The organism is Streptomyces sp. JW3, assembly GCF_052216785.1.
Lineage (GTDB): Bacteria > Actinomycetota > Actinomycetes > Streptomycetales > Streptomycetaceae > Streptomyces.
In genome coordinates this window covers 1-54,994 of sequence record NZ_JBQOUX010000047.1, presented here as the reverse complement: position 1 = coordinate 54,994, position 54,994 = coordinate 1, and the positions used below count along the sequence as shown (strand labels likewise).

The following is a 54,994-nucleotide window of genomic DNA, read 5'->3' as shown; positions in this document are numbered from 1 at the left end:
GGGGGCGCCCCCGCCCCCCCCCCCCCCCCCCCCCACGCCCCTGCACCTTCCCGCGGAATGCGGGTGCCCGCCGGGTGCCGCCGCACACCCCCCTTTCTTCAGAGCGCGGAGCGGAAGGTCCAGCGACCGGAGCCGACCTCGTACACCGCCTCCCCGTCCGTGACCCGCAGCGGCTTCGCCCCCGGGGTCGCGGTGGGCCGGGTGCCGTCCGTCGGGACGTGCACCTCGGCCGTGCTGCCCGCCGGGACGTCGACGGTCAGCCGGAAGTGGCCGTCCTGCCGCTCCCAGGAGGTGCGGGCGGTGCCGTACGGGGTGCGGTAGGAGCCGGACGCCGAGGTCAGCTCGCCCGTCACCGCCGGGTCGATGAGCAGTTCCGCGTAGCCGACCGAGTCCGCGGTCTGGTCGATGCCCGCGACCCGGGTGGTGAACCAGGAGTCGATGGCGCCGAGCATGAAGTGGTTCTGCGACTGGCCGGGGCCGCCGTCCCAGGACTCGCCGAGCGTGGTGTTGCCGGCCAGCACCTGGTAGCCGTAGCTGGGGCTGGTGGTCTGGGTGGCGATCTTGTGCACGAGGTCGTCGCGTCCGGCGCCGGACAGCACCCGGAACGCGCTGGGCAGGGAGATCTCGCCGAGCAGCAGGTGGTAGCCGGCCGCCTCGACGGACGAGGTGAGGTGGCCGAGCAGCCGCTCCCGCTCCCCCGCCGGGTAGGCGCCCATGTCCAGCGCGAGGGCCTCCGCGCCCTGACCGCCGCCGCCGAAGGTGCCGGTGGCGGTGTCGTAGTACCTGGCGGCCAGCGCCTTTGCGGAGGCGTCGGCCTTCGCCCGGTAGGCGGTGGCCGCGTCCTGGTCGCCGAGGACGGCCGAGATCCGGCTCAGCGCGTCGACGACCCGCCAGTAGCCGTAGGTGCCGGCCACCGCGCGCGGGAAGGTCCGGTCCGGGCTGAACCAGTCACCGAGGCCGTAGTCGAGGATGCCGCCACTGACCTGGGTCTCCAGGAAGGCCGCGTACTCCTTCATCTTCGGGTAGTACGTCTCCAGGGTCTGCTGGTCGCCGTAGGTGGTGTACAGCTGCCAGGGGACGAGGACGAAGGCGCCGCCCCAGTTGGCGTCGTTGCGGTAGGCGCCGGGCAGGCTGGTGTACTCCGGGACGGTGCTCGGGATCAGGCCCTCGGCGGTCTGCGCGTCGGCCATGTCACGGACGATCTTGCGCAGGTAGGACCGCATGTCGTAGTTGCCGGCCAGCGCCGGGAAGACCAGCTGGTTCTGTTCCAGCCAGCCCAGTTTCTCGCGGCTGGGGCAGTCGGTCAGGACACTCATCATGTTGCCCTGGATCGCGCCGCGGATCAGTGAGTGGATGCCGTCGATGAGCGGGTCGGAGCTGTCGAAGGTGCCGGCCGAGGCGTTGTCGGTGCGCAGCACCTTGCCGCGTACGGTGATCCGCGCGCCGTCCGGCACTCCCTTCAGCTCCAGGTAGCGGAAGCCGTGGTAGCTGAAGTCCGGGTGCCAGGTCTCGGCGCGGCCGCCGCCGGTGGTGTAGCTGTCCCACAGCGGGGCGCCGACGTTGGAGATGGACTGGAAGGCGTGGCCGTCCTTCAGGGACTCCGCCGGGTAGGCGCGGATCGTGGTGCCCTCGGGGGCGGTGACGGTGATCTCGGGCCAGCCGGCGATGTTGCGGCCGAGGTCGAAGACGCGGCTGCCGTCCGCGCCGGCGACCTCCTTGCCGGTGAGGGTCTCGACGACCCGGATCGGTTCGGTCTCGCGGGCGCTCAGCTCGGCCGGCTGGGCGGTGGTGCCCGGGGCTCCGACGGAGACGGCGTGCTGCCATTTCCGCCGGTCGCCGCTGGGCTCGTCCCAGTGCGGGATCTCGCGCCGGGCGTCGTAGTCCTCGCCGCCGTACCAGTTGGAGGAGGTGGTGGGGCCGAGCGCGGTGCGCCAGTCCTCGCCGCTGGTGACGGTGCGGGTGGTGCCGTCCGCCAGCGTCACCTCCAGGCGGGCGATCAGCTTGGGGTCGCTGAGGTTGCCGTACAGCTTGCGGTAGCGGTCGGCGGTGCTGACCACGTTGGACATGCCGTTGCCGAGGGCGACTCCGACGGTGTTGGCGCCCTTCCTCAGCCGGTCGGTGACGTCGTAGGTGGCGTACTGGACGCGCTCGCCGTAGGTGGTGTTGGCGGGTTCGAGCACGGCGTCGCCGACCGGCTCGCCGTTGACGGTCGCGTCGTAGACGCCGAGGCCGGCGATGTAGAGGCGGGCGCTGCGGACCTTCTTCGGGAGGGCGAAGTCGTCGGTGAGGAGGGGCAGTCCGGACGGGAGGTAGGGCTCGGGCGGCCGCTGGCCGGTGACCCGGGTGAGTTCGGTGTACGGTCCGGTCGCCGCGTCGCCGCTGGACAGGGCGTAGTCGACCGGGAAGTGCGGGACGCGGCCGTCGTCGGTGAGGACGTCGGCGCGGGGGTAGAGCGCCACCTCGTCGAAGGTCTTCGCGGACTTCAGGTCGAGGGTGAGGGTGATGGGCGCGGCGGAGACGTCGGGGCCGGTGTGGGCGGCGCTGGAGTAGCCGGCCGCCGTCTGCAGGGCGCTGTTGGGCAGGCCGTCCACGGCGAGGGCGGGTTCCCACGTCTTGCGGATCGTGTTGGTCTCGGAGGCGGTGACGGTGGCGCCGTTGGCCAGTCCGGTGGCGGAGGTGGCGGTGTCCCGGATGTCGATCTCGCCGAGTTGCAGCCGCCAGGTGTCGGCCGGGAAGTTCTCGGCGAGCGGCAGGCCGAGCTCGGTGACGTCCAGGCGGACGTAACGGGCGGTGGTGCGCGGCACCTTGACGACGACCGGGGTGATGCTGCGCTTGCTGAGCTGCCAGTCGGGGTTGGTGATCCAGTCGGCGCCCCAGTCGGACTGTTGTGTCAGACCGGTCTCGAAGACGGCGGTGTCGCTCCAGCCGGAGCGGGCGTCGCCGCGCTGCGACCACAGCATGACCCGCCAGTAGACCCGGGTGCGGGAGCCGAGTTCCTTGCCCGCGTACGTCGTGCCGGGTACCGCCGAGCGCACCTTGCCGGAGTCCCACAGGTCGGGCCTGCCCGCACGCAGCCGCTCGGGTGAGGTGGCGGCCTGGACCCGGTAGGCGGACTGGCGGACGCCGGTGGCGCGGGCGGTGGTCTCCCAGCTGAGGTCGGGGGTGGTGTCGTCGATGCCCAGGGCCTGCTGGAGGTACTGGGTGCGCGGGTGGACGGGGGTGATGGCGGCAAAGGTCGCGGCGCCGGCGCCGGTCGCGCCGGCCAGCACGGTGACGAGGGCGGTCGCGGCGGCGGTCACGGTGAGCGCGGGACGGGGTCTGGGCATGAGGGCTCCTGTCGGCGTGCGGCGCGGGATCAGACGCGGGTGAGTTCGGCGGTGGCGCGGCGGTGGAAGCGGAGCGTCACCGGGCCGAGCAGGCCGGACGGCAGTGGCTTGTTGCGTTCGTTGGAGAGGGTGTTGGCGACCCGGACCGCCAGCCGGTTGGCGCCGGGCGTGAGCAGCCGGGTGACGTCGGTGACGAACGGCGCCCAGAGCAGCGGCGCCAGTTCGGTGCCGTTGACGGTGACGGCGGCGATGTCGCGCACGTCGCCGAGGTCGAGCAGGACGCGGCGGCCGTCGAGCCGGGCGCGGTCGAGGTCGACGGTGGTGGTGTAGGTGGCGCTGCCGGAGAAGAGCGGGGCGGTGTCGGTCCAACTGGCCGGCGGGCCGGTGACCGGGGTGGCGCCGTCCTGTTCCAGGGTGCGGGTCCAGTCACCGGTGACGGGCAGCGGGTCGAGGGGGTCGGTGACACGGACGGTGCCCTGGTAGGTGTGGTTGCCGTCGGTGCCGGTGAGCCGGTGGGTGCCGGGGGCGGCGGCCTCGACGGTGGCCCGCAGGGTGCGCCCGGACCGCGCCACGGCGACCACCGGCAGCGGGGCGGAGGTGAGGTGCGGCTGGGTGCGGCCGGCGGGGCGGACGACGACGATCCGGGTCTGGTACGCCTCGAAGGTGAGCGGGAGGTGCAGGCCGCGCTTGGAGGTGCGGTACACGGGGGCGGGTGCGGTGTCGCCGGTGGCCGGGTCCCACAGCTCGGGGGCGCCGGTGGCGGGGAGGGTGGCGGTGGTGGCGACGTCGGCGCCGCTCTCGTTGTTCAGCAGGAACGCGGTGTCCGCGCCCCGGGTGACCCGCAGCACCCGGATCGCGTCCTGCGGCGGGTCGAGTACGGCGGCGGCCGCGCCGGCGTCCTGGGCGGCGCCGCCCAGTGCGGACACGTCGGCGACCCGCACCGCCCGTCCGGCACCCAGCTCGCGGCTGCCGGGTACGGCGTCCCCGAACAGGTCGGACAGGGCGCGGGTCAGCGAGCGGTCGTTGCCGTCGGCGTCGTCGGCGGGCAGGGTGCCGACCGCGACGACGGTGCCGCCGGCCCGGACGAAGGCGCCGAGGGCGCGGACGCCGGCCGCGTCCAGGGTGCGGGTGACGGGCAGGACGACCAGGTCGTAGCGGGCCTCGCCGACGACGAGCCGGCCGCCGCGCGCCTTGGCGTGCGCGAGCAGGTCCGGGTCGCCGGTGAGGGCGCCCTCGTGCAGCAGGTCGAAGTCGACCTGGGCGCGTTCCAGGGCGTAGGCGGCGTCGGTGATCGCGCCGTCCACCTCGCCCTGCCGGTCGGTGCCGGTGAACTGCTCGGCGGCCCGCTGCGGCTGGAGCAGCGCGGTGCGCGCGGCGGAGGTGCCGCGGCCGGCCTCCATCACCCGGCCGATCCACTCGGCGAGCGGTTTCATGCCCCACCACCAGGGGGCGCGGGGTCCGAACGGCGGCGGGAAGTAGACGACCTTCTCGTCGGTCCACAGGGCGTGCAGCACCGTCAGGTTGACGCCGCGGGCGGCCTGCGCGCCGACCGTGGCGTGCACGAAGCCGGGGGTCACCTGCCAGCCCATGTTGCCGAACATCTCCATCAGCGCCCGGTCGCGGCCCATCTGGTGGGCGACCGAGACCGGGTTGCGGGGCAGCATGGTCTGCTCCCCCGCGACGTACTCGGCGGTGATGATGTCGCCGCCGGGCACGTGCGCCCACTGGTTGACCTTGTGCAGGTCGCCGGTGGTGGGGATGCGCTTGGCCGGGGACGTCTCGTCGTAGAGCGGGTTGGTGATGAGGGCGACGTCGCGCTGCTCGTACCAGCGGGCCTGCTTCGCGAAGTACTGGGCGAAGCGGCCCGAGACGGCCTGCCAGTAGCGGCCCCGGGCGATTTGGCCGGGGCGGCCGAGGTCGTCGAAGGCGGCGGCGTAGGCGACCCCGGGCTCGACGTCCACGGCGCGCAGTGCCTGGTCCAGGGTGGGTGACCAGGGCAGGCGCTTGAAGTGGGCCTCGGCGGAGGCGTAGAACGGCTCGTCGTCCCAGAAACCGGGGATGACGGTGCCGAAGTAGCGCTTGAAACGGCGGTGGTACTCGCCGGGGACGATGTCGAGGAACAGCTCCACCGGTTCGTCGTCCAGGAGGTCGACGTAGCTGCGGCTGTAGCCCTGGGTGTCGTCGATCAGCGGGGTGCCACCGAACAGGTCGAGCTGCCAGCGTCCGGCGGGGACCTGCCAGGTGCCGCCGACCATCTTCGTGAGGTCGGTGACGTCGGTGGAGCCGGCGGGCCGGGCCGCGGCGGCGACGGCCGGCACCGGGAGGGTGTCGCGGTCGGGGAAGTCCCCGGCGGCGGTGGGGTCGTCGAAGGCGGCGGTGTACAGCGTCGTGCCGTCGGCGGCGGTGACGGTGAGGCTGTCCCACAGGCCGCGTTCGTCGCCGACCGCGCGCACGCCCGCGCCGCCGGTGGCGTACCGGTCGTCGGTGACGGTGCCCTTGTCCTTGCCGTCCAGGGTGACGGCTATCCGGGTGCCGGTGACCGTGACGGCCACCGTGTGGAACTTGGTCTTGTTGAAGCCGTCGGTGCGGGTGCTGCGCAGCAGTTCCACCGGGTCGGCGTCCCGGGCGAGGCGGAGCACGGTGGTGACACCGGTCTGGTCGAAGGTGACCGCGTAGCCGTCCAGGGCGTCGGCACCGGCGCGGACCACCAGACCGGCGGCGGTGTGGTCGGCCTTGGCGCTGCCGGTGACGGTGTAGTCGGTCCAGCCGGCGCTGTCGCGCAGGGCGGTGGCACCGCCGAGCACCGCCGCGTCGGCGATCAGGGCGCCCGCCTGCACGCCCAGGCCGGTGGATCGGCGCAGGTCGACGCGGGCCGGGCCCTGGACCACGGTGGTGGACCGCCACAGGGCCTTCAGCCGCAGGTCGGGGCGGGGTTCGTAGGTCCGGGAGCCGACCGTGCCGCCCTTGACGATGTACTCGCCGGCCCGGCCGCTGGGGAAGTGGTCGTCGTTGAACAGCCACACCCGCATGCCGGTCCGCTCGGCGGTGGCCAGCACGTGCCCGACGATGTCGAACCAGCCCTCCGTGAAGAAGGCGGGCTGCATGGCGTCGTTGTCGAAGGAGAAGAGGATGACCTCGTACATGCCCTTGGCGCGCAGGTCGGCCAGTTGCCGGTCGACGAGTTCGGGGGTGACGGGGCCGTTCCAGTACCAGTAGACGGTGGGGCGGCTGTCCTTCGGCGGGTCGGTGAAACTCCGCTCGGAGAAGCCGGCTGCGCTGGTGGGGGCGGTGGCGAACGCGGGCAGGCCGGTGGCGAGGACGGTGCCGGCGGCGCCGGCCGCGACCACGAAGTGGCGTCTGGACAGGGGGAATTCGGGCATGGGTGGTCCCTGGGAAGGTGCGGTGGGTTTCAGCCGGCGGCCAGGCGGGCCACGTCGGCGGCGGACAGGGCGCGGTTGTGCAGGCGGAAGTCGCGTACCGCCCCGCGCAGGTAGGGGTGGGTGCTGTTCTGGGAGCGGCCCAGGTAGTTGCGGGCGGTCGCGCCCAGCAGCAGCGGGCCGGAGACCATCGCCGGGTTGCGGCCGGCCTCGGCGCCGTCGACGTACAGCACGCCGGTGCCGCCGCCGAGGGTGAGCGCCACGTGGGTCCAGCGGCCCACGGGCAGCGGTCCGGCGGCGTCGATGAAGTCCTCCCCCTCCATGCCGGCGATGCGCAGCGCGGCGCGGGCCCGCTGGGCGCCGGTGGTGGCGGTGAGGAAGAGGTACGTCTCCTTGTGGTAGCCGAGGTCGAAGACGCGGGCCGAGGCGGCGAGGCTGTCGACCCGGACGCGGACGCTGACGGTCAGTTCGGTCAGGCCGCTCAGCAGGCCGGCGGGGAGGGCGACATGGCCGTCCGTGCCGTCCAGTTCGACGGCCGTTCCCGTGGTGTCCCGCGACCAGGTGGCGCCGCCGGTCAGGACGGCGGCGCCGAACGCGCCGGTGGTGTCGGTGGCGGTGCCCTCGTCGAAGGGGTAGCGGACGACGTCCCGTTCGCGGCCCTGGCGCGGGGTCACCGCCCAGTAGACGTTGTAGCGCTGGTGCTGCACCTCGTGAAACGGCCGCAGTGTCACCGTGCGGCCGTCGGCGACGGCGGTGAACTCGGTGGGCCGGTCCCCGGCCGCCCGCAGGGTGCGCGGGCGGATGGTGGGCAGGGTGGGCAGCGTGTCGTCGCCGTACTCCCCCGCCAGCACCAGTGGCCCGTAGGACAACGATGTCACCTGCGGATTGTCCGGCGCCGGGGTCCAGACCGGCTCGCGCGGCAGGATCAGGTCGACGGTGTCGCCGGCGCGCCAGTGCCGGTCCAGCGAGGCGTACGTGCCCGGACGCAGCCGCGTGCCGGCCTGACGCCCGTTGACCTTCAGCACGGGGGCGGTGCCGGCGTCGGCGACCCACCCGGGTATCCGCAGCCGCAGCGCGAACCGGGCCCGCCCGGCGGTGACGGTCAGCCGGGTCCGTCCGGCGGTGGGGTAGTCCGTCTCCTGACGAACTGTCACTCCCACTTCTTTCCAACGCACTTCGGACGGGATGAACAGGTTGACGTACAGCGCGGCGGGGTGTCCGGCGCGGGAGCGGAAGTAGACGCTGTCGGCGAACTTGGTGTGGGTCTCCAGGCCGGTGCCGTGGTCGCAGGAGAAGTTGTCGTAGTCGCCGCTGTAGCTGCCCGGGGCGGCGCCGAGGCCACCCTTGGGCTCGCGCCGCGAACCGGCCCACAGTCCGGTGTAGTACGTGACGAAGCCGTGTGCGGAGTCGGGGTCCTGCTCGCCGAGCAGCTGGTTGTACAGCGTCCACTCGTAGTGGTCCAGGTACTCGGCGCGCTCCGGGCGGTGCAGGAACAGCTCCCGGCCCAGCTTCAGCATGTTGTAGCTGTTGCAGTTCTCGCAGGTGACCTCGGAGAGCCGGCTGACGATCTCGCCGGGCGGGCCGAAGAGTTCCTTGTCCGAGTTGCCGCCGATGGCGTACGAGTGGTGGCGCACGACGGTGGTCCAGAAGGTGTCGGCGATGGTCAGGTAGCGCTGCTCCCCCGTCGCCTGGTAACTGGGCACCGTGCCGACGATCTTGGCGATCTCGGTGTTGGCGTGCCGACCGGCCAGTTCGTCACGTCCGGCGGCCAGCGGCGTGTACAGCTCCTCGTGGTCGAAGCGGCGGGCGGTGCGCAGCTGGGCGGGGTCGCCGGTCTCCAGGTACAGCCGGGTGAGGACATCGTTCATGCCGCCGAACTCGACCTTCAGCACGGCCTGCATCCGCTCGTGCGACAGCGGCGCGGTGCGGGCGTCGGCCCAGCCGGCCATCTCCAGCAGGACGGTCAGCGCCTGCTTGTTGCCGCTCAGCCGGTACTGGTCGAGCAGCCCCGCCATGATCTTGTGCAGGGTGTAGTACGGCGCCCAGGGCTTGCCGCCGGCCTCCAGCTGGTCGAAGACCGACTCCGGGAAGGCGGAGAGGTAGCCCCGGTGGAAACCGGCGGCCGGCGCGGCCCGCTGGCAGTCCGCCAGCGCCGCCACCAGGGCGCGGCCCTTGTCGCCGTAGGCGGCGTCACCGGTGGCCGCGTGCGCCTGGGCGAGGCCGCTGAGCAGGTGGCCGGTGGTGTGGCCGCGCAGTTGGACGTCGGGTGCTTCCCAGCCGCCGCAGGGCTCCGCCGTGGACGGCAGGCCGACGTTGAGGCGGAAGGTGTGCAGCAGCCGGTCGAGGTCGACGAAGAGCAGGTACGCGCAGGTGCGGCGCATGTTGGCGAGGAACGGGCTGTCCAGGAGCCGGACCTCGGACAGCGCGAAGGGGGCGAGGGCGGGCCCCTGGACGGGCCCCTGGGCGGGGTCCTGGACGGGGGATTGCGAGGCCGCCTCGGAGACCGGTGCCGCCGTGGCGGGGGCCGGCAGGGCGGTGACGGCGGCGGCGGCCGAGGCGGCGGCGATCACGCCACGGCGGGACGGCCCGGGGAACGCGCGGTGTGCGGACAATGTGCCGTGCTCCTTCGAACGGACAGCGCAACCTTTGAAACGTTTAAGTTCGTCGCCCGAGACGGTAAGTGGGAGCACAACGAGCGTCAAGACTTCACACAGGAAGAGATCAAGGGGCCAGGACGGCACGGGAATTGAATCGTTCAATGAACGGAAATGAAAGGCGCCGCCGACGGCGTTCCCGCTGCCGTCGGCGGCGCTTCCCGGCCGCGGGGGTCAGCCGCTCAGCGCGGCGAGGACGACGTCCTTGGCCTCGTCCTGGACCTGCTTCAGGTGGTCCGGACCGCGGAAGGACTCCCCGTAGATCTTGTAGACGTCCTCGGTGCCCGAGGGGCGGGCCGCGAACCAGGCGTTCTCGGTGGACACCTTGATGCCGCCGATCGCCGCGCCGTTGCCGGGCGCCTCGGTGAGCACCGAGGTCACCGGCTCGCCGGCCAGCGCCTCGGCGGTGACCTGCGCCGGGGACAGCTTGGCCAGGCGGGCCTTCTCCTCGCGGGTGGCCGGTGCGTCGATCCGGGCGTAGGCGGGCTCGCCGAACCGCTCGGTGAGCGCGGCGTAGTGCTGCGAGGGCGTCCGGCCGGTGACGGCGGTGATCTCGGAGGCCAGCAGCGCCAGGATGATGCCGTCCTTGTCGGTGGTCCACACCGAACCGTCCCGGCGCAGGAACGACGCCCCCGCCGACTCCTCGCCGCCGAACCCGAGCGAGCCGTCGACCAGTCCGTCCACGAACCACTTGAAACCGACCGGTACTTCGACCAGCCGCCGGCCGAGATCGGCGGCGACCCGGTCGATCATGCCGGAGGAGACCAGCGTCTTGCCGACGCCGGCCCCGGCGGGCCAGTCGGCGCGGTGGGCGTAGAGGTAGGAGATGGCGGTGGCGAGGTAGTGGTTGGGGTTCATCAGGCCGGCGTCCGGGGTGACGATGCCGTGCCGGTCGGCGTCGGCGTCGTTGCCGGTGGCGATGTCGAACCGGTCGCGCCGCTCGATCAGCGAGGCCATCGCGTGCGGCGACGAGCAGTCCATGCGGATCTTGCCGTCCCAGTCCAGCGTCATGAACCGCCAGGTCGGGTCGGCCAGCGGATTGACCACCGTCAGGTCCAGGCGGTGCTGCTCGGCGATCCGGCCCCAGTACGCGACGGACGCCCCGCCCAGCGGGTCGGCGCCGATCCGCACCCCGGCGGACCGGATCGCGGCCAGGTCGAGGACGGCGGGCAGGTCGGCGACGTACGTGCCGAGGAAGTCGTAGCGGCCGGTGCCGGGCGCGGCGAGCGCCTTGGCGTACGGCACCCGGCGTACGTCCTTCAGGCCGGCCGCGATGATGTCGTTGGCGCGGTCCTGGATCCAGGAGGTCGCGTCCGAACCGGCCGGGCCGCCGCTGGGCGGGTTGTACTTGAAGCCGCCGTCGGCCGGCGGGTTGTGCGACGGGGTGACCACCACGCCGTCGGCCAGGGCCGAGGTGCGGCCCCGGTTGTGGGTGAGGATCGCGTGCGAGACGGCCGGGGTCGGGGTGTAGCCGTCCGCCTCGTCGATCAGCACCGTGACGTCGTTGGCCGCGAACACCTCCAGGGCGGTCACCCGGGCCGGCTCGGACAGCGCGTGGGTGTCGGCGCCGAGGAAGAGCGGCCCGGTGGTGCCCCGCTCCTTGCGGTACTCGCAGATGGCCTGGCTGGTCGCCGCGATGTGGTCCTCGTTGAACGCCGTGTTCAGCGACGATCCGCGGTGTCCCGACGTGCCGAACGCCACCCGCTGGCCCGGCTCGGCCGGGTCCGGGTGCAGCGCGTAGTACGCCGTCACCAGCCGGGCGACGTCGATCAGGTCCTCGGGTCCGGCCGGCTGACCGGCTCGGTCATGTGGCATGCGCCCACTCCTCCGCATCGAATCGGGCGACCGAATCGGGCATTCGCTCGCGGCCCCATCTTCCCCCGTCGTCCTCCCGGACCGGCCCCGACCTGCCCCTCGCGAGCCGCCCTTCGAACCATGCCGCGCCTCCTCGGACTCTCCACGTCGGGATTAGGGTGAGGGTGTGATCGAGGTGGAGGTGCGGCAACTGCTGGTGTCACCCGCGCACCGGCTCGCCGGGCGCCCCGCGGACGGACCGGCGCCCGGCCCGGCCGACGAACGCGTGCGGCGGGTAAAGGTGCGGCGCGGCCTGGGACTGGTCGGCGACCGCTACTACGCGCGGGCCGCCCACCGCGACGCCTCGGTCACGATCATGTCCGCGGAGCACCTGCCGGTGCACCTCGCCCCGGCCGTCGACCTGCGCCACACCCGGCGCAACGTGCTGCTCGCGGGCGTCGACATCGACTCCCTCGTCGGTGCCACCGTCACCCTGGACTGCGGCAGCGGACCCGTGCCGTTCGCTGTGAACCGTCCGGCCCGGCCCTGCGCCTGGATGGACGTCACCGTCGCCCCCGGCGCCCAACGCGCGCTGCGCGGCGGGGGCGGGGTGCGGTGCACGCCGCTGGGCGACGGGACGCTCACGGTGGGGCCGGCCAGGTTGTGGGTGGGCGACGGGTGAGCGGCTGGTGAGCGGTGGAGCGGTCGGTGCGGTGACTGGTGGAGCGGCCGGTGGGGTGACCGGTGCGGTGGGCAGCGGGATGGGCGGCGCCGCTCCGCCGGGAGTGGCGGGTGCCGCCGGCCCGGGGGTCAGATCCGCCCGCCGGTGAGCCGGGTGACGGGACCGTGGGTGTGGTGGGCCGAGCGGCGGCCGGCCGCGTAGGAAGCGGCGGTCAGCGCGGTCAGGCCCGCGCCCACGCCGGCGGCGATCATCTTGCGGTGCGCGATGACCGTCCAGGCCGTCTTGGCGACCCCGGCGACCTGGCCGGTGGTGGCTATGACGGCCTGCCGGCCCGCCTCGACGCCCTTGGCCGCGCTCTGGGCGGCGGCCGTGGCCGTACCGGCCACGCGTTCCGCACCGGAACTCGCGGCTGACGCGGCGTCACCGGTCTTGCCGGCGGCCTTGTCGGCGGTGTCCTTCGCGGTCCGTGCGGCGGGCGCGGTCGCCTTGTCCGCGCCACGCCGCGCCTTGGCCGCGGCGGTCGCCTTCGCGCTGTCCGGCTTGTTGCCGGGCCGGGCGTCGGATGCGGTGTCGGATGTGGTGTCGGGCTTCTGGTTCGTGTCGTTGTTCGGTTCAGTCATGGACTCCGGTTTGCCCCTCGCTCCGCGCGCAAACGCCCGCCCCCACGACTGTTTCGGCCGAAACCTGACCGAAACCGGGCCCCGCCGGGGACCGTCCGTCCCGGCCGGGTATGCCTGGCTGGTAGGTCCGCGCGGGCGGGGAGCAAGGGGGCGGCTCCGATGGCGATGTGGCGCAGCACGACCGGCCGGCGCGTCTCCCGCCGGGCCCGACGGCGGGAAACCGTACGGGTGTTGCGGGCCCAGGGGCGGCACGGGCCGGAGTTGCGGGAGGTGCTGCCGGCGCTGACCGGACTGGTCCTGGTGCTGTGCGCCGGGGTCGCGGGGATCGCGGCGGGCTACCGTTCCCTCGGTCTGGTGGTGCCGTTGGCGTGCCTGGCGCTCCTGGCGGTCGCCGTACCGGTCGCCGTCGGACGGCTGCGCCCGCCGGCCCGGCGCCGGCGCGGCCGCTACACGGCGGAGGAGCTCGCCGCCCTGGACGCGGAGGGCCTGGCACTGGCGGTGTCCCGCATGCTGCGCCGGGACGGCTGGTCGGTCCGGCCGCCGTCCGGTGAGCGGGTCCGGCCCCGGGTGCGGGCCCGCCATCCCCGGGGCCACCGGCTGGAGGTGGCGTTCCGTCCGGTCGCCGAGCCGCTGCCCGACGAGGACCCGCCGCTCGCCCGGTCCCGCCGCGCGGACGCCGAGCCGCCCCTCCTGCTGATCGTGCACCGCGGCACCTTCAGCGGCCGGGACGTGCGCTGGGCCCGGCAGCGGACCGGCGTCCGGCTCATGGACGGGGCGCTGCTGCGCCGTTGGGCGGACGGCACGACCCTGGACCGACTGACCGACCTGCGGTGAGACCGAGGGGGTGCGGGCGGGGCACGGCCGGTACGCGTTCCAGCACGCCGCCCGCGAAGACGTCGTAGAGGGGCAGCGTCTCCAGGTGGACGTAGCCGATGTGGCAGTCGCAGACGGCGAGCGGGCAGGGCCGGGGGCGCAGGGCCGGCCGGTAGGAGCCGTCGTACAGGTTGCCCAGTTCGGCGCGGACGAAGTGGCAGCGGCGGACCGTGCCGGCGCCGTCGACCGAGATCACGGACTCCCCGGTGCGGCAGGGCAGACCGGCGCTGGTGTGCGGGCGCCGGCTGTAGGGGAAGAGCGGGTCCAGCGCGGTCCAGGTCGCCGCCTGCGCGTCGTCGTAGCTGTGGCCCTCGGCGGCGTTGATCCACAGGTAGACGTGGTCGGGCAGCTCGGCGCGCAGCCGGCGGGCCGCGTCGAGGTGCGCGGGGAGACCGACCACTCCGACGCTGTACCGCACCCCGCGGGCGGCCAGGTCCCGGCACTTGGCGAGGAACCGGTCGTACGGCGTCTGGCCGGGGTGGTACGTGCACCACAGGGCGAGGGTGGCGGGGTCGGCGTCGGCGAGCCAGTCGGTGCGGCAGCTGAGGTTGGTCTGGATCGCCACCCGGCGGATGTGCGGCAGGTGCGACAGCTCGGTCAGTGTCCGGCGGTACCAGGAGCGGACCAGTCCCTCGCCCCAGGGGGTGAAGAGGAGGGAGAGCCGGTCGTCGGTGGCGGCCGCCGCCCATCCGGCGAACCGCGCCAGGGCGGCCCGGTCGGCGCGGAGCTGCTCGCGGCTGTCGCGCCGCTTGGCGAACGGGCAGTACGGGCAGTCGTAGTCGCAGGAGGCGAGCGGCCCGCGGTAGAGCACGGTCAGGTCCATGGTGTGCGGTCACTTCCGCGGGTAGGCGGCCATGGCGGCCCGTACCGCCGGGGAGAACAGCTCGGGCCCGATCGCGTCGGAGTGCGCGAGGCCCTCCGGGGTCAGCCGCAGGACGGTGCCGTGGGCGGCGGCGTCCGTCAGCCAGCCGCGGTCGGCGAACCGTGCCAGCTCGGCGGCGAAGTCGTCCTCGGGCCGGCGGCCGAAGCGGGCCCGGTAGTCGGTGACGTCGAGGCCGTCGGCCTGGAGCAGCGACTGGAGCAGGTGCCGGCGGCGGGACTCGGCGGCGTCGATCCGGCGGCCGTACTCGGCGTGCCCGAAGTCGGCGGCGGGACGGGAGACGTAGTCGTCGATGATCCTGCGGATCTCGTGGGTGCCGACCGCGTAGTCGAAGGAGTAGTGCAGCCCGGCGGTGTAGGAGCGGGCGCCGCAGCCGAGGCCGATCATGCCGTCGCTCTGGCAGGCGTAGTCGTCGGCGCCCTGCGGCGGGGCGTCCGCGCGGCGGAACATCCGCATGGACTGCTGGACGTAGCCGTGCGCGAGGAGGTGGTCGCGGCCGGTCCGGTACAGCCGCAGGCGCTGCGTGTCCCAGGCCGGGTCGGTGCCGTCCGCGCGGCGGCCGAGGCCGGTCAGGGGGCGGATGTAGAGGGGGTAGAGGTACAGCTCCTCGGGCCGCCAGGCCAGCGCGGCGTCCAGCGAGCGCAGCCAGGACGGCTCGGTCTGGCCGTCGATGCCGTAGATCAGGTCGATGTTGAGGACGGGTATGCGGGCGTCCCGGACCCGGCCGAGGGCGGCCTCGACGTCCGCGCGGCGCTGGGGGCGTACGGCGGCCCGGGCCTCGGTGTCGTCGAAGCTCTGCACGCCGAGGCTGAGCCGGGTGGTGCCGCGCGCGGCGAGGACGTCGAGCCGGCCGGCGGTGGCGGTGGCGGGCGACGCCTCGACCGACAGCGGGACGGCGGTGAGGTCGGCGCCCATGCGGTGTTCGGCGATGTCGCACAGGCGCTCGAGTTCGGTGGCGGTAAGGAAGGTGGGGGTGCCGCCGCCGAAGGCCGCGGTGGCGAAGCGGACGGCGGTCGCGCCGAGGGCCTCCCGTACCGCGCCGGCCTGGCGTTCCAGGGCGTCCAGATAGGCGGTCGTCAGGCCGTCCGGGGCGCCGACGCGGGTGAAGAGGTTGCAGAAGCCGCAGCGGATCTCGCAGAACGGGATGTGCAGGTAGAGGGAGAGGGCGTCCTTGGGTTCGGCCGCCCACAGGGAGCGCAGCTCCGGGCGGTCGGTCAGGCGCCGGTAGGCGGTTTTGTGGGGGTAGGCGTAGACGTAGTGCTGGTAGGGGCCGGGGGTCTGGCCGGGGGGCCGCAGAGCGGGTGCGGTGGTCATCGGGGGGCTCCGGCGGGGGAAGGTTCGGCAGGGCGCGGGTCGAGGACGAAGTGGGCGTAGGGCACGGTCCACACGGACTCGTGGCCGAGCCGGTGGCCGGTGTAGCCGTCGTCGCCGTACGCCGTGCCGTGGTCGGAGCAGACGATGGCGAAGCACGGTCGTCTGCTGCTCGCGGCGGTGAACAGGCGGCCGATGTGCCGGTCCACGTACTCCAGGGCGGCGGCGTGCGTCTCGCGGGTGTCACCGGTCTCGCGGGTGGCGCCGGGCAGGTGGAACCAGTTGGGCTGGTGCAGGGCGGAGACGTTGACGAAGAGGAACAGCCGCTGTTCGCGCGGCAGTCCGCGCACCACCTGCTCGGCGCACGCGATCTGGTGCTCGAAGGAGGTGGGTGAGGTGACGCCGAACTCCGGTTCCCAGTGCGACTCGTGGAACATGCCCGGCAGCACCGAGCCCAGCGGGCCGCGCTTGTTGAAGAACCCCACTCCCCCGACGCACACCGTGTGGTAACCGGCTCCGGCCAGGCCGGAGACGAGGTCGGGGGTGTCGTAGACCCAGGTGCGGTCGGCGGTGGTCTCGCTGCCGGCGAAGCTCGCCGCGAAGAGGCGCGGATGCGGGCCGGGGGCGGCCGGGGTGGGCAGGAAGCCGGCGAAGATCGCCTGGTGGGAGGCGTAGGTGAAGCTGCCGGGGGCGTGCCGCTGCTCCCAGCGTCCGCCGGGCAGATGGCGGGCGAGGTGCGGGATGCGGCCCGCCGCGGCGAGTTCGGCGGCGACGTCGTGGCGCAGGGTGTCGAGGGTGACGAGGAGCAGGTCGTGGCTGCCGACGATGCCGTTCATATCGGGTTCGGCCGGGGCGGGGTGGGGCGGCTGGGGCGGCTGGGGCGGCTGGGGCGGCTGGGGCGGCTGGGGCATTGGATCAGGCGCTGGCATGGTGCTGGTCCGTTCCGTGCGGGTGCTGCGGGGCGGTCGCCCGCGGGGGAGGAGGCGCGAGATGTCCCGTGGGGCGGGCGGCGGTCCGCGGTGCGGCGCCGGGGCCGCCGTACCGGACGGCGGCCACCTGGGCCGCGTAGGTGTCCAGGCCCTCGGCGCCGCTGCCGGGCAGGCCGGTCAGGCGGGGCAGCAGGTCGCCGAAGGCGTTGACCTCGCAGACCACGAACCGCCGCCAGCCGGTGACCGGCAGCAGGTCGACGCCGACGCAGAGGGTGCGGGGGAAGCAGGCCGCGGCGCGTTCGCACACGTCGAGCGCCTCGGCCCAGGACCCGCCCGCCGCCTCGACCGCCTCGCGGGCCGCGTCGAGGTCGCCGCGGGCGCCGCCGAGGTGCAGGTTCGTCATGGGCGAGGTGCTGGTGCGGACCACCGCGTGGGTGGCCCGCCCGGCGATCACGACGACCCGCAGGTCGGCCGCCCGGCCGCCCTGAGACGCCTTCGGTACCCACTGCTCCAGGTGCAGTCCGTCGGGGGCCAGGGTGTCGACGACGGCGGCGATGTCGGCCTCCCGTTCGTACCGCCGCACCTTGAGGGAGTTGAACAGTCTGCCGTCCGGGGCGAGTTCGACCGAGGTGGTGGCGCGGACCCGGCCCCGCGGCGATGCCGCCACGGCCAGGACACCGGACGCGGACGAGCCGTGCGCGAGCTTCACGAACAGCCGCGGCGTCCGGTGCGCCCGCATCAGCCTCCGTACGTCGTCCCAGCCGTGGACGGCGGGGGGCTCCGGTGCGGGTGCCGCGGAGGTGGGTGAGAACGGCACCGGTACACCGGCCGCGTCGAGGACGGCGTGGCAGCGGCGCTTGTCGAACAGGACGGCCAGTTCGTCCGGGTCGTCGAGTCGCTGTCCGCCCTCCAGGCCGCGCACGGCGGCCAGGAAGCGCGTGTACCAGCGGCCGGTGCCCTCGACCCGGGTCGGATCATCGACGCCGCGCAACTCGCGGTCCACGCCGGGATGTTCGCCGGGCGAGTCGATCCGGACGATCTCGTCCCGCGCGAAGCGGGCCCCGCCCGCGCGCAGCACCTCCGCCCAGGACACGACCCGCGGTGCGGGCAGCCCAACCTCGGCCACCGCCGCGGCGAACAGCGTCACCCGCCGGTTCTCCGGATTGCCGACGACCGCGAGCCGGGGGAGGCGGCCGGACGGGAGACGGTCGGGCGGAAGACGGTCGGGGAGAAGACGGTCGGGGAGAAGACGCCAGGAGAACATGTCCTTCACTCCCCCACGGCGGCGACGAGCCGCGTGTCGACGCGCCGGGTGTCTGTCAAGTCGACGACGGACAAGCGGTACAGCTCGTGCAGAGTGTCGCTGAAGAGCATGCGGACGGATCCTGACGTGTGAGCGGACGCGGTACGGCGATCTGCCGGCAGTTCTACCAACAGGCACTGACAATGAACTGGCCGGCCGCTCCCGGCGGGTGGCGTGGTCGGTGGCGAAGCGGCGCGGGGCTCAGGGCCGGCGGGACGACGTGGGGCGGGACGTCTCCGGGCCGGCGCTCAGCGCGGACCGGACCGCGTGGTGGGCGGCCCGGGCCAGCCGGGCGCCCCATTCGGAGCGGGGGCCGGCGAAGGCGTGGGCCGGGGCACCGGCGTGCGGCGTGCGAGCCGCGACGCAGACGGCGTCGGTCGGGGTGTCGGAACAGTCGAGTCCCGCCTCCAGCAGCGCCTGGACCTTGGCCTCGGTGACCGTCATCACCGCGTTGACCAGCGCCGCGTCGGTCAACGGGACCGGCACGGCGGCGACGATGTTGATCGTCCCCGGCGGGGCGGCTCCGGCACTCCCCCGCGCGGGGGACGCCGCCCAGCCGCGCACTGAGACGCCCGCCGTCGCCACGGCCTCCGCACCCTCGTCGTGGGCCTGCCCCGGGTCGCTGACCTCGGCGGCCGTCATCAGGCCGACGCCCGGCCCAGTGGCCCCGGCCGCGCGGGCCAGGCCGGCCAGGTGCCGGGCGGGGTCGGTGCGGCGGTAGCCGTGCGCCACCTGGGCGTTGAGCACCCAGGTCCGCTCGGCGATCCCGCCGCCCAGGACGGCGCTGGCGACCATCCGCCAGCCCGGACCGGCCCGCCAGAGCAGCGCGTGCAGGCGTTCGCCGTCCTCCACGCGGACCAGGTGCTCCCAGTCCAGCAGACGGGAGCCGGTTCGGGGCGGCGGCAGGACGGCGGGCACCGGGGTGACTCCTTGACGGTCAGAGGCGTACGGGGCTCACGGGACTCACGGGAACCGGACGATCCTACGCGGCCCGCCGGACGGGCCACGGGTCCGGCCAGCGCGGCGGCGGCCTAACCGCCGCGTGGGTCCAGTCGGCGCAGGGCCCGGTCGGTCTCGCGGGCCGCACGTTCGGCCGTGGTCAGCGCGTGTGCCGCCGCGCGGTGCCGTTCCTCGGCCTCGCGCTGTTCCCGGCCGGCCCGCCGGGCCTCGGCGCGGGCCTCGGTCAGCCGCTGTTCCGCCGCGGACACCTGCTCCCGGGCCTCCTCACGCAGCTGGCGGGCCCCCTCCAGACCGGCGTCCGCCGCCGTCGCCTCGGTGCGCGCGGCGGACAGCTGCCGGGCCGCCGCCTCGGCCGCCTCCCGGGCCCGGGTGAGCCGCTCCTGCCGTACCCGTCGCCGTTCGGCCAGTTCATCCAGTTCGTCCAGTTCGCCTGACTGGTTCTCGGCCGTGGCTCCGGCCTTGTCTCGCCGGTCAGCCGTGCGGTCCCCGGTCCGCCGCCGCCCTTCGGTTCCCTCGCCACGGCTGACCCGCTTCCGTTTGGCCGGGGGCCGCTCCGGTGCCGGTGCGGCCGCTTCGCCGGAGGGGAACGCCGACGGCGGGGTGAGGGCGGTGTGCAGACGGCCGGTGGCCCAGCGGTCGGCGGCCTCCTGGTCGGCCAGTACCGCGCCGAGGGTCGACTCGACCTCCCGCCGGACCGCGCCGGAGAGCGGATACCCGGCGGCGTCCGCCAGGTCGGCGGCCTGCCGGGTCAGCGCGGCGACCAGGCGCCGCTGCGCGGCCAGCGACTTCAGCTCGGCGGCGTCCAGGGTGCGGTACGCCTCCCGCAGTGCGCGGCCCAGTTCGAGCAGCTTCGCGGACTCCTGCGGCCGGGAGCGCAGCAGGAGGTTGGCCGCCCAGGCCGCCAGCGTGGGGCGGCGGGCGGCCTTGATCAGACGGACGCCCTCGCCGCGGCCCGTCTTCCCGGCCTCGGCGGCCAGTTCCGTGCGGCGGGTGACGAAGTGCGGCGGCGGCGTGGTGTACAGCGCGTCGAGCGCCGCGTCGGTCTCCTCGTCCGCGCCGTCGGTGCGGCGCGCGCTCCTGCGTTCCACGGTCACCAGGCTCCACCGGACCGCACACCGGCGCACGCCGTACTACATCTTTCCGCGACTGGCAGCACCCGTCCAGGACTCGGACACCCCGGCGACAGCATGGCGTTTACACCTACCGTGTGCCGACGGACGGCGCAGTCCGTGGCGGAGAGGAGCGCACACATGACCGGGGAGACAGCCGAGCACACGGTGGACGGCCAGGACACGGCCGTCGTCCTGCTCCAGGACGTCGGTGTCCGCCGTTTCACGACCGACCAGGTGATCCTGGACGGCATCGACTGGTCCGTGCGGGCCGGGGAGCACTGGGCCCTGCTCGGAGCCAACGGCGCCGGCAAGACCACCCTGCTGCGCCTGCTGGGCGCGCTGATGCACCCCACGACCGGCAGCGTCGAGGTGCTGGGCGCCCGGCTCGGCCGGGTGGACGTCCGCGAGCTGCGCGCCCGTATCGGCCATGTCTCCTCCGCGCAGCGGGTGCCGGAGAACCTCAGCGCGCACGCCGTCGTCCTGACCGGCCACACCGGCACCGTGCAGCCGCTGTGGCGGATGTACGACGACGAGGTCCGGCAGCGGGCCCGGGAACTGCTGGCCGAGATGGGCATCAAGGAACTGGCCGACCGTCCCTACGGGGTGCTGTCGGGCGGTCAGCGGGCCCGGGTACTGATCGCGCGGGCGCTGATGGCCGACCCGGCCCTGCTGCTCCTGGACGAGCCGTTCAACGCCCTGGACCTGCCCTCTCGTGAGGACCTCATCGAGGCCCTGCACCAGTTGGCGGAGGGCCGCCCGCGGCTGGCCACCGTGACGGTGACGCACCACCTGGAGGAGCTGTCCCCGGTCGTCGGACACGCCCTCCTGCTGCGGGAGGGCCGCGTCCTGGCCCGCGGGCCCGTGACGGAGGTGCTGACCGACGACCGGCTCACCGCCTGCTTCGGACGGGACATCACGGTGGCCCGGCGCGAGGGCCGCTGGGCGGCGTGGTCCGGCCGGTCCGGATACGCGCGCCCTTAGCTGACCGACGGCCACCGCGCCCGATACCCGGCGCCGAGCGCTACGCCGCCGCCGGCCCCTCCTGCTGTCCCAGCCACAGGTCGGGGCCGAAGACCTCGTAGTGGATCGCCTCGGCGGGCACTCCGCGGCGCAGCAGGTCGCCGCGGACGGCCCGCATGAACGGCACCGGTCCGCACAGGTAGGCGGTGAGCCCCGGGGTCAGTTCGACGGCGCCGAGGTCGGCCCGGCCGGCCGTCGCGGACTCCGGGGCCGGGTCGCCGGGCTCCTCGTAGAACAGGTGCAGCCGGACGTCCGGCAGGGCCCGCACAAGGGCGAGCTGTTCGGCGCGGTGGGCGTGGTCGGCCGGGGTGCGGTCGGCGTGCAGCACGGTGACCGGGCGGGTCGAGCCGGTGGTGACGAGGTGGTCCAGCATGCTCACCATGGGCGTGCCGCCGATGCCGGCGGAGACCAGCAGCAGCGGCCCGTCGCCCTGCTCCAGGGACAGGTCGCCGAAGGGCGCGGACACCGTCAGGACGTCGCCGGTACGGGCCTGCGCGTGCAGCCAGGAGGAGACCTCGCCGTCCGGTCCCCCGGCGCCCCGCACCCGCTTGACGGTGATGCGCCACTCGGGCCGGCCGGGGGCGGTGGAGAGGCTGTACTGGCGTATCTGCCGGGCGCCGTCCGGCAGTTCGGTCCGCACGCTGACGTACTGGCCCGGCCGGAAGGGCCGCGGCGGGCTGCCGTCGGCGGGGCGCAGCAGGAAGGAGACGGCGTCGGGGGTCTCCTCGTGGCGGGCCACGATCTCCATGGGCCGCCGGACGTCGCCCGCGGCCACCTCGGCCTCCTGGTAGAGCCGGGCCTCGACGGCGATCAGGGCGTTGGCCATCAGCCAGTAGACCTCGTCCCACGCCGCGCCGACCTCGGGGGTGACGGCGTCGCCGAGCACCTCCGCGATCGCCTCGAACAGATGACGGTGGACGATCTTGTACTGGTCGGCGGTGATGCCGAGGGAGGCGTGTTTGTGCGCGATCCTGGACAGCAGGGCGTCCGGACGGTCGGCGGGGCGTTCCAGGAGCATCCCGGCGAACGCGGCGATGGATCCGGCCAGGGCCCGCTGCTGCTCGCCATTGGCCTGGTTGCCCCGGTTGAAGAGGTCCGTCAGCAGTTCCGGGTGGGCGGCGAACAGCTTGCGGTAGAAGAGCCGGGTGATGTCGTCGATGGCGGCGCCGACCGCGGGGAGGGTGGCCCGGATCACCGGGACGGACTGTTCGGAGAGCACAACGACTCCTCTTGAGTTTCTTAATTGGTAGATGATCTTCGTGTTTTATCGGACGCGGCGCGATGCGGGACGGGCCCACTGCCAAGGGGCGGCTCAGAGAGAGGGGCGTTCCGTCAGGCCGATCAGGACCGGACCGGCCGGCGAGGCCACCAGGTCGGCGACGGTCAGCGGGTCGAGGGCGGCGTAGAACGCCTCCTGCGCGGCGCGCAGCGCACCTCGCAGCCGGCACGCGGCCCGCAGCGGGCACGGCACCTCGCCCTCGCACTCGACGACCTCGCCCTCCCCCTCCAGCTCCCTGACCAGCCAGCCCACCGAGGACCGCCGCCCGAGTCCGGTCAGCGCCAGTCCGCCGCCACGGCCGCGCCGGGCCTGCACGACACCGAGGTGCTGGAGTCGCGTGACGGCCTTGGCCGCGTGGGTGTAGGGCACGCCCATGGCGTCCGCCACCTCGCGCGTGGTCAGCGGGTCGTCCCCGTCTCGTACCACCGCCAGGCGCATCACGGAACGCAGGGCCAGGTCGGTGAATTTGGTCAGCCGCACGTTTCGGAGGCTAGCAAATACGCATGTAGCATTCGCCTTTAGGGAGCGGTCTGGTCTTGTGCGGTGCGTCACGGCGGCCGGAGAGGAGACCGCGGTGGCCGGAGAGGAGACGGTGAGGAACATGACGACGGAGGACGGCGAGGGCGCACCCCTCCCCCGGTTCCTGTGCGACACCGCCGCGCTCGCGGCGCCGGCCGACGCCCCGGCCGGCGCGCTGTGGAAACTCGCGGAGACCGGCCGGCAGCTCGACGCCAACGTGGTCCGCCTCCCGCCGGGCGCCCGCGTCGCCCCGCACACCGAACCGGACCTCGATGTGCTGCTGCTGGTCCTGGGCGGCGACGGCACCCTGCTGGGCGGGGACGGCCCGGGCCCGTTGCGGGTGGGCGGCCTGACCTGGCTGCCGCACGGCGCGGTGCGCGGCCTCGCGGCGGGCGCGGACGGGCTGACCTATCTGACCGTGCACCGCCGCAGGCCGGGGCTGCGGATCCAGCCCGCGCACGCGGCGGAACGGCTGCGGCCCGCCCCGGACCGCCCCGCCGGCCCCGACAGCCCAGCCGGCCCCGATGAGCCCGAAGCCCCCACCGGAGCCTCACCTTCCGTGTCGTAGCCTCGGGGCATGCATCGGTCCGAGGCGGGAGGTCATGTGGCAGGGTCCGAGACGGAGCCGGGAAGCTGCTGCGCACCGCCGGCCGGTCCGCGCGCCGTGAGTCTCTCCCCCGGGCCGACGACGACCGAGGTCCGCACGGTTCCCGACCGCACAGAGCACCACCCCGAGCACCCCGAAGGCATGGTCCGTCTCGACGGCGGCCCGTTCCTCATGGGGACCGACGACAAGGACGGGTTCCCGGCGGACGGGGAAGGTCCCGTGCGCGAGGTGACCGTGTCGCCGTTCTGGATCGACGTCCACGCGGTGACCAACGAGCGCTTCGCCCGCTTCGTCGACGCCACCGGCCATGTCACCGAGGCCGAACGGTTCGGCTGGTCCTACGTGTTCGCCGGGTTCCTCCCCGCGGCCCTGCGGCGCGGCGCGGCCCGGCCGCCGGGGACCCCGTGGTGGTGCGGGGTCGAGGGGGCCCACTGGCGCGCCCCCGAAGGACCGGGCAGCGACGTCGCCGACCGCGCCGACCACCCCGTGGTGCACGTCTCCTGGAACGACGCGGCCGTCTTCGCCCGCTGGTCGGGGCTGCGGCTGCCCACCGAGGCGGAGTGGGAGTACGCCGCCCGGGGCGGCCTCGAGCAGGCCCGCTACCCGTGGGGCGACGAACTGACCCCGGGCGGGGAGCACCGCTGCAACATCTGGCAGGGCCACTTCCCCACCAAGAACACGGCGGAGGACGGCTACCGGGGCACCGCGCCGGTGGCCGCCTACCCGCCCAACGGCTACGGGCTGTACCACGTGGCCGGGAACGTCTGGGAGTGGTGCGCGGACCACTGGGGCACCGAGCACACCACCCGCCCGCGCACCGATCCCAGGGGCCCGGCGCGGGGCACCTCGCGGGTGATGCGGGGCGGTTCGTATCTGTGCCACCACTCGTACTGCAACCGCTACCGGGTCGCGGCGCGCACCGCCAACACCCCGGACAGCAGCACGGGCAACCTCGGCTTCCGCTGCGTACGGGACGCCTGAACACACCGCCGCGGTTCCTTGCTGTTCCTTGCTGTTCCTTGCGGTTCGTTGCGGTTCGTTGCGGAACATTGCGGCGTATTGCGGCCCGTTGCGGCCCCATGAAGGATCACCACGGATTTTTTCCGGGCTGTTGACGTTAAAGCCTGGCGTCCCCATCCTGACGGCATGGCATCCGACCACCAGGGCCCCCTCGCACGGCTGCGGCGCGGGCACGAGGAGCTCGTCCTCAGACTGCTGCGCACGCACGGCCCGCTCAGCCGCGCCGAGTTGGGCAGGCTCAGCGGCCTGTCCCGCACCACGCTGTACGACATCGTCGTCGCCCTGATGGACGGGGGCGCCGTGGTCGCCACGGCGCCCGCGCCCGCCGAGCGCCGGCGGGGCCGCCCGGTGGAGACGCTGAGCCTGCACCCCGAGGCCGGTCAGGTGATCGGGGTCGACTTCGCCCGGCGCGCGGTGCACGTGGCCGCGGTCAACGTGGCGCACGAGGTGATCGGTTCGGTCAGTGAGGCGCACTCCGCCGACCTCGGCTGGGAGGCGCGGGCCGATCTGGCCGAGCGGCTGGTCGCCCGGCTGGCCGGCGGGTCGCTGCGGCTCGGCGTGCTCAGCGGCGTGGGCGTCGGTGTGGTCGGCCCGGTGGACGACCTGTCGGCCGCCGCCGAGGACACCGAGGGCGCCAGGCACCCGAAGCCCTCCCCCGCCCCCACCCGCGCCGACCTCCCGGTGCTGCTGCGCAAACGCTTCGGCGCTCCCGTGCTCGTCGACAACAACACCCGGCTGGCCGCGCTGGCCGAGGCGACGTGGGGCGCGGCGGCCGGGGTGCGGGACGTGCTGTACCTGCGGCTGTCGTACGGGGTCGGCGGCGGGCTGGTGACCGGCGGCACCCTGCACCGCGGGGCGCACGGGCTGTCCGGCGAGTTCGGCCACATCACGGCCGAGCCGGGCGGGCGCCGATGTTCGTGCGGCAAGGACGGGTGCCTGGAGACGGTCGCGTCGATCGGCGCGGTCCTCGAAGCCCACGGCGGCGCGGCGGATCTGGCCGCCTTCCTGGCGGCGCTGCCCGACGATCCGGCCGCCGTCGGCGTACTGGAGTCGGTCGGCACCCGGGTCGGCACGGTGCTCGCCTCGGTGTACAACGCGGTCGGTCCGGAGGTGACGGTGCTCGGCGGGGAACTCGCCGAGGCCGGTCCGGTGCTCTTCCGCTCCGTCGAGAAGGCGCTGCGCGCACACCTCATGCCGATCTCGCGGGCCAGAGCCGACCTGCGGTCCGCGACCCTCGGCGAGGCGGCCGGCGCGCTCGGTGCCATCGCGCTCGTCCTGCATGAATCGCCCCTGCTCACCCACTATCCCGCGCCGGACTCCCTGGAGTGAACGTGAACCCTCCGACCCCCCAGCGGCCCCAGCGGCCGCAGCGGCCGTCCTCGCAGAGGCCGCCATGGCTGTGATCACCGCACCCGACAAGACACCCGCCGCGTCCGCGCCCCGCCGGGGCCGGCGCACCCCGCCCGTGCTGCTGCTCAACCTCGTCGCGCTGCTGGCCGGCGTCGCCGTGTGGGCGATCGCCGCCGCGACCCAGCTGGTGGACGTCCCCGGACCGCTCTCGGTGGGCTCCCGGGCCGTGGAACTCGTCCAGGACGGCACCCTGCTGACGGACGCGCTGGCCAGTCTGCGCCGGGTGTTCCTGGGGTTCGCCCTCGGCACCGCGCTGGCCGTGCCGGTCGGGTTCGTGATGGGCTGGTACCCGGTGGCGCGCGGTCTGCTGGAGCCGTATGTGCAGTTCTTCCGGACCGTGCCGCCGCTGGCCATCATCCCGCTGGCCATCGTGCTGATGGGCATCGGTGAGACGCCGAAGGTCTTCGTCATCTTCCTGGCGGCCTTCCTGTCCAGTGTGGTGGCCGCCTTCCAGGGCGTGGTCGGGGTGGACCGCACGCTCATCAACGCCGCCCGGGTGCTCGGCGCCCCGGACCGGGTGGTGTTCCTCAAGGTGGTGATCCCGGCCGCGACGCCGTTCCTGCTGGTCGGCATGCGGATCGGGCTCGGCGCCGCCTGGGGGACCGTGGTGGCGGCCGAACTCATCGCGGCGGACAAGGGTTTGGGTTACGAGATGATGCACGCCCAGACCTACTACGACATTCCCACCATCTTCGTGGGGCTGATCACCATCGGGGTGATCGGACTGCTGATGGACCGGCTGCTGCTGCTCGCCGAACGACGTCTGACCGGATGGCAGGAGCGACGATGAACACCCCCGTGCACACCTCCCTGGACACCCCTGGGACGAAGACCGCCGCGAAGATCTCCTTCCGTGACGTGGTGAGCAGGTTCCCCGTGAAGGGCGGCGACTTCACCGCGCTGAACGGGGTGTCGCTGGACATCGGCGACCAGGAGTTCGTGACCGTCGTCGGCCCCTCGGGCTGCGGCAAGTCGACGCTGCTCAACCTGGCCGCGGGGCTGCTGGAGCCGACGGCGGGCGAGGTGCTGGTGGACGGCGCGCACGTCACCGGGCCCGGACCCGAGCGCGGTGTCATCTTCCAGCAGTACGCGCTGTTCCCCTGGCTGACCGTGCGCGGCAACGTCGAGTTCGGGCTGAAGCTCGCCGCGCTGCCCGCCGACGAGCGCCGGCGGCGGGCCGAGCGGGCCATCGGCCTGGTCGGGCTCTCCGACTTCGCCGACGCGCTGCCCAAGACCCTGTCCGGCGGCATGAAGCAGCGCTGCGCGATCGCCCGGGCCTACGCCGTCGACCCCGAAGTGCTGCTGATGGACGAGCCGTTCGGGGCGCTCGACGCGCTGACCCGGGTGCAGCTCCAGGACCAGCTGCTGGAGACCTGGACCCGGGACAAGCGCACGGTCATGTTCATCACGCACGATGTCGACGAGGCGGTCTACCTGGCCCGCCGGGTGATCGTGATGGCCGCCCGGCCGGGCCGCGTCCACCGGATCATCGACGTGGACCTGCCGTATCCGCGGACCGAGGAACTGCGGCTGTCGCCGGAGTTCGCCCGCATCCGCAACGACGTCTGGCACTCGGTCTACCACCAGACCCCGGCCGCCTGACCCGCCCTCGCCTCACCACCACGACCCGCACCCCTTAAGGACCTCCCTGTCATGAGCATGTCCCGACGCGGTTTTCTGTCAGCACTCTCCGTCACCGGCCTCTCCCTCTCCGTCGCGTCCTGCGGCTCCTCGGACGGCGGCAGCGGTGACGGCTCCAGTGTCCGGTTCGGTTACATCGCCGACTACAACGGCGCGAGCCTGCTGGCCATCGCCGACGACCAGGGCCTGTGGAAGAAGCACGGCGTCTCCGCCTCGTACAAGGTCTTCGTCAACGGCCCGATCCAGATCCAGGCGCTCGGCACCGGCAACCTCGACTACGGCTACATCGGCCCCGGCGCCATGTGGCTGCCCGCGTCCGGCAAGTCGAAGATCGTCGCGATCAACACCCTCACCTACGCCGACCGGGTCATCGCCCAGCCCGGCATCACCTCCGTCAAGGGCCTGAAGGGCAAGAAGGTCGGCGTCCCCGAGGGCACGTCCGGCGAGATGGTGCTGAACCTGGCCTTGCAGCAGGCCGGTATGACGATGGACGACATCAACAAGGTGGTGATGGACGCGACGACGATCGTCACCGCGTTCGCGTCCGGGCAGATCGACGGGGCCGGCATCTGGTACCCGCTGATCCCGACCATCAAGGAGAAGGTGCCGGACCTGGTCGAGGTGGCCGGCACCAAGGAGATCGGCGGCAGCTTCCCGACCGCGTTCGTCGCGGGCAACAAGGTCAGTGACGCCACCAACGAGAAGGTCATCAAGGTGCTCCAGGAGGCCAACGACTGGCGGGCCGCGCACAAGGACGAGTCGATCGCGCTGGCCGCGAAGCTGCTCAAGGTCTCCGAGGACAAGGTGAAGGCGGACGCCGCCAACGTGGAGACCATGACCACCGCCGACCTGGTCGCCAAGACCAAGGACGGCACGGTCGGTGAGTGGCTGGACGGCATGAGCGACTTCTTCGTCAAGACCGGCCAGTTGAAGAAGGCCCCGGCCGCGGACTCCTTCTACACCGCCGACCTCTACACCAAGGCGGGCGCGTGAACCTCCTGTTCCTGATGACCGACCAGCACCGGGTCGACACCCTGGGCTGTTACGGCAACCCGCACGTCGCCACCCCGAACCTGGACCGGCTGGCCGCCACCGGCACCCGCTTCGACCGCTTCTACACCCCGACCGCCATCTGCACCCCGGCCCGCGCCAGCCTGCTCACCGGCCAGGCCCCGTTCCGGCACCGCCTGCTCGCCAACTACGAACGCAACGTCGGCTACCTGGAGGACCTGCGCGAGGACGCCTTCACCTTCCCGGCCGCGCTCGCCGAACGCGACTACCAGCTGGGCCTGGTCGGCAAGTGGCACGGCGGGACTCATCGCAACGCGGCCTCCTACGGCTTCGACGGCCCCGACCTGCCCGGCTGGCACAACCCCGTCGACCACCCCGACTACCTCGCCTACCTCGCGGAACGCGGGCTGCCGCCGTACCGCATCACCGACCTGGTGCGCGGCACCACCCCGAACGGCAACCCGGGCAACCTGCTCGCCGCCCGCCTCCAGCAGCCGGTGGAGGCCACCTTCGAGCACTACCTCGCCACCCGCGCCATCGAGCAACTGGACAAGTACGCCGCCGACGGCCGCCCCTTCTACCTGGCCACCCACTTCTTCGGACCGCACCTGCCCTACCTGCTCCCGGACGCGTACTACGACATGTACGACCCGGAGCTGGTGGAGCTGCCGCCGTCCATCGCGGAGACCTTCGAGGGCAAACCGCCCGTGCAGCGCAACTACAGCGCGCACTGGACCTTCGACACCATGCCGATCGAGGTCACCCGCAAACTGATCGCCGTCTACTGGGGTTACGTCACCCTCATCGACGAACAGATCGGCCGCATCCTCACCCGCCTCGACGAACTCGGCCACACCGACGACACCGCCGTCTTCTTCACCGCCGACCACGGCGAGTTCACCGGCGCCCACCGGCTGCACGACAAGGGCCCGGCGATGTACGAGGACATCTACCGCATCCCCGGCATCATCCGGGTGCCCGGCCAGCGGCCGCGGGTCAGGGACGAGTTCGTGTCCCTGACCGACTGCACCGCCACCATCCTGGAGCTGGCCGGCGCCGACCCCTCCCCCGCCACCGACAGCCGCAGCCTGCTGCCCCTGGTGCGCGGCGAACACCCGGACTGGCCGGGCGAGTTGCTGGCCGAGTTCCACGGCCACCACTTCCCCTACCCGCAGCGGATGCTGCGCGAGGACCGCTACAAGCTGGTCGTCAACCCGGAGTCGGTCAACGAGCTGTACGACCTGCACGCCGACCCGCACGAACTGGCCAACCGCTACGAACACCCCGAGCTGGCCGATGTGCGGCGCCGCATGATGCGCCGCCTGTACGACCTGCTGCGCGACCGCGGCGACAACTTCTACCACTGGATGACCCCGATGTACGACATCGGCGCCTCGGACTACGACCCGACGCTGAGTTCCTTCGAGTAGGAAGGCCCGGTAGACACCATGACCCGAAGAACCGGCCGTACGGCCGCGGTCCTCGCGGCCCTGCTCCTCGCCGCCCTGCCGGCCACCGGCCACGCGGCGACCACCGCACCCCCGACGACGTACACCAACCCGGTGACCGCCGACGCCGTCGACACCTTCCCCGACCCGGCCGTGATCCGCGGCAAGGACGGCTACTGGTACGCCTACGGCACCCAGAACCCGGTCTTCCAGAGCCGGGGCGAGACCGGCGAGCGGACGCTGCCGATCCTGAAGTCCGCCGACCTGACGCACTGGGAGTACGCCGGGGAGGTGTTCACCCCGGCCACCCAGCCCGCCTGGCACGGCGGTTCACGGCTGTGGGCGCCCGACATCCGCTACACCGACGGGCACTACAGCCTCTACTACTCGGTGCCCGACAAGGACACCGTAGGGGTGGCGACCGCCCCGACACCGACCGGGCCGTGGACCGACCGGGGCGCGGTGCTGGACAGTGACAGCGGCTGCGCGACCGGCGACATCGACCAGGCCCGGTTCACCGACGAGGGCGGGCAGACATACCTGTACTGGGGCAGTTACGACACCATCTGCGTCGCGCGGATGAACGCCGAGCGCACCCGGACGGTGGGCACGGTCACCGAGGTCGCCCAGGGCCGCCGCGTGGAGGGCGGCTTCGTGGTCCGCCGCGACGGCTTCTACTACCTCTTCTACTCCGACGCGGGCTGCTGCGACGGCGCCTACAGCGGCTACCAGGTCAAGGTGGGCCGCGCCACCAGCCCGACCGGTCCCTTCACCGACGACCAGGGTGTCGACCTGATGGCGGCCACCAGCAAGGGCGGGGTGGTCGTCGGCGCCGGCGGCGACGGGTGGATCGGCACCGGCCACAACTCCCTCCAGACCGACCTGTCCGGGCAGGACTGGCTCGTGTACCACGCGATCCCCGCCGACGACCCCGACCTGGACCCGGTCCCCGGCATCGACCGCACGCTCAGCCGTCGTCCGATGCTGATCGACCGGCTGGACTGGATCGACGGCTGGCCGGTGGTGCGGGCCGGCGCCGGGCCCTCGACCGGCGCCGAGCAGGCCCCGGTCAGCACCTGGGAGGCCGGCGGCGACTTCAACGACGGCTCGCTGTCCGGCTGGCGGGCCCGCGGCGCGGGTGCGGCGGGCTGGGCCACGGCGAGCGAACCGGACGCGGGCGGGTACGTGACCCACTCCGGGGCCGCCCCGGCCCACCTGGTGTCGTCGGACACGGCGCCCGCGAAGGTGCGCGCCGAGGCCGATCTGCGGGTCACCTCGGCGGGCGGCGGCGCGGGCCTGCTCCTGGCCTATCGGGATGCCGGTGACCATGTGGTCGCCCGGCTCGACCGGGACCGGGGCGCGCTGGTCACCGATGTCCGGGTGGCCGGGGTGAGCCGCGGCGAGCAGGTCACGAGGCTGCCCGCGGACTTCGCGTGGGACACCTGGCACCACGTGAGCGCCGAACTGCGCGGCCGGCAGCTCACCGTGGAGGTCGGCTCGGACCGGCTGCGCGACGCGCTGGCCACCCAGCGGCGTACCGTGCCCGCCGCCGCCGTACAGGCCGGGAAGGTCGGCATCGCGGCGCGCGGGGCCGGGGCGCAGGCGGACAACGTGGGTGCCGTGCGGCTGTACACACCGGTCACCCGGCGGGTCGCCGAGCCGCGTCCGGGACGGCTGCTGTCCGGCTACGGCGACGAGTTCGACGGCACCGCCCTCGCCGCCGGCTGGAGCTGGGTGCGGGGCCCGGCCGCCGGGGCGGGCACCGGCGACGGCGTGCTGTCCTGGCCGACGCAGGCCGCCGAACTGCACCTCGCCACCAACACCGCCTCGGTGCTCACCCGGGACGCCCCCAAGGGCGACTTCATCGTCGAGACCAAGCTGCGGCTGGCCTCGGGACCGGGCAACCAGCAGGCGGGACTGGTGCTGTACGGCGACGACGACCACTACTTCAAGCTGGTGCACGCGGTCCTGCCGGTCAGCCACACCGACGGCGAGGTGACCCATGTCACCGAGTTCGCCAAGGAGGGCGCCCGGCCCACCACCACACCGCCGACGCCGGTGGCGTACGGGCCGATGTTCGGCGGTGCGGCGGCCGAGACCCTGTGGCTGCGGCTGGCGTACCACGCCGACAGCGCGGGGAACGAACACGAGGTCCGGGCGGCCACCAGCACCGACGGTGTGCACTGGACCTGGACCGGGACCTGGACGCTGCCCGCCGAACCGGCGCTGCGCATCGGCCTGGTCGCCCTGAACACCGCCGGTGCCACCGCACACTTCGACTACGTCCGCACCTACCGGAGCTGAACCCCCGGCGAAGCGAACATCACAAGGAGGTTTGGGTTCACAGGAAATGGAAAGGCGCGCGGAATGTCTATCGCCTTCGCCACTCCCTCAACTCCAGTAAGACGCGTCACCACCGGTTCGCGTTGCTCCCGTGACGCGGTGGGGGCGGTGTGACGGAGGCCATATCCCCCGCGCAGGCCACCGGAACCGCACCGCGCCCCGCCGCGAGCACCGGAGCGAAGCCCGCCGGACAGCGGGACGCGTTCTTCGACAACGCCAAGTACCTGGCGATCGTGCTGGTGGCGGTGGGACACGCCTGGGAGCCGCTGCGTGACGGCAGCCGCGCCGTCACCGCCCTCTACACGGTCGTCTACGCCTTCCACATGCCGGCGTTCATCGTCGTGTCCGGGTACTTCTCCCGGAACTTCGACACGAGCCCGGGGCGGATCCAGCGGCTGTTCACCGGGGTCGTCGTGCCGTACGTCGTCTTCGAGACGGCGTACAGCCTCTTCACCCGGTGGAGCGACGGCGAACCGGACCGGGCGATCAGTCTGCTCGACCCGCTGTACCTGACCTGGTTCCTGGCGGCGCTGTTCATCTGGCGGCTGACCACACCGCTGTGGCGCGCCGTGCGGTGGCCGCTGCCGATCGCGCTGGCCGTCGCGATGCTGGCGACGCTCTCGCCGGACATCGGCGACGACCTCGATCTGCAACGGGCGCTTCAGTTCCTGCCGTACTTCGTGCTCGGTCTGTGTCTCGAGCCCGAGCACTTCCGGCTGGTGCGCCGCCGCGCGGCGCGGATCGCGGCCGTACCGGTCTTCGGCTGCGCGATCGCGCTGTCGTACTGGCTGGTGCCCCGGTTCGACTACGGGTGGTTCTTCCACCGGGCGAGCGCCGAGCAGATGGACGTGGCCGCCTGGTACGGGCCGCTGATGACGCTGGCCGTCTTCGGCTGCTCGCTCACCCTGGTGGCCTGCTTCCTGGCCTGGGTGCCGGGCCGCCGGACCTGGTTCACGGCACTGGGCTCGGGCACGCTGTACGGCTATCTGCTGCACGGTTTCGTCGTCCAGGCCGCCAACCACTGGCACTGGAGCCACGCCGCGTGGACGGGTGAGCCGGCCGGCGAGATCGTCGTCAGCGTGGTGGCCGCGGTGGTGGTCACGCTGCTGTGCACCGCGCCGGTGCGGCGGGTCTTCCGGTGTGTGATGGAACCCAGGATGGACTGGGCGTTCCGCAAGCAGCGCACCGCCTGATCCCGGCACGACAACGGCCCGGCCCCGCCGTCCCCCGTGGGCGGCGGGGCCGGGCCGTGTGCGCGGCCGGCGACGGGTCGTCAGCGCTTGATCTCCTTGATCTTCAGCATGCGCGTGATCACCTTGTCCAGCTCCGCGTCGTCGAAGACCTTCTTCCAGTCCTCGCGCACGATGGACTCGCGGCCGTAGTCCATGGCGATCAGGCAGGCGTCGGAGAACGGGTTGGAGCCCTTGAGGGTGTTGGCCAGGGCCACCTGGGTGTGGCCGAGCAGCATGGCGCGGGCGGCCTTCTCCGGGACGCCGACGGTGTGCACGGTCTCGTGCAGGGCCTCGGTCAGCAGGGCGCCCACCATGCAGGCGATGGTCTCCACCAGGGTGGGCTCCAGGACGGCGAGCTGCTTGACGGTGACCCAGTGCACGTCCACGACCGGCGCGTACATCACGCGGATCACGGAGTCGGCCAGCTGCTGCTTGGCCTCGTCGCCGCCCTCGTAGGCGGCGACGACCTCCTGCGGGGCGGCGATGCCGCCGAAGGTGTCCTGCCACTCCTCCTTGGTGGTGCGCTCCAGGAACACCGACGGGTGGCAGGGGTGGGCGCAGGCGTAGTGGATCCCCTCGCGTTCGAAGAGCAGGCCGGCGTAGGCGGCGGCCGGGTCGAGGGTGAGGACGACGGTGCCCGGCTTCATCAGCGGGACGAGTTCCGCGGAGACCTTGCCGAGGACGACGTCCGGCACGGCGAGGATGACGACGTCGGCCCGGGCCGCGGCGTCGGCGGACTCGGTGAGTTCCCGGCCCAGGCCCCGGATCAGCTCCTGGCCCTTGGGGGACGCCTCACTGAAGAGCACCCGGAAGTCGCTCTCGACCAGGTTGTTGGAGACGCGCTGGCCCATCTTGCCGGCGGCCCCGATGACGGCGACGGTGGTCACATCGGTCTGGATCTCGGTGGCCATTACTTGCTCCTCAGAAGGGTGTTGATGCTGTGCTGCGTCCACTGGTGTTCGAGCCGGGCGGTGGCGTCGAAGCCGTCGTCCTGCCACGGGAGCCAGTGCTCCACGATCTGGTTGATACGGCGGTCCCCCCGGGCCGCGCGGACGGCGGCGGTCATGCCGGCGTAGTCGAGCAGGCCCTCGCCGAGCGGGCAGCCGGCGTAGGTGAAGCCGACCCAGCCGTCCCGGCGGCTGAAGGCGAAGTCCTTGACGTGGATGTTGACCACGTACGGCGCGGTGGCGGTCACCACGTCGGCGGGGCGCTCCAGGCGGGCGACGCTGTTGCCCGGGTCCAGGACGATCCCGAGGTGCTCGTCGGCCACACCGCGTACGACGCTCACCAGGTCGTCGGTGGCGACCTGCTCGTAGGTCTCCAGGCCCAGGGTCACCCCGGCGGCGGCGTAGGCCGGCACGGTCTCCTTGAGCAGGGCGACGGCCTCGTCCGGGGCGGGCCGGTGGTCGGCGGTGTTGAGCATGGAGCGGACGAAGGTGACGCCCAGCTCGCCGGCCAGGTCGAGGTACTTCGCCAGGTGCCCGGGGCGGACGCCTCGGGTGCCGAGTTCCAGCTCGATGCCCAGGTCACGGGCGGTGGCGCGGACGTCGGCGAGCTGCGCGGCGTCGAGGGACTCGACGGGCGCGTAGTCGCAGATCTGGAAGACCCGGCCGCCGAGCCGGGCGGTGTCCGCCAGCATCTCGGTGAGGGTCATCGGGTGCGGCGCGCGGGCGGAGATCCGCCAGAAGTAGGCGTAGGTGCTGATGCCGTAGGCCATCACGACGCTCCAACGGGGGTGCGGATCTCGTCGAGGATCGCCTCGACGTTCGCCGGGTCGTGCGCGAAGCGGCCGAGGAAGAGGCCCTCCGCGGTGCCGGCCAGGCGGCTGAGCAGGCCGGGGCCCGCGCTGCCGCCGTAGATGACGGTCGAACCGGTGTGCTGGGGGCGGCCGTTCAGCCACTCGCGCAGCGCCGCGCAGACGGTGGCGATGTGTTCGGTGGCGGCCGGTTCGGGGGCGCCGATGGCCCACTGGGGCTCGTAGGCGAGGACCACGCCGCCGTCGAGGCCGTGCAGCAGCCGCGCGGCCTCGGCGACCGTGCGGGCCGCCGCCTCCTGGGGCGTGACCTGGTCGCGCTCGCCGACGCACAGGACCGGGGTGAGTCCGTTGCGCAGGGCGGCGGCGGTCTTGGCGGCGACGACCGTGTCGCCCTCGCCGTACAGCCGGCGCCGCTCGGCGTGGCCGACCTCGGCGTACCGGCAGCCGATCTCCTTCAGGAACGGGCCGCCGACCTCGCCGGTGTACGGTCCCGAGTCCTCGGTGGCCAGGTCCTGGGCGCCGACCTCGATGCCGTACGGCGTGAGGATGCCGGCCGCCGGGACGATGGCCGGGAAGGCGGGGAGGACGAACAGGCGGGCGGCGCCGGAGGCGACCGCCGGGTGCCGCTGGGCCAGAGAGGCCACCTTGCGCGCCCAGTTGAGGGTCTGGTGGTGGCCGAAGTACATCTTCAGGCTCACCCCCAGCAGGACGGGGGGCTGTGCGGGGCCGGACATCAGGCCGCGGCCTGAGCAGCGTCTTCGTAGTCGCACATCAGCTGGACCTTGGCGGCGGAGGCCGAGGTCTCGTCGAAGCGGTAGGTGAGCCACTCCTTGGCCAGCCGGCGGGCCAGCTCCAGGCCGATGACGCGCTGGCCGAAGGTGAGCACCTGGGCGTTGTTGGAGAGGACGGCCCGCTCGACGGAGAAGGAGTCGTGGGCGGTGACGGCGCGGATGCCCTTGACCTTGTTGGCGGCGATGGCGACACCGAGCCCGGTGCCGCACACCAGCAGCGCGCGGTCGGCGTCGCCCCGGGCGACCAGTTCGGCCGCGGCTATGGCGACCTTGGGGTAGGCGGTGTGCCCGTCGGCGTCGACCCCGACGTCGGTGACCGACGCGACCAGGCCGCTGTTCTCCAGGTCCTGCTTGAGGGCTTCCTTGTACTGGTAACCGGCGTCGTCGCAGCCGACGACGATACGGAGCTTGTCAGTCATGACCGTCTTCCTCAGTGGTGGTTGAGCAGTACGCCGTGGACGGCGCGGGTGATGAGGGCGAGCGAGTGGGCGCCGGCGTCCGGGGTGCCGAGGGACTTCTCGGCGTGCGGACGGGCCCGGCCCTTGCGGGGCAGCAGGCCGGCGGTGGCCGCCGCGGCCTCGGCGGCGGCGGTCGCGGCCCGGTCCCAGGAGGCGGTGAGCCCGCCGCCCGCGCGCACGGCCCCGGTGAGGGTGTCGGCGAACGGCACGAGCACGTCGACCATGGTCTTGTCACCGACCTCGGCGCCGCCGAGCCGCTGTACGGCGGCGGAGGCGGCCGCTACTCCCGCCGCGACCGTGGCCGCGCTCGGGGCCTCCTGGTCGCCGAGGGCGGTGCCGACGGCGCGCAGGATGGTGCCCCACAGGGCGCCGGAGGTGCCGCCCGCCTTGTCGGCCCAGGCGTCGCCGGCGTGGGCCAGGACGGTGGCCGCGCCGGCGCCGAGTCCGTGGGCCGCGCGGGCGGCCTCGCGGGCGGCGGTGGAGCCGCGCCGCATGCCGATGCCGTGGTCGCCGTCGCCGGCCACGGCGTCGATGCGGCCGAGTTCGTCGACGTGGGTGTCGACGGTGGCGGCCACCGCCTCCAGGGCGGCCAGGACGGTCGCGGCGGCGTGCCGGGAGGCGTCGGAGGCGGCCGGGATCGCCTCGTCGTCGGGGTCGGCGGTCGTCGTGGCCGGGGCGCTGGACGGCTCGGGTTCGCCGAGGGCGCCCTTGCGGTGGGCCGGGGTGTCGGCCGGGGCCCGCCACAGGTCTTCCAGCAGGTCGTCCAGCCAGGTCAGGGTGAGGGAGACGCCGGCCATGTCGAAGCTGGTGACCAGTTCACCGACCTCCGGGTCGACTGTCTCCACGCCCGCCTCCGCCAGCAGGGCGGCGACCTTGCGGTAGACGACGAACAGTTCCTCGTACTTGACGGAGCCGAGGCCGTTGAGGATGACGGCGGCGCGCTGTCCGGCGGGGGTGGCGACGTCCTCGGGGAGTTCCTTCAGGAGGGTGTCGACCAGCAGGTGGGCGGCCTCGTCGGCGGTGGGCAGGTCCTGCTCGCCGATGCCGGGCTCGCCGTGGATGCCGAGGCCGACCGCCATCCGGGCCGCGGGGACGGTGAACAGGGGGTGGTCGGCGCCGGGGAGGGTGCAGCCGGAGAAGGCGATGCCGAAGGACCGGGTGCGGGCGCCGGCGTGCCCGGCGACGTTCAGCACCTCCTGGAGCGGCAGGCCCCGCTCGGCCGCGACCGACGCCGCCTTGAAGACGGGCAGGTCGCCGGCGATGCCCCGGCGCTTGCCGGCTTCCTCGGGGCTCGCGCTGGCCACGTCGTCGGCGACGGCGTAGGTGCGGGCCTCGATGCCGTCGGCGGCGAGCCGTTCGGCGGCCTGCCCGAAGTGCAGGACGTCACCGGCGTAGTTGCCGTACATCAGGAGCACCCCGGCGCCGCCGTGCGCGGCGCGGGCCACCGAGCGGATCTGGGCGGCGGACGGCGAGGCGAAGACGTTGCCGACCGCCGCGCCGTGCGCCAGGCCCCGGCCGACCAGGCCGGAGAAGGCCGGGTAGTGGCCCGAGCCGCCGCCGATCACCACGGCGACCTGGCCCTCGGGGGTGCCGCCGGCCCGGACCACGCCGCCGGTGACGGGCCGCACCCAGCGCCGGTGGGCGGCGGCGAAGCCTTCCAGGGCCTCGTCGGCGAAGGCGGCGGGGTCGTTGAACAGGCGGGTCATCGAAGGGCCTCCATGGTCTGGTGCGCGGGGTCGGGGGCCGGTTCGTCGGTGCGGTGGCGGGCGGCGAGCCAGATCATCAGGGCGGCGGACAGCAGCATGAAGAAGCCGACCAGGAAGAGCGGTACGTAGTAGTCGCCGCTCCAGTCCTTGAGCCAGCCGGTGATGTAGCTGGAGGCGAAGCCGGCGATGTTGCCGGCCGTGTTGATCAGGGCGATGCCGGCCGCGGCGGCGGCTCCGGTCAGGAACCGGGAGGGCACCGACCAGAAGACGGGCAGCGCGGCGAAGATCGAACAGGCGGTCACGGTGATCACGGCGACCGTCGCGGTGGGCGAGCCCATGTAGAGGGCGACCGGGATGGTGACCCCGCCGACGATCGCCGGGCCGGCGATGTGCCAGGTGCGGGTGGAGTGCCTGGTGGCGTGCCGGGTCCAGAAGAACAGCACGATGGCGGCGGGCAGGTACGGGATCGCGGTGATCCACGCCTTGTCCATCACGCTGAACGTGGTGTCGTACTGCTCCTGGAAGCCGTTGATGATCGTCGGCAGGAAGAAGGCGAGGGCGTACAGGCCGTAGACGAAGCCGAAGTAGACGACCGCGAGGGTCCAGACCCGGCCGCTGGTGAAGGCCCGCTTCAGGTCGCCCTTGGCGTGTCCGCCGTCGTGGCCGGTCTTCTGGGCGTTCTCGGCGGCGAGTTCCGCGGTCAGCCAGTCGCGCTCGGCGGGCGTCAGCCACTTGGCGTCGGCCGGCTTGTCGATCAGGTAGAACCAGGCGATGACGCCGAGCAGGATGGCCGGGATGGACACGAAGAGGAACATCACCCGCCAGCCCTCCAGGCCGAACAGGCCGTGGTGGCCGATCAGCCAGCCCGCCAGCGGGGCGCCGAAGACCGTGGTCAGCGGCTGGGCCAGGTAGAACAGGCCGAGGATCTTGGTGCGGTGGCGGGCGGGCACCCACTGGCTGAGGAAGAGGATCGCGCCGGGGAAGAACCCGGCCTCGGCGACGCCCAGCAGGAACCGCAGCGTGTACAGGCCGCCGCTGCTGTTCACCCAGGTGAAGAGCAGCGAGACGATGCCCCAGGTCACCATGATCCGGGCCAGCCAGCGGCGGGCTCCGAAGCGGTGCAGGGCCATGTTGCTGGGGACTTCCAGGACGATGTAGCCGAGGAAGAAGATTCCCGAGGCGAATCCGAACTGGGCGGCGGTCAGGGCCAGGTCCTGGCCCATCCCGTTCGGCTCCGCGAACGAGACGGCGGTCCGGTCCAGGTAGTTCACGAAGAACATCAGGGCCACGAACGGAACGAGGCGGACTGAGACCTTCTTGATGGCAGTTCTCTCGACTGCCGGGGCTGGCGCGTCGGCACCCATGGCGACTCCTCGGCTCGCCCGGACAGCTCCGTCCGGGATGGCTCACGCCGGTGGCGCCGGGCAGGCCGCCGACCGGATCGCTCCACACGCTATGTCGCCGATCGAAATTGGTCACCAATTTACCAGTGTGGCGACCGTCATAGATTTCCGAACGGCCCAACTCTTGACAAACCTCACCCATCCGGCCGATGAACCGGCTGGTCAGCCGGGGTGCGGGGCCATCTGGTTCACTGGTGACCGTGACCAGTCAGCCTGATCAGCAGTCCTCGGACGCCGCTCCCGACCTGGCGCGGCTGCTGCGCCCCGTGGTGCGCGAGTCCTCCGTCAGCGAGGTCGCCAAGCGGCTCCTCGACCACCTCTCGGCCGGACACATCAGGCCCGGCACCCGGCTGCCCGCCGAGCGGCAGCTGGCCGAGGCGCTCGGAGTGGCGCGCTCCAGCGTGCGCGGCGCGCTGTCCGCGCTGGACGTCCTCGGCATCATCGAGATCCGGCCCGGGTCCGGCTCGTACGTGCGCGAGGGGACCTCCGAGTTCCTGCCCCGGGCGATCAACTGGGGGCTGATGCTGGGCCAGCGGCGCACCCAGGACCTGGTCGAGGTGCGCACCTACATGGAGGGGGTCTCCGCCCGGCTGGCCGCCGAGCGGGCCACCGACGAGGACGTGGCCCGGCTTCAGGCACACCTCGGGCACATGCGGGAGGCCCGCGGCGACGTCACGGCGTTCATCGACGCGGACATCGCCTTCCACCTGGAGTGCGCGCGGATCGCCCGCAACAGCGTGCTGAGCGACATCCTGCACAGCATCCGGGCGCTGCTCCAGGTGTGGATGGAGCGGGTCAGCGACATCGAGGGCACGGTCAGCGGCACGCTGTGCGAGCACGACGCGGTGCTGGAGGCGATCCGGGCCCGCGACCCGGAGGCCGCCGACCGGGCCATGGCGGAGCACATGCGGATGGCCAGCGCCCGGCTGCGGGCCTCGGTGGACGGCCAGGTGTGAGACTGCCGGGCCGGAATCCGGGCAGGCGGGCCGGGCCGGGGCCCGGCATGCTGGGTTCCGGCACGACGCACCGGTGCGGACGGAGAGGCGGGCACTGTGGACTGGCGCGAGTTCGCGGAGCGCATGGCGTTGCTGGCGCGGGACCTGCTGGCGCAGGACACGGTGGACGGCACCCTGGAACGCATCACCCACGCCGCCACCGAACTGGTCGAGGGCTGCGACGCGGCCGGCATCCTCCTCGTGCGGGGCGGCCGGGCCCGCTCCCTGGCGGAGACCGACCAGATGGTCGTCGAGAGCGACCGGCTCCAGGAGCGGCTCGGCGAGGGCCCGTGCTACGACGTCGCCCGCACCACCAGCGACGAGCGCGGGTTCCGGATCACCGACTTCAACGAGGACGTGCCGCAGTGGCCCGCCTACGTCCCCGAGGCGCGCAAGCTGGGGATCGGCAGCATGATGGGCATCCTGCTCTACACGGAGGAGGAGGAGCTGGGCGCGCTGGACTTCTACTCGCGCCGGCCCGGTGCCTTCACCGCCGCCAGCGAGACGGCCGGCTGGCTGCTCGCCTCGCACGCGGCGGTGGCGTTCGCCACCGCCCGCGGCAACGCCCAGTTGCAGCAGGCCATCGACACCCGGCACACCATCGGCGAGGCCATGGGCATCCTGATGGGCGGTCACCGGCTCACCGAGAAGCAGGCGTTCGACGTGCTGCGCCGCTACTCGCAGGAGCGCAACATGAAGCTGCGGGACGTCGCCCGGCGGGTCTGCGAGCAGGGCCGGCTGCCCTGACGGCCCGCGCTCACCGCGGCCGGCGGCCGTCGACCCGGTAGGGCTCGGCGTCCGCCCATTTGACGTCGAGGCCCAGTCCGGGCCGGTCCGGGTCGGGCCGCAGGGCACCGCCGTCCGGCTGGGGCACACCGTCGAACAGCAGGTTCTCGACGCGGACGTGGTCGTGGAAGTACTCCAGGTGGCGCAGCCGGCGCACCGCGGCGAAGGCGTGCGCGGAGACGGCCGGGGCGCAGTGCGCGGACAGGTCGAGGTGGTGTCCGGCCGCCAGCCCGGCGACCTCCAGCAGCCCGGTGACGCCGCCGCAGCGGGTGACGTCGGCCTGGAGGCAGTCCACCGAGGGGCCGGCCACCAGGGCGGCGAAGTCCTGGAGCAGGTAGGCGTACTCCCCCGCGGCGATCTCCAGCCGGGCCGGTCCCCGCTCGCGCAGCAGCCGCAGCCCGTCCGGGTCCGCCGAGCTGACGGGTTCCTCGAACCAGCGCACGTCCCACTCCTCGTGGAAGCGCCGAGCCCAGTACAGGGCCTCCTTGCGGTCCAGTGCCCCGTTGGCGTCGGTGAGGAGTTCCGTGCCGTCGCCGACCGCGCGCCGCACCGCGGCCAGCCGCTGCGGGTCGCGGCCGGGCTCCCGGGACGTCTTCAGTTTGACCCGGCCGATGCCCTGCTCCGCCCAGCCGCTCAGCTGGCCGGTGAGCCGGTCGAGCGGGTAGTTGGTGAAGCCGCCGCTGCCGTAGACGGGCACCCGGTCGTGGTGCGCGGGGAGCAGTCGGACCAGCGGGAGTCCGAGCAGCCGCGCCTTCAGGTCCCACAGCGCGATGTCGACGGCGGAGCGGGCCATCGCCCCGGCGCCGGGCCGGCCCGCGTTGCGGATCCCGGCGCCGGTCCGCCGCCACAGCGCGGCCGGCGAGAAGGCGTCCGCGCCCTGGAGCACCGGGGCCAGGAGCGAGCGGATGAACGCCGCGACCGAGACGTCGCCGTAGGTGTAGCCGATGCCGGTGCGGCCGCCGGCGTGCACCCGGACCAGGACCAGGGTGGTGGCGTCCCATTCCAGGGTGCCGTCCTGCTCCCGGCCGCCGGGGCCGTCGGTGGGCACCGCGAAGGCGTGCGTGTCGACGGCGTCGATCACACATCCGGCCGCCGCCGTGCTCCCGCTGTTCCCGTGCTCCGTGTCACCGCTCATGGCCCCGGGGTACCGCGCCAGGCGCACCGGCACACCCCCGCGGCGCGCGATGTGCCGGGCTGCGGGCTACGTTGGTGCAGTCGCCCCAGCCCCGACGGCCGCGCCCACGAGCCGTCCCGAGGACCGCCTGGAGGAGCGCCGCTTCGTGAATCGGTTCCTGAGCCCCTTCCACCGTCTGTGGGACCGGCTGGCCGCCACCGCCCTGGTCCGGCAGGCGCGGGAGCTGGAACTCATGCACCGGGCCATGGGTTTCGCCACGATCGCGCTGGTCACCCTGGCTCCGCTGCTGATCGTGGTGGCCGCCGCCGATCCGCTGGGGCGCGGCGGGTTCGCGGCGTGGCTGGCCGACGGCATGGGTCTGTCGGGGCGGTCGGCGCGGGTGCTGACCGAGATCATCAGCCCGCCGCGCGAGATCATCGGCACCACCAGTATCTGGGGCGGTCTGCTGCTCGCGGTGTTCGGGGTCTCCTTCGCGGCGAGCGTGCAGAACGGCTACGAACGGATCTGGCGGCTGCCCTCGGGGCCCTGGCACCGGGTGTGGCGGCAGCTCACCTGGGTGGCGGTGCTGACCGCGTATCTCTACCAGGAGGTGCAGACCCGCACCGGGCTGCACGGTACCGCCCGGATCGTGCTGTCCACGGTGACCGGCACGCTGTTCTTCTGGTGGGGCCAGCACTTCCTGCTGGGCAGTTCGGTGCGCTGGCGGGACCTGTTCCCGGGGGCGCTGGCCACCATGGTGGGGCTGATCGGCCTGCGCAGCTTCTCGTACCTGGTGTTCACCCCGCTCATCCTGGACAACGCGATCAGCTACGGCACTGTCGGCACCGTGCTGGTGGTGGAGTCCTGGCTGATCGGGGTGGGGTTCGTGGTGTTCGGCGGCGCGCTGGTCGGCCGCTGGTTCCACGAACACCACTGGAGTCCGCGCCGGGCGCGGCGCACCGGCGGCGCGGAGGCCCGCGGCGACGGTGGGTAACCGGGCGTCGGCCGCTCAGGCCCCTCGCCGCACCCCGCCCGCCACCGCCGCGGCGGCCGTCGTGGCCAGTCCCGCGCCGACCGCGAGGGCACCGCGGTGCCGGGAGAGCCACAGCTGGAGGCTGCGTGGGTGGGCCTCGTCGTCGAAGGCGCCGTGGGCGCCGAAGTCGCTGCCCGCGCGGTCGTCCGGGGGCTGGTACAGGTTGACCGGGCGGCGGGCCCGGTCGACGGGTTCGCCGGTCTGCTGGGAGTCGTAGCCGGTACGGGCCAGGTAGCGGTCGAGCAGCGCCGGCGCGATCCGCTGCCCGATCAGGGTGGCGACGGTCGAGCCGCCGATCCAGTGCTCCCGCCGCCCGGGGTGGTCCACCGCGTGCAGCACGCCCTCGGCGGCCACCTCGGGCTGGTACACCGGGGCAACCGGACGGGGGTGCCGGGGCAGCCTGGTCAGGACCCAGCTGAACTGCGGGGTGTTCAGGCCGGGCATCTGGACCATGGTCACCCGCACCCCGCTGCGGTCGTGCAGCAGCTCGCAGCGCAGCGAGTCGGTGTACCCCTGGATGGCGTGCTTGGCCCCGCAGTACACCGCCTGGAGGGGCACACTGCGCTGCGCCAGCGCCGAGCCGACCTGCACGATGGTGCCGCGGTCGCGGGGCTTCATCCGGCGCAGCGCGGCCTGGGTGCCGTACACGAAGCCGAAGTACGTCACCTCGGTGGCCCGCTTCAACTCCTCGGGCCGTACCTCGTCGGCGGGTGCGAAAACGGTGGTGAAGGCGGCGTTCACCCACACGTCGAGCGGCCCGAACTCGTCCTCGGCCCGGCCGGCCGCGGCGTCCACCGCCGCCGCGTCGGCGACGTCCACGCTGATCGGCAGCGCCCGGCCGCCCGCCGCCCGGACCTCCGCGGCCGTCCGCTCCAGGCCGTCGCGGCCGCGGGCCAGCAGGACGACCGAGGCGCCACGTGCCCCGAAGGCCCGGGCCGTTGCCCGCCCGACCCCCGCGCTGGCCCCGGTCACGACCACCACGGGGGCATCGTCGCGGGTCGCTCGGTCGGCGGTGTGGGCCATAAGAACCTCCCGGTCACGGACGGAAAACGGTGACTGCCCGGGTTGCCGCCACCGGCCCCGGCAAACCGGCCGCTCACCGGACCGGCAGCGATACCGTGCCGGCCCGCCGCACCAGCCGGCCGGCCGGGCCGGCACCAGCGTCGTCCCCGCCCCAGGGCCTCCCGCCACATCCGGCGCAAGACCACCTCCCGGTCACCGACCCGAAACACGACCACCCAAGCCGCCGCCACCCGCCCCGGCAAACCGGCCGCTCACCGGACCGGCGGCGGTGCCGTGCCGGCCCGCCGCACCAGCCGGCCGGGCCGGCACCAGCGTCGTCCCCCGCCCCAGGGCCTCCCGCCACATCCGGCGCAAGACCACCTCCCGGTCACCGACCCGAAACATGACCACCCAAGCCGCCGCCACCCGCCCCGGCGAACCGGCCGCTCACCGGACCGGCGGCGGTGCCGTGCTGGCCCGCCGCACCAGCCGGGTCGGCACCAGCGTGGTCCCCCGCTCTGAGGTGTCCTGGCGCATCTGGCGCAGCGCCGCCTCGACACACAGCCGGCCCACCTCCGCGAAGTCCTGGTGCACGGTGGTCAGCGGCGGCAGGAAGGCACCGGCCTCGGGGATGTCGTCGAAGCCGATGACACTGACGTCCTCGGGCACCCGCCGCCCGCTCTCGTGCAGGGCGCGCAGCAGACCGAGGGCCATCTGGTCGTTGGCGACGAAGACGGCGGTGCACTCGGCGCGGGCCGCCAGCTCAAGACCGGCCCGGTAGCCGGACTCCGCCGTCCAGTCGCCGCGGACCAGCGGCGGCGGGGTGCGGCCGGCCTCGGTGAGGGTGGCCCGCCAGGCGCCGGCCCGGCGCTCGGCGGCGTAGGAGTCCTCGGGGCCGGCCAGGTGCCACACCGTGCCGTGGCCGAGGCCCAGCAGGTGCTGTACGGCCGCCCGGGTGCCGCCCGCCTGGTCGGTGTCGACCACCGTGTAGTGGTCGCCGGCGTCGGAGTCGACGACCACCACCTGCACGTGCGGCGGCAGGGTGACGGTGGCCGCGTCCAGCAGGTGCACCTCCATGATGACGACGACCGCGTCGACGGCGAGTTCCTCCAGCCGGGAGAACGCGCCGCGCACCTCGTCCTGGGTGGGCACCGCGACCGGCAGCAGGGTCACCGCGTAGCCCTCGTGCGCCGCGGACTGCGCGATGGCCTCCAGGGTGCGGACGTTGCCGGTGGTGGACAGTGTGAAGGTGATCACTCCGATGGTGCGGAACTCACCGCTCTTCAGCGCCCTGGCCGCGCTGTTGGGCCGGTAGCCGAGCTCCTGCATCGCCTCCCGCACCACCCGCCGGGTCTCCTCGGTGACGCCCGCGTACCCGTTGGAGACCCGGGAGACGGTCTGCGAGGAAACCCCCGCCAGCCTTGCCACATCGGCCATCGAGGCGTTCTGCGTCCGCCTGCGCCGGGGGGCCGTGCCGGGTGCTCCGGCGGGTCCCGCCGGTGCGGGCGTGCTCGCCGTGGCTCGCTCAGCCGTGTCCACTCGCCGTCCGCCGCCTTTCGTTGTTCGTGCGAGGCTCGCACGGGCCGTTGCCCGTCCGCCCCTTGACCGTCTTGACCGGAGCACGGTAGACATGCCGCCTACCGGATGTTCACGTAAACCTAACAACCCCAGCCCGTCTCCGCGCTGTGCGATGTTTACGTAAACATCGCGAGTTCAGTATATGAACCCCAGCAAGGAACGAGATGACGACGCTGCACCCCCCAGCGGCCTCCCGACCGCGTCCCGCACCGCCCAAGGCGCGCCGGGACCGCCGGTCCTGGACGGGCTGGGGCTTCCTCGGCCCGTTCGTGGCCGTGTTCGCCCTGGTCTTCCTCGCGCCGATCGCCTACGCGATCTATCTGAGCCTGTTCCGCGAGCAGTTGATCGGCGGCAACACCTTCGTCGGCCTGGACAACTACCAGCAGGCGCTGCAGGACGACCGTTTCTGGGCCGCCCTCGGCCGCGTCACGCTCTTCCTGGTCGTACAGGTGCCGGTCATGCTGTGCCTCGCGCTGCTGGTCGCCCTGGCCCTGGACAGCGGCCGGCTGTACGGCCGGGACTTCTTCCGGGTCTCCATCTTCCTGCCGTACGCGGTGCCCGCCGTGGTCGCCACCCTGATGTGGTCGTTCATGTACGGCACCCGCTACGGCCTGGTCGGTGACATCAACGACGCGCTCGGCGTCTCGCTGCCCGACCCGCTCTCCGCGGATCTGATGCTGGCCTCCATCGGCAACATCGTCACGTGGGAGTTCATCGGCTACAACATGCTGATCTTCTACGCGGCGCTGCGGGTGATCCCGAACTCGCTGTACGAGGCGGCGCAGATCGACGGCGCGGGTCAGCTCCGGGTCATCACCGCCATCAAGCTGCCGGCCATCCGGGGCGCCCTGGTGATCGCCACCATCTTCTCCATCATCGGCAGCTTCCAGCTGTTCAACGAGCCGAGCATCATGCGGCCGCTGGCCCGCAACGCCATCACCACCGACTACACGCCGAACTTCTACACGTACTCGCTGTCCTTCAACGGCCAGCAGCAGAACTACTCCGCGGCGGTCGCCATCATCATGGGGCTGATCACCATGGTCATCGCCTACGTCGTCCAGCTGCGCGGCACGCGCAAGGGAGTGTGAACCAGCGATGACCAGTCCCTACGCCACCGCACCGAACCGCAACCACCCGCCCGCGCCGGGCCGTTCGCACGCCGCGCCGCCGCCGCGGCTGCGCTCGCACCGCCGCCGGCCGGCGTCCAACAAGCCCCGGCGCAGTGTCCTGCTGACCGTCCTCACCGGCCTGGTGCTGCTCTACAGCCTGGTGCCGCTGCTGTGGCTGCTCATCAGCGCCACCAAGACCCAGGAAGGGCTGTCCGGTTCGTTCGGTCTGTGGTTCGACGACGACTTCGCCCTGTGGAGCAACATCGCCGACACATTCACCTACGACGACGGTGTGTTCACCCGCTGGCTGCTGAACACACTGATGTACGTCGTGCTGGGCGCGGGCGGTGCCACCCTGCTCGCGGTGCTCGGCGGCTACGCGCTCGCCAAGTTCCAGTTCCCGGGCAAAAAGGCGGTGTTCGCCGTCGTCATCGGCGCGGTGGCGGTGCCCACCACGGCGCTGGCGGTGCCCACCTTCCTGATGTTCAGCAAGATGGGACTCACCAACACCCCCTGGGCGGTGATCATCCCGTCACTCATTTCGCCGTTCGGTCTGTACCTGATGTGGGTGTTCGCCACCGATGCCATACCGACCGAACTGATGGAAGCCGCCCGAATCGACGGCGCGAGCGAGGCCCGGACCTTCTTCCGAGTTGCACTGCCGCTGCTGGCTCCCGGTATTGTGACGGTCCTGCTGTTCACCATGGTCGCGACATGGAACAACTACTTCCTGCCGCTGATCATGATCAAGGATCCGGACTGGTACCCCCTGACCGTGGGTCTGAACGCCTGGAACGCCCAAGCTCAAACGGCCGGTGGCGAGGTGGTGTTCAACCTGGTCATCACCGGATCCCTGATCACCATTGTGCCCCTGGTCGCCGCGTTCCTGCTGCTCCAGAGGTACTGGCAGTCCGGGCTCGCCGCCGGGAGTGTCAAGGAGTGACAGCAGGCTCCCCCCACCTCGTCCTCCCCCCACGCATGTTCCTCGTTCTGCACACCCCCGACAGGGCCGTTACGGCCACAAGGAAGTGGAAGCTCGACCATGCACAAGCACTCGCGCCGTCTGCTGCGCAGTATCGGACTCGTCTGCGCCCTCGCGCTGGGGGCCACCGCCTGCGGTGACTCCGAGGACGGGGGATCGAGCGGGAAGTCGGTCTCCGAGTCCGACATCAAGGCGGCTCTGGAGAAGGGCGGCGAAATCACCGTATGGGCGTGGGAACCCACGCTGAAGAAGGTGGCCGCCGACTTCGAGGCGGAGCACAAGAACGTCAAGGTCAACCTGGTCAACGCCGGTACCAACGCCGACCAGTACACCGCCCTGTCGAACGCGATATCGGCGAAGAAGGGCGTCCCGGACGTCGCCCAGATCGAGTACTACGCCATCGGCCAGTACGCGCTGTCCAAGGGCCTGACCGACCTCAGCGAGTTCGGCGCCAACAAGCTCGCCGCGCACTACTCGCCCGGCCCCTGGTCCGCGGTCCAGTCGGGCACCGACGGCGTGTACGCGCTGCCGATGGACTCCGGTCCGATGGCGCTGTTCTACAACAAGAAGGTCTTCGACAAGTACGACATCGCGGTGCCCAGCACCTGGGACGAGTACGTCGAGGCCGCCAAGAAGCTGCACGCGGCCGACCCCAAGGCGTACATCACCGCCGACGCCGGTGACGCGGGCACCACCACCAGCCTGCTGTGGCAGGCCGGTTCGCGCCCGTACTCGGTGACGAACGGCACCAACGTGAAGGTCGACTTCACCGACCAGGGCGCCACCACCTACAGCGACACCTGGCAGCAGCTCCTCGACGACGACCTGGTCGCCCCGGTCGCCGCCTGGAGCGACGACTGGTTCAAGGGCCTGGCCGACGGCACCATCGCGAGCCTGGCCACCGGCGCCTGGATGCCGGCCAACCTGGAGTCGGGTGCCAAGGACGCGTCCGGTGACTGGCGGGTCGCCCCGCTGCCGCAGTGGAAGGAAGGCGGCAAGTCGAGCGCGGAGAACGGCGGCAGCTCGCTGGCCCTGCCGGAGCTCGGCAAGAACGAGGAACTGGCCTACGCGTTCGTCGAGTACGCCAACTCCGGCAAGGGTGTGCAGAGCCGCCTGAAGGAGGGCGCCTTCCCGGCGACCACCGAGGACCTCCAGTCCTCGACCTTCCAGGAGACCAAGTTCGACTACTTCGGCGGCCAGCAGGCCAACAAGATCTTCGCCGAGTCGGCGGCCGAGGTCGCGGACGACTGGCAGTACCTGCCGTTCCAGGTGTACGCCAACTCGATCTTCAACGACACCGTCGGCAAGGCCTATGTCTCCGACACCAAGCTGAGCGACGCCCTGAAGTCCTGGCAGGACGCCTCGGTGAAGTACGGCAAGGAGCAGGGCTTCACCGTCGAGTGACCCTGCGATAGCACAACTCCCGGGGCGGCGCGGCGAGTCCGCGCCGCCCCTTTGCACATCTGGAAGGACCGCCATGATCTCCACTCTCCTGTCGCGCCCCGGCGGCCCGGACGACGACGACCGGATGCCCCGTCTTCTCTTCGGTGCCGACTACAACCCCGAGCAGTGGCCCCGCGAGGTGTGGGAGGAGGACGTCCGGCTGATGCGCGAGGCCGGCGTCAACGTCGTCTCCGTGGGGATCTTCTCCTGGGCCCGGCTGCAACCGGGCCCGGACCAGTGGGACTTCGGCTGGCTGGACGAGGTCATGGACCTGCTGCACGCCGGCGGTGTCGGGGTCGACCTGGCCACCGCCACCGCCTCCCCGCCGCCCTGGCTGACCACCGCCCACCCGGAGATCCTGCCGGTCACCGACCGGGGCGAGACGGTGTGGCCGGGGGCCCGGCAGCACTGGCGGCCCACCTCCCCGGTGTTCCGGCGGCACGCGCTGCGCCTGGTGCGCGAGATGGCCACCCGGTACGCCACCCACCCGGCGCTGGTCGCCTGGCACGTCTCCAACGAACTGGGCTGCCACAACGTATACGACTACTCCGACGACGCGGCCCGCGCCTTCCGCGGCTGGCTGCGCGCCCGGTACACCTCGCTCGACGCGCTCAACCACGCCTGGGGCACCGCCTTCTGGTCCCAGCGCTACACCGACTGGGAGCAGATCCTGCCGCCCCGGCTGGCCGGCTCGCACCCCAACCCGACCCAGCAGCTGGACTTCAAGCGGTTCTCGTCCGACGCGCTGAAGGAACACCTGCGGGCCGAGCGCGACATCCTGCGGGAGATCACCCCGGACGTCCCGGTCACCACCAACTTCATGGTGATGGGCGGCACCAAGGGCATGGACTACGCCGACTGGGCACCCGAGATCGACTTCGTCTCCAACGACCACTACGTGCACCCCGGCCCGCAGGACCGGGCCGAGCTGTCCTTCTCCGCCAACCTCACCAGCGGCATCGCGGGCGGGCGGCCGTGGTTCCTGATGGAGCACTCCACCAGCGCGGTGAACTGGCAGCCGGTGAACGTGGCCAAGCGGCCCGGCGAGCTGGCCCGGGACGCGCTGCTGCACGTGGCGCACGGCGCGGACGCGGTGTGCTACTTCCAGTGGCGGCAGTCGGCGGCGGGCGCCGAGAAGTACCACTCGGCGATGGTCCCGCACGCCGGCCCCGACAGCGAACTGTTCCGCGCGGTGGTGTCCCTGGGGCAGACCCTCAAGGCGCTCGCGCCGGTCGCGGGCAGCGAGCGGGAGACGGCCGAGGTCGGCATCCTCTTCGACTGGGAGTCGTGGTGGGCCAGCGAGCAGGACTCGCACCCCACCTCGCTGCTCGACTACCGCCAGGAGGCCCTGGACTGGTACACGGCACTGCTGGCCCTCGGCGTCCGCGCCGACCTGGTCACCACCCGCGCCGAGCTGAGCCGGCACAAGGTGCTGATCGCGCCGGTGCTGCACCTGGTCCCGGCCGAGCTGGCCAAGGAGCTGACCCGGTTCGCCGAGCAGGGCGGCCACCTGGTCACCACCTACTTCTCCGGTGTGGTGGACGAGAACGACCACGTCTGGCTGGGCGGCTACCCGGGCGCGCTGCGCGACCTGCTGGGCATCCGCGTCGAGGAGTTCGGGCCGCTGCTCGACGGCGACCCGGTGGAACTCGACGACGCGGTGACCGGCACCCTGTGGACCGACCGGATCACGGTCACCGACGAGGAGACCGAGGTCCTCTCCCGCTACCGCACCGGTGACCAGGCCGGCCGCCCGGCCGTCACCCGGCGGCCGGCCGGCCGGGGTTCGGCGGCCTACGTCTCCACCCGGCTCGGCGTGCCGGGGCTCACCGCGCTGCTGCCCCGGCTGCTGGCGCCCGCCGGGGTGACCGGCGAACTGCCCGCCGCGCTGCGCGGCCGCGTCGAGACGGCCGTGCGGCGCGGCCCGGACGCCCGGTTCCTGTTCCTGGTCAACCGCACCGACGACACCGTGCCGGCGGGGGACCTGCCCGGCGAGGTCCTGACCGGCACCACCGCCGCCGACGGCACCCTCGTCCTCGGCCCCCGCGAGGTCGCCGTGCTGCGGCAGCCCGGCGGGTAACCGCAGCCCTCGTCCACGACCAGGAGGAACCGTGACAGCCGACCCGCGCGAGGACGAGGTGCGCCGCCGGATGACGGCCCGGGAGCTGTACCAGGACGGCGTACCGGGCCTGACCGAGGAGCGGCTGCGGGGCAAGGAGCTGGCCGACGCCTACAACCGCAGCGCGCCCCGCGACCAGGAGGGCCGCGGGGCGCTCCTGGCGGAGCTGTTCGGCGCCGTGGGCACGGATGTGTTCGTCGAACCGCCACTGCGTGTGGCCTACGGACGCCATGTGCGTTTCGGGGACGGCGTGTACGCCAACTTCGGCCTCACCCTCGTCGACGACGTCGAGGTGGTGGTCGGCGACCGGGTGATGTTCGCGCCGCACGTCACCGTGACGACCACCGGCCACCCGGTCCACCCCGACCTGCGCCGCGACGGCACCCAGTTCTCGGCGCCGGTGCGGATCGAGGACGACGTGTGGATCGGCGCGGGGGCGCTGATCATGCCGGGGATCACCGTCGGCCGGGGGTCGGTGGTCGGCGCGGGCAGCGTGGTGACGGCGCACGTACCGCCCATGACGGTGGTCGCCGGGACCCCGGCCCGGGTACTGCGCGAGATCACCGACGCGGACCGGGAATGGGCCTACCGGCCGCCGCGCACCCTGTCGTCCGACTGACCCGTGTGCGTCCCAACTCACCGCCCCTGGCAGTACGATGATCACCACGCACTCGGACGACCGACGACGGAGCCCCCGATGACGACGGACAGTTCCCGGCCCCTGGAGATCGACACCAGCAAGGCCCACCCCGCGCGTGTCTACGACTGGCTGCTGGGCGGCAAGGACAACTATCCCGTCGACGAGGCGGTCGGCCGAACCCTGCCGCCCGAGGCGCACGACGCGGCCCGGCAGAACCGGGCGTTCATGAACCGCGCGGTGGCCCGGCTCGCCGCGCAGGGCATCGACCAGTTCCTCGACATCGGCACCGGCATCCCCACCGAGCCCAACCTGCACCAGATCGTCCAGCGGACGGTGCCGACCGCCAAGGTCGTCTACGCCGACAACGACCCGATCGTGCTGCGGCACGCCGAGGCGCTGCTGGTCAGCCGCCCGGAGGGGGCCACGGACTACATCCAGGCCGATGTGCGCACCCCGGACGAGATCGTGAAGCACGCCCGGTCCATTCTCGACTTCGACCGGCCGATCGCGATGTCCCTGATCGCCCTGATGCACTTCATCCCGGACGACCAGGACGCCCACGGCATCGTCCGGCGCCTGGTCGACACCCTGCCGTCCGGCAGCTACCTGGTGCTCTCGCACGCCGCGATCGACCTCTTCCCGGAGCTGGCGGAACAGGTCATCGCGCAGTACGCGAAAGGCGGCATCCGGCTCGGCTTCCGGACCCGGGCGGAGGTCGCCCGGTTCTTCGACGGACTGGAGCTGGTCGAGCCGGGCCTGGTCACCGCGACCGAGTGGTACGGCCCGGAGCAGGAGCGCCCCGAGCCGGAGGAGAGCGGTATCTACGCGGCGGTGGCCCGCATCCCCTGACGGTCAGCGCCGGCGGCCCCGGGCCGCCCAGCCGCTGCCGATCCCGGCGACGTGCAGCGCCAGCAGGGCGAGCCCGACGAGCATGAAGTTGACCGACGTGAAGATGTCGTTGGTCGAGATGTCGGCCGCGTTGATCAGAAAGGCGATGAGGAACAGAACCGCTGCGACGATGGCGAGCACGGAGACCTCCTCGGATCGGACGGCGCCGTTCGCCGCCGTGCCACCCGTATGCCCCCGGCCGGGCCCGGAACACGGGGCCCGGCGGCCGGTGTGCCAGTGCCCGTACAGTGGGAGAACGGTCCTTTACCGGACATACCTCACGCCCCGGAGCCCCGATGCACCACCCGTCCCCCGCCCCGGACGACGGCTCCGGCACGCTGTTCGGGCTCGACGCCCTGCCGGGCCCGGCCGCGGAGGCGGGGCCGGCCGTCCGTGACCTCCCCGCGGCCCGCCGGCTGCTGCCGGTCCGGGAGATCTACGCCGAGCCGGCCGCCGCCGTCTCACCGCGCGGCCGGCAGATCCGCGCCCGGTTCCCCGGCGCCCGGCTGATCGAGGTGGACTCGCACTGGGGCATCCCGGGGCTGCACGGCAACGAGGGCAACGTCGAGCGCTGGGTCCGGGTCAAGGGCGAGACACTGGTGCTCGGCGAGCGCAAGACACTCACCACCCGGCCCAACGGGCGGTCCGCCGACTGGATCGCGCCGGGCGCCTCCAACGGCTGCGCCATGTCCTGTGCCTACTGCTACGTGCCCCGGCGCAAGGGGTACGCCAACCCGGTCACCGTCTTCACCAACATCGACCGGATCATCGCGCACATCGGCCGGCACCTCGCCCGGCAGGGGGTGAAACCGGAGCCGAACCAGTGCGACGACCAGGCGTGGGTGTACGACATCGGCGAGAACGGCGACTGCTCGGTGGACGCGCTGATCAGCGACAACACCGCGGACCTGGTGCGTGCCTTCCGGCAGTGGCCGACCGCGAAGGCGTCGTTCGCGACCAAGTTCGTCAACCCCGCCTTGCTCGCCCTCGACCCGCGCGGCCGGACCCGGATCCGGTTCTCGGTGATGCCCGCGGACGACGCCCGTCTGCTGGACCTGCGCACCTCGCCGGTGGCCGAGCGGATCGCCGCCGCGGCCGACTTCCTGGACGCCGGGTACGAGGTGCACTTCAACCTCTCCCCCGTGGTGCTGCGGCCCGGCTGGCGGGACGCCTGGGCCGAGCTCCTGGACCACCTCGACGACGTGCTGCCCGAGCGGGTCAAGCGGCAGGCCGCCGCCGAGGTGATCACGCTGACGCACAACCGGGAGCTGCACCAGGTGAACCTCGGCTGGCATCCCCGGGCCGAGGAGGTGCTGTGGCGGCCGGAGCTCCAGCAGGCCAAGCGCTCCGAGAACGGGGCGCTCAACGTCCGCTACCGCGACCGGGTCAAGGCCGAGGCGGTGGCCGCCGTGCGGGAGCTGATCGGCGCCCACGCGCCGTGGCTGCGCGTGCGCTACGCGTTCTGAGCCGTCACCGCACCGCTCGCGCGAACGTCGCCCCAATCACCGGACGGAGTGCTTCCGGCTCAACAGGTAAGGCGAACCTAACATCAGATATCGTTGAGAATGCAATTACCCGTCGCCCCCGCACCACTTGGAGCCGGCCTTGCCGCACACGATCGACACCGCCGAAGACCGGCCGGACACCGTCACCGGCGAGGGCTGGGTGGAACTGGACTCGCGCGCCGAGCTGCGGGAGCTGCTGGGCGAGCCCTGGCCCGTCGTGATCGACAAGGTCCACGAGCGGCTCACCGACGAGGACCTGGAGATCCTGGCCCGCTCGTCCTTCTGCCTGCTGGGCACCTCCGACACCGCGGGCAACTGCGACGTGTCGCGGC

General features: G+C 72.9%; 45 protein-coding genes and 1 pseudogene. 23 read left to right on the top strand and 23 right to left on the bottom strand.

Translation table 11 applies throughout. The annotated features are described in order from the left end of the window. Nucleotides 1–98: 98 nt before the first annotated feature. The 4 genes from ACTT8P_RS20310 to pgm all read right to left on the bottom strand — a co-directional run bounded on the left by ACTT8P_RS20310 (nucleotide 99) and on the right by pgm (nucleotide 11,172). Nucleotides 99–3,326, bottom strand: a complete 3,228-nt coding sequence (locus ACTT8P_RS20310) for a family 78 glycoside hydrolase catalytic domain (RefSeq protein ID WP_442833098.1) — start codon at nucleotides 3,324–3,326, stop codon at nucleotides 99–101. A gap of 29 nt (nucleotides 3,327–3,355) precedes the next feature. After that, nucleotides 3,356–6,706, bottom strand: a complete 3,351-nt coding sequence (locus tag ACTT8P_RS20305; RefSeq protein WP_442833097.1) for a glycosylhydrolase-like jelly roll fold domain-containing protein — start codon at nucleotides 6,704–6,706, stop codon at nucleotides 3,356–3,358. Between the two features lie 29 nt (nucleotides 6,707–6,735). Beyond that, nucleotides 6,736–9,315: a beta-L-arabinofuranosidase domain-containing protein gene (locus ACTT8P_RS20300; protein WP_442833096.1), complete on the bottom strand. Its 2,580-nt coding sequence runs from the start codon at nucleotides 9,313–9,315 to the stop codon at nucleotides 6,736–6,738. Nucleotides 9,316–9,531: 216 nt separating this feature from the next. Next, the gene (gene pgm, locus ACTT8P_RS20295) at nucleotides 9,532–11,172 is read right to left on the bottom strand and encodes a phosphoglucomutase (alpha-D-glucose-1,6-bisphosphate-dependent) (RefSeq protein ID WP_442833095.1); all 1,641 of its coding nucleotides are present in this window, start codon (nucleotides 11,170–11,172) and stop codon (nucleotides 9,532–9,534) included. Nucleotides 11,173–11,338: 166 nt separating this feature from the next. Here pgm and ACTT8P_RS20290 point away from each other — a divergent pair, with 166 nt between their 5' ends. After that, nucleotides 11,339–11,833, top strand: coding sequence for a molybdenum cofactor biosysynthesis protein (locus ACTT8P_RS20290; RefSeq protein WP_442833094.1), 495 nt, complete (start codon nucleotides 11,339–11,341; stop codon nucleotides 11,831–11,833). A 128-nt stretch (nucleotides 11,834–11,961) separates the two neighbouring features. Here the strand turns inward: ACTT8P_RS20290 and ACTT8P_RS20285 are convergent, their stop codons facing one another. After that, complete coding sequence (locus ACTT8P_RS20285) at nucleotides 11,962–12,453, bottom strand: hypothetical protein (RefSeq protein ID WP_442833093.1); 492 nt, start codon at nucleotides 12,451–12,453, stop codon at nucleotides 11,962–11,964. Between the two features lie 159 nt (nucleotides 12,454–12,612). Here ACTT8P_RS20285 and ACTT8P_RS20280 point away from each other — a divergent pair, with 159 nt between their 5' ends. Then, complete coding sequence (locus ACTT8P_RS20280; protein ID WP_442833092.1) at nucleotides 12,613–13,287, top strand: hypothetical protein; 675 nt, start codon at nucleotides 12,613–12,615, stop codon at nucleotides 13,285–13,287. Here the strand turns inward: ACTT8P_RS20280 and ACTT8P_RS20275 are convergent. The 6 genes from ACTT8P_RS20275 to ACTT8P_RS20250 form a co-directional block, all read right to left on the bottom strand. Continuing rightward, nucleotides 13,217–14,149, bottom strand: a complete 933-nt coding sequence (locus ACTT8P_RS20275; RefSeq protein ID WP_442833091.1) for an STM4011 family radical SAM protein — start codon at nucleotides 14,147–14,149, stop codon at nucleotides 13,217–13,219. The genes ACTT8P_RS20280 and ACTT8P_RS20275 overlap by 71 nt on opposite strands. 9 nt (nucleotides 14,150–14,158) lie before the next feature. Further along, nucleotides 14,159–15,520: an STM4012 family radical SAM protein gene (locus tag ACTT8P_RS20270; RefSeq protein WP_442833090.1), complete on the bottom strand. Its 1,362-nt coding sequence runs from the start codon at nucleotides 15,518–15,520 to the stop codon at nucleotides 14,159–14,161. Beyond that, nucleotides 15,517–16,353: an STM4013/SEN3800 family hydrolase gene (locus tag ACTT8P_RS20265; RefSeq protein ID WP_442833100.1), complete on the bottom strand. Its 837-nt coding sequence runs from the start codon at nucleotides 16,351–16,353 to the stop codon at nucleotides 15,517–15,519. Before ACTT8P_RS20265 ends, ACTT8P_RS20270 begins: the two co-directional genes overlap by 4 nt. Nucleotides 16,354–16,432: 79 nt before the next feature. Then, entirely contained in the window at nucleotides 16,433–17,710 is a 1,278-nt protein-coding gene (locus tag ACTT8P_RS20260; protein ID WP_442833089.1) for an STM4014 family protein, read from the bottom strand. 240 nt (nucleotides 17,711–17,950) lie between these two features. Then, nucleotides 17,951–18,667 (bottom strand): adenosylcobinamide amidohydrolase, encoded by a 717-nt coding sequence (locus tag ACTT8P_RS20255; RefSeq protein WP_442833088.1) that lies wholly within the window; start codon nucleotides 18,665–18,667, stop codon nucleotides 17,951–17,953. Between the two features lie 113 nt (nucleotides 18,668–18,780). Next, complete coding sequence (locus tag ACTT8P_RS20250; protein WP_442833087.1) at nucleotides 18,781–19,797, bottom strand: hypothetical protein; 1,017 nt, start codon at nucleotides 19,795–19,797, stop codon at nucleotides 18,781–18,783. Nucleotides 19,798–19,959: 162 nt separating this feature from the next. Here ACTT8P_RS20250 and ACTT8P_RS20245 point away from each other — a divergent pair, with 162 nt between their 5' ends. Continuing rightward, nucleotides 19,960–20,802, top strand: a complete 843-nt coding sequence (locus tag ACTT8P_RS20245) for an ABC transporter ATP-binding protein (RefSeq protein ID WP_442833086.1) — start codon at nucleotides 19,960–19,962, stop codon at nucleotides 20,800–20,802. 40 nt (nucleotides 20,803–20,842) lie between these two features. Here the strand turns inward: ACTT8P_RS20245 and ACTT8P_RS20240 are convergent, their stop codons facing one another. Next, entirely contained in the window at nucleotides 20,843–22,060 is a 1,218-nt protein-coding gene (locus tag ACTT8P_RS20240; RefSeq protein WP_442833085.1) for a globin domain-containing protein, read from the bottom strand. A gap of 93 nt (nucleotides 22,061–22,153) precedes the next feature. Further along, the gene (gene nsrR / locus ACTT8P_RS20235; protein WP_442833084.1) at nucleotides 22,154–22,600 is read right to left on the bottom strand and encodes a nitric oxide-sensing transcriptional repressor NsrR; all 447 of its coding nucleotides are present in this window, start codon (nucleotides 22,598–22,600) and stop codon (nucleotides 22,154–22,156) included. A 121-nt stretch (nucleotides 22,601–22,721) separates the two neighbouring features. Between nsrR and ACTT8P_RS20230 the strand changes: the two genes are divergently transcribed. From ACTT8P_RS20230 to ACTT8P_RS20190, 9 genes are all read left to right on the top strand, one after another. Next, entirely contained in the window at nucleotides 22,722–23,207 is a 486-nt protein-coding gene (locus tag ACTT8P_RS20230) for a hypothetical protein (RefSeq protein WP_442833083.1), read from the top strand. A 180-nt stretch (nucleotides 23,208–23,387) separates the two neighbouring features. After that, the gene (locus ACTT8P_RS20225; RefSeq protein ID WP_442833099.1) at nucleotides 23,388–24,227 is read left to right on the top strand and encodes a formylglycine-generating enzyme family protein; all 840 of its coding nucleotides are present in this window, start codon (nucleotides 23,388–23,390) and stop codon (nucleotides 24,225–24,227) included. A gap of 165 nt (nucleotides 24,228–24,392) precedes the next feature. After that, nucleotides 24,393–25,595 (top strand): ROK family protein, encoded by a 1,203-nt coding sequence (locus tag ACTT8P_RS20220; protein WP_442833082.1) that lies wholly within the window; start codon nucleotides 24,393–24,395, stop codon nucleotides 25,593–25,595. A 64-nt stretch (nucleotides 25,596–25,659) separates the two neighbouring features. Continuing rightward, a complete protein-coding gene (locus tag ACTT8P_RS20215) occupies nucleotides 25,660–26,466 on the top strand; it encodes an ABC transporter permease (RefSeq protein ID WP_442833081.1) in 807 nt (268 codons plus the stop codon). Next, nucleotides 26,463–27,278 (top strand): ABC transporter ATP-binding protein, encoded by an 816-nt coding sequence (locus ACTT8P_RS20210; RefSeq protein WP_442833080.1) that lies wholly within the window; start codon nucleotides 26,463–26,465, stop codon nucleotides 27,276–27,278. The genes ACTT8P_RS20215 and ACTT8P_RS20210 overlap by 4 nt, the downstream gene beginning before the upstream one ends. Before the next feature lie 51 nt (nucleotides 27,279–27,329). Continuing rightward, complete coding sequence (locus ACTT8P_RS20205; protein WP_442833079.1) at nucleotides 27,330–28,310, top strand: aliphatic sulfonate ABC transporter substrate-binding protein; 981 nt, start codon at nucleotides 27,330–27,332, stop codon at nucleotides 28,308–28,310. Beyond that, nucleotides 28,307–29,758, top strand: a complete 1,452-nt coding sequence (locus ACTT8P_RS20200; protein ID WP_442833078.1) for a sulfatase-like hydrolase/transferase — start codon at nucleotides 28,307–28,309, stop codon at nucleotides 29,756–29,758. The genes ACTT8P_RS20205 and ACTT8P_RS20200 overlap by 4 nt, the downstream gene beginning before the upstream one ends. An 18-nt stretch (nucleotides 29,759–29,776) precedes the next feature. Continuing rightward, nucleotides 29,777–32,080, top strand: coding sequence for a family 43 glycosylhydrolase (locus ACTT8P_RS20195; RefSeq protein WP_442833077.1), 2,304 nt, complete (start codon nucleotides 29,777–29,779; stop codon nucleotides 32,078–32,080). Between the two features lie 149 nt (nucleotides 32,081–32,229). Beyond that, a complete protein-coding gene (locus ACTT8P_RS20190) occupies nucleotides 32,230–33,312 on the top strand; it encodes an acyltransferase family protein (protein WP_442833076.1) in 1,083 nt (360 codons plus the stop codon). 80 nt (nucleotides 33,313–33,392) lie between these two features. Here the strand turns inward: ACTT8P_RS20190 and ACTT8P_RS20185 are convergent, their stop codons facing one another. Genes ACTT8P_RS20185 through ACTT8P_RS20160 form a run of 6 tightly spaced genes read right to left on the bottom strand, consistent with a single transcriptional unit; the run spans nucleotide 33,393 to nucleotide 39,426 of the window. Then, nucleotides 33,393–34,262, bottom strand: coding sequence for a phosphogluconate dehydrogenase C-terminal domain-containing protein (locus ACTT8P_RS20185; protein ID WP_442833075.1), 870 nt, complete (start codon nucleotides 34,260–34,262; stop codon nucleotides 33,393–33,395). Further along, nucleotides 34,262–35,068, bottom strand: a complete 807-nt coding sequence (locus tag ACTT8P_RS20180) for a sugar phosphate isomerase/epimerase family protein (RefSeq protein WP_442833074.1) — start codon at nucleotides 35,066–35,068, stop codon at nucleotides 34,262–34,264. The genes ACTT8P_RS20185 and ACTT8P_RS20180 overlap by 1 nt, the downstream gene beginning before the upstream one ends. After that, a complete protein-coding gene (locus ACTT8P_RS20175; protein ID WP_442833073.1) occupies nucleotides 35,068–35,841 on the bottom strand; it encodes a triose-phosphate isomerase family protein in 774 nt (257 codons plus the stop codon). The genes ACTT8P_RS20180 and ACTT8P_RS20175 overlap by 1 nt, the downstream gene beginning before the upstream one ends. Beyond that, the gene (locus ACTT8P_RS20170) at nucleotides 35,841–36,317 is read right to left on the bottom strand and encodes a ribose-5-phosphate isomerase (protein ID WP_442833072.1); all 477 of its coding nucleotides are present in this window, start codon (nucleotides 36,315–36,317) and stop codon (nucleotides 35,841–35,843) included. The genes ACTT8P_RS20175 and ACTT8P_RS20170 overlap by 1 nt, the downstream gene beginning before the upstream one ends. 11 nt (nucleotides 36,318–36,328) lie before the next feature. Next, nucleotides 36,329–38,062, bottom strand: coding sequence for a dihydroxyacetone kinase family protein (locus ACTT8P_RS20165; protein ID WP_442833071.1), 1,734 nt, complete (start codon nucleotides 38,060–38,062; stop codon nucleotides 36,329–36,331). Further along, a complete protein-coding gene (locus tag ACTT8P_RS20160; RefSeq protein ID WP_442833070.1) occupies nucleotides 38,059–39,426 on the bottom strand; it encodes an MFS transporter in 1,368 nt (455 codons plus the stop codon). The genes ACTT8P_RS20165 and ACTT8P_RS20160 overlap by 4 nt, the downstream gene beginning before the upstream one ends. Nucleotides 39,427–39,659: 233 nt before the next feature. On the opposite strand from ACTT8P_RS20160, the gene ACTT8P_RS20155 reads away from it, so the two are divergent. Together ACTT8P_RS20155 and ACTT8P_RS20150 are read left to right on the top strand one after the other, a co-directional pair. Beyond that, complete coding sequence (locus ACTT8P_RS20155) at nucleotides 39,660–40,421, top strand: FadR/GntR family transcriptional regulator (protein ID WP_442833069.1); 762 nt, start codon at nucleotides 39,660–39,662, stop codon at nucleotides 40,419–40,421. A gap of 96 nt (nucleotides 40,422–40,517) precedes the next feature. Further along, a complete protein-coding gene (locus ACTT8P_RS20150) occupies nucleotides 40,518–41,207 on the top strand; it encodes a GAF and ANTAR domain-containing protein (RefSeq protein WP_442833068.1) in 690 nt (229 codons plus the stop codon). Between the two features lie 10 nt (nucleotides 41,208–41,217). Here ACTT8P_RS20150 and ACTT8P_RS20145 read toward each other — a convergent pair whose 3' ends face one another. Beyond that, complete coding sequence (locus ACTT8P_RS20145) at nucleotides 41,218–42,381, bottom strand: enolase C-terminal domain-like protein (RefSeq protein WP_442833067.1); 1,164 nt, start codon at nucleotides 42,379–42,381, stop codon at nucleotides 41,218–41,220. Between the two features lie 145 nt (nucleotides 42,382–42,526). Between ACTT8P_RS20145 and ACTT8P_RS20140 the strand changes: the two genes are divergently transcribed. Beyond that, on the top strand, nucleotides 42,527–43,354 hold the full coding sequence (locus ACTT8P_RS20140) for a ribonuclease BN (RefSeq protein WP_442833066.1): 828 nt from the start codon (nucleotides 42,527–42,529) through the stop codon (nucleotides 43,352–43,354). Between the two features lie 15 nt (nucleotides 43,355–43,369). Here the strand turns inward: ACTT8P_RS20140 and ACTT8P_RS20135 are convergent, their stop codons facing one another. Together ACTT8P_RS20135 and ACTT8P_RS20130 are read right to left on the bottom strand one after the other, a co-directional pair. Next, entirely contained in the window at nucleotides 43,370–44,416 is a 1,047-nt protein-coding gene (locus ACTT8P_RS20135; RefSeq protein WP_442833065.1) for an SDR family oxidoreductase, read from the bottom strand. 426 nt (nucleotides 44,417–44,842) lie between these two features. Continuing rightward, complete coding sequence (locus tag ACTT8P_RS20130) at nucleotides 44,843–45,832, bottom strand: LacI family DNA-binding transcriptional regulator (protein ID WP_442833064.1); 990 nt, start codon at nucleotides 45,830–45,832, stop codon at nucleotides 44,843–44,845. A gap of 305 nt (nucleotides 45,833–46,137) precedes the next feature. Between ACTT8P_RS20130 and ACTT8P_RS20125 the strand changes: the two genes are divergently transcribed. The 6 genes from ACTT8P_RS20125 to ACTT8P_RS20100 all read left to right on the top strand — a co-directional run bounded on the left by ACTT8P_RS20125 (nucleotide 46,138) and on the right by ACTT8P_RS20100 (nucleotide 53,118). Further along, the gene (locus ACTT8P_RS20125; RefSeq protein WP_442833063.1) at nucleotides 46,138–47,064 is read left to right on the top strand and encodes a carbohydrate ABC transporter permease; all 927 of its coding nucleotides are present in this window, start codon (nucleotides 46,138–46,140) and stop codon (nucleotides 47,062–47,064) included. 7 nt (nucleotides 47,065–47,071) lie between these two features. After that, nucleotides 47,072–48,028: a carbohydrate ABC transporter permease gene (locus ACTT8P_RS20120; protein WP_442833062.1), complete on the top strand. Its 957-nt coding sequence runs from the start codon at nucleotides 47,072–47,074 to the stop codon at nucleotides 48,026–48,028. A gap of 99 nt (nucleotides 48,029–48,127) precedes the next feature. Continuing rightward, nucleotides 48,128–49,471, top strand: a complete 1,344-nt coding sequence (locus ACTT8P_RS20115) for an ABC transporter substrate-binding protein (RefSeq protein ID WP_442833061.1) — start codon at nucleotides 48,128–48,130, stop codon at nucleotides 49,469–49,471. A gap of 73 nt (nucleotides 49,472–49,544) precedes the next feature. Then, nucleotides 49,545–51,590: a beta-galactosidase gene (locus tag ACTT8P_RS20110; protein WP_442833060.1), complete on the top strand. Its 2,046-nt coding sequence runs from the start codon at nucleotides 49,545–49,547 to the stop codon at nucleotides 51,588–51,590. A 31-nt stretch (nucleotides 51,591–51,621) separates the two neighbouring features. Further along, the gene (locus tag ACTT8P_RS20105) at nucleotides 51,622–52,248 is read left to right on the top strand and encodes a sugar O-acetyltransferase (protein WP_442833059.1); all 627 of its coding nucleotides are present in this window, start codon (nucleotides 51,622–51,624) and stop codon (nucleotides 52,246–52,248) included. Between the two features lie 78 nt (nucleotides 52,249–52,326). After that, entirely contained in the window at nucleotides 52,327–53,118 is a 792-nt protein-coding gene (locus ACTT8P_RS20100; protein ID WP_442833058.1) for an SAM-dependent methyltransferase, read from the top strand. A gap of 3 nt (nucleotides 53,119–53,121) precedes the next feature. On the opposite strand, the gene ACTT8P_RS20095 is transcribed toward ACTT8P_RS20100, so the two are convergent. Beyond that, complete coding sequence (locus ACTT8P_RS20095) at nucleotides 53,122–53,298, bottom strand: hypothetical protein (RefSeq protein ID WP_361175491.1); 177 nt, start codon at nucleotides 53,296–53,298, stop codon at nucleotides 53,122–53,124. Nucleotides 53,299–53,453: 155 nt separating this feature from the next. Between ACTT8P_RS20095 and ACTT8P_RS20090 the strand changes: the two genes are divergently transcribed. Next, nucleotides 53,454–54,623, top strand: coding sequence for a spore photoproduct lyase family protein (locus tag ACTT8P_RS20090; protein WP_442833057.1), 1,170 nt, complete (start codon nucleotides 53,454–53,456; stop codon nucleotides 54,621–54,623). A gap of 139 nt (nucleotides 54,624–54,762) precedes the next feature. Beyond that, nucleotides 54,763–54,994, top strand: a pseudogene (locus ACTT8P_RS20085) (pyridoxamine 5'-phosphate oxidase family protein); the annotation flags it as partial.

Coding starts and splice junctions, on each gene's coding strand:
- ACTT8P_RS20310 (WP_442833098.1), bottom strand. CDS start 3,326: ATGCCCAGACCCCGTCCCGCGCTCACCGTGACCGCCGCCGCGACCGCC.
- ACTT8P_RS20305 (WP_442833097.1), bottom strand. CDS start 6,706: ATGCCCGAATTCCCCCTGTCCAGACGCCACTTCGTGGTCGCGGCCGGC.
- pgm (WP_442833095.1), bottom strand. CDS start 11,172: ATGCCACATGACCGAGCCGGTCAGCCGGCCGGACCCGAGGACCTGATC.
- ACTT8P_RS20285 (WP_442833093.1), bottom strand. CDS start 12,453: ATGACTGAACCGAACAACGACACGAACCAGAAGCCCGACACCACATCC.
- ACTT8P_RS20280 (WP_442833092.1), top strand. CDS start 12,613: ATGGCGATGTGGCGCAGCACGACCGGCCGGCGCGTCTCCCGCCGGGCC.
- ACTT8P_RS20275 (WP_442833091.1), bottom strand. CDS start 14,149: ATGGACCTGACCGTGCTCTACCGCGGGCCGCTCGCCTCCTGCGACTAC.
- ACTT8P_RS20270 (WP_442833090.1), bottom strand. CDS start 15,520: ATGACCACCGCACCCGCTCTGCGGCCCCCCGGCCAGACCCCCGGCCCC.
- ACTT8P_RS20265 (WP_442833100.1), bottom strand. CDS start 16,353: ATGAACGGCATCGTCGGCAGCCACGACCTGCTCCTCGTCACCCTCGAC.
- ACTT8P_RS20260 (WP_442833089.1), bottom strand. CDS start 17,710: ATGTTCTCCTGGCGTCTTCTCCCCGACCGTCTTCTCCCCGACCGTCTT.
- ACTT8P_RS20245 (WP_442833086.1), top strand. CDS start 19,960: ATGACCGGGGAGACAGCCGAGCACACGGTGGACGGCCAGGACACGGCC.
- ACTT8P_RS20230 (WP_442833083.1), top strand. CDS start 22,722: ATGACGACGGAGGACGGCGAGGGCGCACCCCTCCCCCGGTTCCTGTGC.
- ACTT8P_RS20225 (WP_442833099.1), top strand. CDS start 23,388: ATGGTCCGTCTCGACGGCGGCCCGTTCCTCATGGGGACCGACGACAAG.
- ACTT8P_RS20220 (WP_442833082.1), top strand. CDS start 24,393: ATGGCATCCGACCACCAGGGCCCCCTCGCACGGCTGCGGCGCGGGCAC.
- ACTT8P_RS20215 (WP_442833081.1), top strand. CDS start 25,660: ATGGCTGTGATCACCGCACCCGACAAGACACCCGCCGCGTCCGCGCCC.
- ACTT8P_RS20210 (WP_442833080.1), top strand. CDS start 26,463: ATGAACACCCCCGTGCACACCTCCCTGGACACCCCTGGGACGAAGACC.
- ACTT8P_RS20205 (WP_442833079.1), top strand. CDS start 27,330: ATGAGCATGTCCCGACGCGGTTTTCTGTCAGCACTCTCCGTCACCGGC.
- ACTT8P_RS20195 (WP_442833077.1), top strand. CDS start 29,777: ATGACCCGAAGAACCGGCCGTACGGCCGCGGTCCTCGCGGCCCTGCTC.
- ACTT8P_RS20185 (WP_442833075.1), bottom strand. CDS start 34,262: ATGGCCACCGAGATCCAGACCGATGTGACCACCGTCGCCGTCATCGGG.
- ACTT8P_RS20180 (WP_442833074.1), bottom strand. CDS start 35,068: ATGGCCTACGGCATCAGCACCTACGCCTACTTCTGGCGGATCTCCGCC.
- ACTT8P_RS20175 (WP_442833073.1), bottom strand. CDS start 35,841: ATGTCCGGCCCCGCACAGCCCCCCGTCCTGCTGGGGGTGAGCCTGAAG.
- ACTT8P_RS20170 (WP_442833072.1), bottom strand. CDS start 36,317: ATGACTGACAAGCTCCGTATCGTCGTCGGCTGCGACGACGCCGGTTAC.
- ACTT8P_RS20165 (WP_442833071.1), bottom strand. CDS start 38,062: ATGACCCGCCTGTTCAACGACCCCGCCGCCTTCGCCGACGAGGCCCTG.
- ACTT8P_RS20160 (WP_442833070.1), bottom strand. CDS start 39,426: ATGGGTGCCGACGCGCCAGCCCCGGCAGTCGAGAGAACTGCCATCAAG.
- ACTT8P_RS20145 (WP_442833067.1), bottom strand. CDS start 42,381: ATGAGCGGTGACACGGAGCACGGGAACAGCGGGAGCACGGCGGCGGCC.
- ACTT8P_RS20135 (WP_442833065.1), bottom strand. CDS start 44,416: ATGGCCCACACCGCCGACCGAGCGACCCGCGACGATGCCCCCGTGGTG.
- ACTT8P_RS20130 (WP_442833064.1), bottom strand. CDS start 45,832: ATGGCCGATGTGGCAAGGCTGGCGGGGGTTTCCTCGCAGACCGTCTCC.
- ACTT8P_RS20125 (WP_442833063.1), top strand. CDS start 46,138: ATGACGACGCTGCACCCCCCAGCGGCCTCCCGACCGCGTCCCGCACCG.
- ACTT8P_RS20120 (WP_442833062.1), top strand. CDS start 47,072: ATGACCAGTCCCTACGCCACCGCACCGAACCGCAACCACCCGCCCGCG.
- ACTT8P_RS20115 (WP_442833061.1), top strand. CDS start 48,128: ATGCACAAGCACTCGCGCCGTCTGCTGCGCAGTATCGGACTCGTCTGC.
- ACTT8P_RS20110 (WP_442833060.1), top strand. CDS start 49,545: ATGATCTCCACTCTCCTGTCGCGCCCCGGCGGCCCGGACGACGACGAC.
- ACTT8P_RS20100 (WP_442833058.1), top strand. CDS start 52,327: ATGACGACGGACAGTTCCCGGCCCCTGGAGATCGACACCAGCAAGGCC.
- ACTT8P_RS20090 (WP_442833057.1), top strand. CDS start 53,454: ATGCACCACCCGTCCCCCGCCCCGGACGACGGCTCCGGCACGCTGTTC.